Origin of the sequence: Sneathiella sp. (genome assembly GCF_047631475.1) — a bacterium.
Lineage (GTDB): Bacteria > Pseudomonadota > Alphaproteobacteria > Sneathiellales > Sneathiellaceae > Sneathiella.
Map to the genome: position 1 here is coordinate 1 of NZ_JBLHZT010000022.1, position 56099 is coordinate 56099.

At 48.0% G+C, this 56099-nt stretch carries 60 protein-coding genes and 3 tRNA genes (1 of these 63 running past the window's edge); 19 read left to right on the forward strand and 44 right to left on the reverse strand.

From position 1 onward, the window contains the following. Nucleotides 1-216: 216 nt before the first annotated feature. Together ACJAYR_RS10460 and ACJAYR_RS10465 are read left to right on the forward strand one after the other, a co-directional pair. The gene (locus tag ACJAYR_RS10460) at nucleotides 217-402 is read left to right on the forward strand and encodes a hypothetical protein (RefSeq protein ID WP_415236557.1); all 186 of its coding nucleotides are present in this window, start codon (nucleotides 217-219) and stop codon (nucleotides 400-402) included. 675 nt (nucleotides 403-1077) lie between these two features. Beyond that, a complete protein-coding gene (locus ACJAYR_RS10465; protein ID WP_169544928.1) occupies nucleotides 1078-1248 on the forward strand; it encodes a hypothetical protein in 171 nt (56 codons plus the stop codon). Between the two features lie 111 nt (nucleotides 1249-1359). On the opposite strand, the gene ACJAYR_RS10470 is transcribed toward ACJAYR_RS10465, so the two are convergent. Further along, complete coding sequence (locus ACJAYR_RS10470; protein WP_415236558.1) at nucleotides 1360-2043, reverse strand: type 1 glutamine amidotransferase domain-containing protein; 684 nt, start codon at nucleotides 2041-2043, stop codon at nucleotides 1360-1362. 122 nt (nucleotides 2044-2165) lie between these two features. On the opposite strand from ACJAYR_RS10470, the gene ACJAYR_RS10475 reads away from it, so the two are divergent. Beyond that, complete coding sequence (locus ACJAYR_RS10475; protein WP_415236559.1) at nucleotides 2166-3059, forward strand: LysR family transcriptional regulator; 894 nt, start codon at nucleotides 2166-2168, stop codon at nucleotides 3057-3059. A gap of 74 nt (nucleotides 3060-3133) precedes the next feature. Here ACJAYR_RS10475 and ACJAYR_RS10480 read toward each other — a convergent pair whose 3' ends face one another. The 3 genes from ACJAYR_RS10480 to guaA form a co-directional block, all read right to left on the reverse strand. Beyond that, complete coding sequence (locus tag ACJAYR_RS10480) at nucleotides 3134-3499, reverse strand: DUF2306 domain-containing protein (RefSeq protein WP_415236560.1); 366 nt, start codon at nucleotides 3497-3499, stop codon at nucleotides 3134-3136. 281 nt (nucleotides 3500-3780) lie between these two features. After that, nucleotides 3781-4308, reverse strand: coding sequence for a GNAT family N-acetyltransferase (locus ACJAYR_RS10485; RefSeq protein WP_415236561.1), 528 nt, complete (start codon nucleotides 4306-4308; stop codon nucleotides 3781-3783). A gap of 315 nt (nucleotides 4309-4623) precedes the next feature. After that, on the reverse strand, nucleotides 4624-6171 hold the full coding sequence (gene guaA, locus ACJAYR_RS10490; RefSeq protein WP_415236562.1) for a glutamine-hydrolyzing GMP synthase: 1548 nt from the start codon (nucleotides 6169-6171) through the stop codon (nucleotides 4624-4626). A gap of 201 nt (nucleotides 6172-6372) precedes the next feature. On the opposite strand from guaA, the gene ACJAYR_RS10495 reads away from it, so the two are divergent. Next, entirely contained in the window at nucleotides 6373-8220 is a 1848-nt protein-coding gene (locus ACJAYR_RS10495) for an ATP-binding protein (RefSeq protein WP_415236563.1), read from the forward strand. 3 nt (nucleotides 8221-8223) lie between these two features. On the opposite strand, the gene ACJAYR_RS10500 is transcribed toward ACJAYR_RS10495, so the two are convergent. The 5 genes from ACJAYR_RS10500 to ACJAYR_RS10520 form a co-directional block, all read right to left on the reverse strand. After that, nucleotides 8224-8649: a tetratricopeptide repeat protein gene (locus ACJAYR_RS10500; RefSeq protein WP_415236564.1), complete on the reverse strand. Its 426-nt coding sequence runs from the start codon at nucleotides 8647-8649 to the stop codon at nucleotides 8224-8226. Nucleotides 8650-8820: 171 nt separating this feature from the next. Then, nucleotides 8821-10128 carry an RsmB/NOP family class I SAM-dependent RNA methyltransferase gene (locus ACJAYR_RS10505; protein ID WP_415236565.1) on the reverse strand — a complete coding sequence of 436 codons (1308 nt, stop codon included), beginning with the start codon at nucleotides 10126-10128 and terminating at the stop codon, nucleotides 8821-8823. An 11-nt stretch (nucleotides 10129-10139) separates the two neighbouring features. Continuing rightward, nucleotides 10140-11600, reverse strand: a complete 1461-nt coding sequence (gene guaB / locus ACJAYR_RS10510; RefSeq protein ID WP_415236566.1) for an IMP dehydrogenase — start codon at nucleotides 11598-11600, stop codon at nucleotides 10140-10142. A 173-nt stretch (nucleotides 11601-11773) separates the two neighbouring features. Then, the gene (locus ACJAYR_RS10515; RefSeq protein WP_169544919.1) at nucleotides 11774-12496 is read right to left on the reverse strand and encodes an RlmE family RNA methyltransferase; all 723 of its coding nucleotides are present in this window, start codon (nucleotides 12494-12496) and stop codon (nucleotides 11774-11776) included. Further along, nucleotides 12493-13488 carry a Ppx/GppA phosphatase family protein gene (locus tag ACJAYR_RS10520; RefSeq protein WP_415236567.1) on the reverse strand — a complete coding sequence of 332 codons (996 nt, stop codon included), beginning with the start codon at nucleotides 13486-13488 and terminating at the stop codon, nucleotides 12493-12495. Before ACJAYR_RS10520 ends, ACJAYR_RS10515 begins: the two co-directional genes overlap by 4 nt. A gap of 295 nt (nucleotides 13489-13783) precedes the next feature. Here ACJAYR_RS10520 and ACJAYR_RS10525 point away from each other — a divergent pair. Next, nucleotides 13784-13857, forward strand: a tRNA-Gln gene (locus ACJAYR_RS10525). 125 nt (nucleotides 13858-13982) lie between these two features. On the opposite strand, the gene ACJAYR_RS10530 is transcribed toward ACJAYR_RS10525, so the two are convergent. After that, entirely contained in the window at nucleotides 13983-14243 is a 261-nt protein-coding gene (locus ACJAYR_RS10530; protein WP_169544918.1) for a hypothetical protein, read from the reverse strand. A gap of 234 nt (nucleotides 14244-14477) precedes the next feature. On the opposite strand from ACJAYR_RS10530, the gene ACJAYR_RS10535 reads away from it, so the two are divergent. Both ACJAYR_RS10535 and ACJAYR_RS10540 read left to right on the forward strand, forming a co-directional pair. After that, entirely contained in the window at nucleotides 14478-14816 is a 339-nt protein-coding gene (locus tag ACJAYR_RS10535; protein ID WP_415236568.1) for a PilZ domain-containing protein, read from the forward strand. A gap of 106 nt (nucleotides 14817-14922) precedes the next feature. Further along, complete coding sequence (locus tag ACJAYR_RS10540) at nucleotides 14923-15672, forward strand: hypothetical protein (RefSeq protein WP_415236569.1); 750 nt, start codon at nucleotides 14923-14925, stop codon at nucleotides 15670-15672. A gap of 5 nt (nucleotides 15673-15677) precedes the next feature. On the opposite strand, the gene ACJAYR_RS10545 is transcribed toward ACJAYR_RS10540, so the two are convergent. Then, nucleotides 15678-15932 carry a hypothetical protein gene (locus ACJAYR_RS10545; protein ID WP_415236570.1) on the reverse strand — a complete coding sequence of 85 codons (255 nt, stop codon included), beginning with the start codon at nucleotides 15930-15932 and terminating at the stop codon, nucleotides 15678-15680. A gap of 164 nt (nucleotides 15933-16096) precedes the next feature. Between ACJAYR_RS10545 and ACJAYR_RS10550 the strand changes: the two genes are divergently transcribed. After that, entirely contained in the window at nucleotides 16097-17362 is a 1266-nt protein-coding gene (locus ACJAYR_RS10550; protein ID WP_415236571.1) for a pentapeptide repeat-containing protein, read from the forward strand. Nucleotides 17363-17399: 37 nt separating this feature from the next. On the opposite strand, the gene ACJAYR_RS10555 is transcribed toward ACJAYR_RS10550, so the two are convergent. The 8 genes from ACJAYR_RS10555 to ACJAYR_RS10590 form a co-directional block, all read right to left on the reverse strand. Next, a complete protein-coding gene (locus tag ACJAYR_RS10555; protein WP_169544913.1) occupies nucleotides 17400-17702 on the reverse strand; it encodes a hypothetical protein in 303 nt (100 codons plus the stop codon). 55 nt (nucleotides 17703-17757) lie between these two features. Further along, nucleotides 17758-19662: a PAS domain S-box protein gene (locus ACJAYR_RS10560; RefSeq protein WP_415236572.1), complete on the reverse strand. Its 1905-nt coding sequence runs from the start codon at nucleotides 19660-19662 to the stop codon at nucleotides 17758-17760. A 309-nt stretch (nucleotides 19663-19971) separates the two neighbouring features. After that, nucleotides 19972-20046 (reverse strand) — tRNA-Glu (locus ACJAYR_RS10565). A gap of 117 nt (nucleotides 20047-20163) precedes the next feature. After that, entirely contained in the window at nucleotides 20164-21948 is a 1785-nt protein-coding gene (recJ, locus tag ACJAYR_RS10570) for a single-stranded-DNA-specific exonuclease RecJ (RefSeq protein ID WP_415236573.1), read from the reverse strand. A 14-nt stretch (nucleotides 21949-21962) separates the two neighbouring features. Continuing rightward, the gene (gene glpX, locus ACJAYR_RS10575; RefSeq protein WP_181017905.1) at nucleotides 21963-22919 is read right to left on the reverse strand and encodes a class II fructose-bisphosphatase; all 957 of its coding nucleotides are present in this window, start codon (nucleotides 22917-22919) and stop codon (nucleotides 21963-21965) included. A 51-nt stretch (nucleotides 22920-22970) separates the two neighbouring features. Continuing rightward, a complete protein-coding gene (locus tag ACJAYR_RS10580; RefSeq protein ID WP_415236574.1) occupies nucleotides 22971-24251 on the reverse strand; it encodes a homoserine dehydrogenase in 1281 nt (426 codons plus the stop codon). 13 nt (nucleotides 24252-24264) lie between these two features. Then, on the reverse strand, nucleotides 24265-25473 hold the full coding sequence (locus ACJAYR_RS10585) for an LL-diaminopimelate aminotransferase (protein WP_415236575.1): 1209 nt from the start codon (nucleotides 25471-25473) through the stop codon (nucleotides 24265-24267). A 110-nt stretch (nucleotides 25474-25583) separates the two neighbouring features. Next, nucleotides 25584-26762 (reverse strand): OmpA family protein, encoded by a 1179-nt coding sequence (locus ACJAYR_RS10590; RefSeq protein ID WP_415236576.1) that lies wholly within the window; start codon nucleotides 26760-26762, stop codon nucleotides 25584-25586. Nucleotides 26763-27009: 247 nt separating this feature from the next. Between ACJAYR_RS10590 and ACJAYR_RS10595 the strand changes: the two genes are divergently transcribed. Then, a complete protein-coding gene (locus tag ACJAYR_RS10595; RefSeq protein ID WP_415236577.1) occupies nucleotides 27010-28836 on the forward strand; it encodes a PHA/PHB synthase family protein in 1827 nt (608 codons plus the stop codon). On the opposite strand, the gene ACJAYR_RS10600 is transcribed toward ACJAYR_RS10595, so the two are convergent. From ACJAYR_RS10600 to ACJAYR_RS10640, 9 genes are all read right to left on the reverse strand, one after another. Then, entirely contained in the window at nucleotides 28833-29360 is a 528-nt protein-coding gene (locus tag ACJAYR_RS10600) for a gamma carbonic anhydrase family protein (protein WP_415236578.1), read from the reverse strand. The genes ACJAYR_RS10595 and ACJAYR_RS10600 overlap by 4 nt on opposite strands. Before the next feature lie 15 nt (nucleotides 29361-29375). Continuing rightward, a complete protein-coding gene (gene argC, locus ACJAYR_RS10605) occupies nucleotides 29376-30437 on the reverse strand; it encodes an N-acetyl-gamma-glutamyl-phosphate reductase (RefSeq protein WP_415236579.1) in 1062 nt (353 codons plus the stop codon). Nucleotides 30438-30474: 37 nt separating this feature from the next. Further along, nucleotides 30475-30810, reverse strand: a complete 336-nt coding sequence (locus tag ACJAYR_RS10610) for a hypothetical protein (RefSeq protein WP_169544905.1) — start codon at nucleotides 30808-30810, stop codon at nucleotides 30475-30477. A gap of 54 nt (nucleotides 30811-30864) precedes the next feature. Beyond that, entirely contained in the window at nucleotides 30865-31350 is a 486-nt protein-coding gene (locus ACJAYR_RS10615) for a GNAT family N-acetyltransferase (protein ID WP_415236580.1), read from the reverse strand. A gap of 57 nt (nucleotides 31351-31407) precedes the next feature. Continuing rightward, nucleotides 31408-32292 carry an ABC transporter permease gene (locus ACJAYR_RS10620; protein ID WP_415236581.1) on the reverse strand — a complete coding sequence of 295 codons (885 nt, stop codon included), beginning with the start codon at nucleotides 32290-32292 and terminating at the stop codon, nucleotides 31408-31410. After that, complete coding sequence (locus ACJAYR_RS10625; RefSeq protein ID WP_415236582.1) at nucleotides 32289-33299, reverse strand: ABC transporter permease; 1011 nt, start codon at nucleotides 33297-33299, stop codon at nucleotides 32289-32291. Before ACJAYR_RS10625 ends, ACJAYR_RS10620 begins: the two co-directional genes overlap by 4 nt. Further along, nucleotides 33292-34401, reverse strand: a complete 1110-nt coding sequence (locus ACJAYR_RS10630) for an ABC transporter ATP-binding protein (protein WP_415236583.1) — start codon at nucleotides 34399-34401, stop codon at nucleotides 33292-33294. Before ACJAYR_RS10630 ends, ACJAYR_RS10625 begins: the two co-directional genes overlap by 8 nt. Before the next feature lie 123 nt (nucleotides 34402-34524). Then, on the reverse strand, nucleotides 34525-35688 hold the full coding sequence (locus ACJAYR_RS10635; protein ID WP_415236584.1) for an extracellular solute-binding protein: 1164 nt from the start codon (nucleotides 35686-35688) through the stop codon (nucleotides 34525-34527). Between the two features lie 323 nt (nucleotides 35689-36011). Continuing rightward, complete coding sequence (locus ACJAYR_RS10640) at nucleotides 36012-36218, reverse strand: cold-shock protein (protein ID WP_169544900.1); 207 nt, start codon at nucleotides 36216-36218, stop codon at nucleotides 36012-36014. Between the two features lie 239 nt (nucleotides 36219-36457). Here ACJAYR_RS10640 and ACJAYR_RS10645 point away from each other — a divergent pair, with 239 nt between their 5' ends. Both ACJAYR_RS10645 and ACJAYR_RS10650 read left to right on the forward strand, forming a co-directional pair. Next, on the forward strand, nucleotides 36458-37105 hold the full coding sequence (locus ACJAYR_RS10645) for a LysE family translocator (RefSeq protein WP_415236585.1): 648 nt from the start codon (nucleotides 36458-36460) through the stop codon (nucleotides 37103-37105). Then, complete coding sequence (locus ACJAYR_RS10650; RefSeq protein WP_415236586.1) at nucleotides 37102-37749, forward strand: CatA-like O-acetyltransferase; 648 nt, start codon at nucleotides 37102-37104, stop codon at nucleotides 37747-37749. The genes ACJAYR_RS10645 and ACJAYR_RS10650 overlap by 4 nt, the downstream gene beginning before the upstream one ends. Here ACJAYR_RS10650 and ACJAYR_RS10655 read toward each other — a convergent pair. The 4 genes from ACJAYR_RS10655 to ACJAYR_RS10670 all read right to left on the reverse strand — a co-directional run bounded on the left by ACJAYR_RS10655 (nucleotide 37746) and on the right by ACJAYR_RS10670 (nucleotide 41042). Next, nucleotides 37746-38276 (reverse strand): PAS domain-containing protein, encoded by a 531-nt coding sequence (locus ACJAYR_RS10655; RefSeq protein WP_415236587.1) that lies wholly within the window; start codon nucleotides 38274-38276, stop codon nucleotides 37746-37748. The two genes, ACJAYR_RS10650 and ACJAYR_RS10655, sit on opposite strands and share 4 nt — an antisense overlap. A gap of 267 nt (nucleotides 38277-38543) precedes the next feature. Beyond that, a complete protein-coding gene (locus tag ACJAYR_RS10660) occupies nucleotides 38544-40010 on the reverse strand; it encodes a M81 family metallopeptidase (RefSeq protein ID WP_415236588.1) in 1467 nt (488 codons plus the stop codon). A 9-nt stretch (nucleotides 40011-40019) separates the two neighbouring features. Then, a complete protein-coding gene (locus tag ACJAYR_RS10665; RefSeq protein WP_415236589.1) occupies nucleotides 40020-40715 on the reverse strand; it encodes a nitroreductase family protein in 696 nt (231 codons plus the stop codon). A gap of 123 nt (nucleotides 40716-40838) precedes the next feature. Further along, nucleotides 40839-41042, reverse strand: coding sequence for a DUF2061 domain-containing protein (locus tag ACJAYR_RS10670; protein WP_415236590.1), 204 nt, complete (start codon nucleotides 41040-41042; stop codon nucleotides 40839-40841). Nucleotides 41043-41393: 351 nt separating this feature from the next. Here ACJAYR_RS10670 and ACJAYR_RS10675 point away from each other — a divergent pair, with 351 nt between their 5' ends. Then, complete coding sequence (locus ACJAYR_RS10675; protein ID WP_415236591.1) at nucleotides 41394-42833, forward strand: glyceraldehyde-3-phosphate dehydrogenase; 1440 nt, start codon at nucleotides 41394-41396, stop codon at nucleotides 42831-42833. A gap of 404 nt (nucleotides 42834-43237) precedes the next feature. Here ACJAYR_RS10675 and rpsI read toward each other — a convergent pair whose 3' ends face one another. From rpsI to ACJAYR_RS10690, 3 genes are all read right to left on the reverse strand, one after another. Next, complete coding sequence (gene rpsI / locus ACJAYR_RS10680; RefSeq protein WP_169544892.1) at nucleotides 43238-43759, reverse strand: 30S ribosomal protein S9; 522 nt, start codon at nucleotides 43757-43759, stop codon at nucleotides 43238-43240. Nucleotides 43760-43761: 2 nt separating this feature from the next. Beyond that, a complete protein-coding gene (gene rplM / locus ACJAYR_RS10685; protein WP_169544891.1) occupies nucleotides 43762-44226 on the reverse strand; it encodes a 50S ribosomal protein L13 in 465 nt (154 codons plus the stop codon). 169 nt (nucleotides 44227-44395) lie between these two features. Next, nucleotides 44396-44818 carry a PaaI family thioesterase gene (locus ACJAYR_RS10690; RefSeq protein ID WP_415236604.1) on the reverse strand — a complete coding sequence of 141 codons (423 nt, stop codon included), beginning with the start codon at nucleotides 44816-44818 and terminating at the stop codon, nucleotides 44396-44398. A gap of 196 nt (nucleotides 44819-45014) precedes the next feature. Here ACJAYR_RS10690 and ACJAYR_RS10695 point away from each other — a divergent pair, with 196 nt between their 5' ends. The 4 genes from ACJAYR_RS10695 (at nucleotide 45015) to ACJAYR_RS10710 (ending at nucleotide 48054) form a co-directional block, all read left to right on the forward strand. Beyond that, nucleotides 45015-45821, forward strand: a complete 807-nt coding sequence (locus ACJAYR_RS10695; protein ID WP_415236605.1) for an enoyl-CoA hydratase — start codon at nucleotides 45015-45017, stop codon at nucleotides 45819-45821. Nucleotide 45822: 1 nt separating this feature from the next. Continuing rightward, nucleotides 45823-46320, forward strand: a complete 498-nt coding sequence (locus ACJAYR_RS10700) for a CoA-binding protein (protein WP_415236592.1) — start codon at nucleotides 45823-45825, stop codon at nucleotides 46318-46320. Beyond that, nucleotides 46313-47593, forward strand: coding sequence for an O-acetylhomoserine aminocarboxypropyltransferase (locus ACJAYR_RS10705; protein WP_415236593.1), 1281 nt, complete (start codon nucleotides 46313-46315; stop codon nucleotides 47591-47593). Before ACJAYR_RS10700 ends, ACJAYR_RS10705 begins: the two co-directional genes overlap by 8 nt. 275 nt (nucleotides 47594-47868) lie before the next feature. After that, on the forward strand, nucleotides 47869-48054 hold the full coding sequence (locus ACJAYR_RS10710) for a hypothetical protein (RefSeq protein WP_415236594.1): 186 nt from the start codon (nucleotides 47869-47871) through the stop codon (nucleotides 48052-48054). A 7-nt stretch (nucleotides 48055-48061) separates the two neighbouring features. On the opposite strand, the gene ACJAYR_RS10715 is transcribed toward ACJAYR_RS10710, so the two are convergent. Further along, nucleotides 48062-48439, reverse strand: coding sequence for a VOC family protein (locus ACJAYR_RS10715; protein WP_415236595.1), 378 nt, complete (start codon nucleotides 48437-48439; stop codon nucleotides 48062-48064). A gap of 139 nt (nucleotides 48440-48578) precedes the next feature. On the opposite strand from ACJAYR_RS10715, the gene ACJAYR_RS10720 reads away from it, so the two are divergent. From ACJAYR_RS10720 to ACJAYR_RS10730, 3 genes are read left to right on the forward strand one after another with little or no spacing between them, the layout of a single operon-like run. Next, nucleotides 48579-48968 (forward strand): hypothetical protein, encoded by a 390-nt coding sequence (locus ACJAYR_RS10720; RefSeq protein ID WP_415236596.1) that lies wholly within the window; start codon nucleotides 48579-48581, stop codon nucleotides 48966-48968. After that, nucleotides 48968-49801: a CsgG/HfaB family protein gene (locus ACJAYR_RS10725; RefSeq protein ID WP_415236597.1), complete on the forward strand. Its 834-nt coding sequence runs from the start codon at nucleotides 48968-48970 to the stop codon at nucleotides 49799-49801. The genes ACJAYR_RS10720 and ACJAYR_RS10725 overlap by 1 nt, the downstream gene beginning before the upstream one ends. 41 nt (nucleotides 49802-49842) lie before the next feature. After that, nucleotides 49843-50307 carry a hypothetical protein gene (locus ACJAYR_RS10730; protein WP_415236598.1) on the forward strand — a complete coding sequence of 155 codons (465 nt, stop codon included), beginning with the start codon at nucleotides 49843-49845 and terminating at the stop codon, nucleotides 50305-50307. Between the two features lie 65 nt (nucleotides 50308-50372). On the opposite strand, the gene ACJAYR_RS10735 is transcribed toward ACJAYR_RS10730, so the two are convergent. The 8 genes from ACJAYR_RS10735 to ACJAYR_RS10770 all read right to left on the reverse strand — a co-directional run. Further along, the gene (locus ACJAYR_RS10735; protein WP_415236599.1) at nucleotides 50373-51431 is read right to left on the reverse strand and encodes a COX15/CtaA family protein; all 1059 of its coding nucleotides are present in this window, start codon (nucleotides 51429-51431) and stop codon (nucleotides 50373-50375) included. 600 nt (nucleotides 51432-52031) lie between these two features. After that, nucleotides 52032-52108, reverse strand: a tRNA-Pro gene (locus ACJAYR_RS10740). Between the two features lie 93 nt (nucleotides 52109-52201). Then, nucleotides 52202-52672, reverse strand: a complete 471-nt coding sequence (locus ACJAYR_RS10745) for a MerR family transcriptional regulator (protein ID WP_415236600.1) — start codon at nucleotides 52670-52672, stop codon at nucleotides 52202-52204. Between the two features lie 21 nt (nucleotides 52673-52693). Continuing rightward, nucleotides 52694-52993 (reverse strand): integration host factor subunit alpha, encoded by a 300-nt coding sequence (locus tag ACJAYR_RS10750; RefSeq protein ID WP_169544882.1) that lies wholly within the window; start codon nucleotides 52991-52993, stop codon nucleotides 52694-52696. Between the two features lie 196 nt (nucleotides 52994-53189). After that, nucleotides 53190-54167: a beta-ketoacyl-ACP synthase III gene (locus ACJAYR_RS10755; protein WP_415236606.1), complete on the reverse strand. Its 978-nt coding sequence runs from the start codon at nucleotides 54165-54167 to the stop codon at nucleotides 53190-53192. A 44-nt stretch (nucleotides 54168-54211) separates the two neighbouring features. Continuing rightward, nucleotides 54212-55285 (reverse strand): phosphate acyltransferase PlsX, encoded by a 1074-nt coding sequence (gene plsX / locus ACJAYR_RS10760; RefSeq protein WP_415236601.1) that lies wholly within the window; start codon nucleotides 55283-55285, stop codon nucleotides 54212-54214. Nucleotides 55286-55331: 46 nt separating this feature from the next. Next, nucleotides 55332-55517, reverse strand: a complete 186-nt coding sequence (rpmF, locus tag ACJAYR_RS10765) for a 50S ribosomal protein L32 (RefSeq protein ID WP_169544880.1) — start codon at nucleotides 55515-55517, stop codon at nucleotides 55332-55334. A 79-nt stretch (nucleotides 55518-55596) separates the two neighbouring features. Next, nucleotides 55597-56099, reverse strand: partial view of a YceD family protein gene (locus ACJAYR_RS10770; protein ID WP_415236602.1) — the 3' portion only. 64 nt of this gene lie beyond the right edge of the window; 503 of the gene's 567 nt are visible here — the last part of the coding sequence; its start codon lies off the right edge, out of view; the stop codon is at nucleotides 55597-55599.

Below are 56099 nucleotides of genomic sequence, written 5' to 3' on the forward strand. Positions count from 1 at the left end.
TTGCCATACCTGTTCCAAAGTTCCATTGACTTGTCTTTGCGGACTTCTTCATCCACTTCACTGAAAATATCAGACACAAAATGCTCCAGTATCTCTAAAATTTGACGGATAAAATAAACCGCCTGCAGTCGGAAGGCAATTGTTGTTACACAAATTTAGCTCTTTTCATATCGCTCCGTGATAATACATAGAAATGAATGTCAGGGAATAAAGATCATGGACGAATTTAGTGTATTGCAGCTTATTGGCCTGTTTATGGCATTTTTTTTAGTTTTGCCCGGTTTCGTGTATCATGTGCGCCGAACAGGCACGAACGGATTACTGAAAAATGTGGCTCTTTGGCTCGGAATTGCTGTTGTTATTGCCCTTCTCTATCAATATTTCGGCCCGTCCGTTTCTTAAACAGGCCAACTGAAAGAGCATCCTCTTAGTTAGTTATTATGAAATGAGAGCAATGCCCAGATACCCACAAATGGAGCACGCTATTTCCAATATATAAGGATGGTTCAGTCCATCCCATCCAACATCAAAGGCACTGTTTATCAAATGGGGACACTGATTCTTGAAAAAGTCAGGAAGATGGGAGGGTCAAAAAGAGACAGTCAGCGGGCGCAATAAATTTCGTCCAGAGAGATTTCTCGGGGCGTGCAAAAGATTTTCATAAAGTCCTAGCCTCAGTAAAGCACCAGAACTATTTTCAATCCTCGCGGTGTCAATGCTCATAATCCGGATGGGAAATCTCTATTTCAAGCACGGCGCCATAAAAAAGCGTCCTAAAAGTTCATCCATATATCCGGTCGGCGCCCAAAAATTCAGACGTCCTTGACATCGTTATCTATTGACTGCTGCCAGTCGCTCGTTTCTGTGTTTCTGTTTCCTTAAGGCAGGTTGCCCTTCGGAAATAGCAGCAAATCAACAAAAAGAAGTATGGCACACTTAATCTGTAAATTCAAGTTTTCTAATATCAAAAATTGGCCCCAATTTCGACCGACAAAAAACGTATTTTATCTTTACCTAAAATTCATGGATTAACGCTAAAGTCCTTTTATGTTCAGATTTACGCTGGGAGTAAACAGTATGGCCAGCACATACCTAGAGACTGACAAACGAGCAATCGCACAAAATCTAATTGATACATGCGGATTACACCGTGCCCTTCATGCCGCCCGCCAATTTGGTTGGCACGATATCGCATCAGAGATTGCTTATAAAATCGACCGCCAATCGGCAATCGAAACAACTCACTGAGCCTTTTTGGTAAACGCCCATGAGGGTTGCAAAACCGGTCCTGGTTTTTCCAAGACAGGCTTTGCAATACGTGTCCTCCGGCTTATTCTAAAGCCAGTTTGACGGCGACTATTATCTAAGTGATTTTACCACCAATGTCGCGACTTCGGCAGAAGATGCCGGATTTTGTCCGGTAATCAGGTTTCCGTCCTGAACAGCAAAGGGCGCCCAATCATCTGACTTGTGGAAATCGCCTCCGCGGTCTTTGAGCGTATCTTCCAGCAATTGCGGCACGACATCCGTCAGACCGACAGCGGCCTCTTCAGAATTTGTAAAACCCGTAACTTTACGATCTTTTACAATATAGTCCCCACCTGTTTCTTTCGCATTCACAAGCGCGATGGGCGCATGACAAACGGCTGAAACGATTTTGTCCGCGGCCCAAAATTCCTCGATTAACCGGATGGAATTTACATCTGAAACCAGATCAAACATTGGACCATGACCGCCAGGATAAAAGACGGCGTCAAAATCAGCTGCTGTTACCTCTGATATTTTCTTTGTCGTCGCCAGGGCGTCGGTGGCTTCCTTATCTCCCTGAAAGCGGCGGGTATCATCCGTTTGCGACGCCGGATCATCACTTTTTGGATCAAGCGGTGGCTGCCCACCATCGGGCGATGCCAGTGTCAGCTCAAATCCAGCATCCCTAAACACGTAATAAGGGGCCGCTAGTTCTTCCAACCAAAATCCCGTCTTCTCCCCGGTATCACCGAGACGGTCATGGGACGTCAAAACAACAAGAATTTTCTTTGACATATTTTTATCAACTCCGATCAATTACATGCAAGTACGCTTACTGCTATCTATTATTGTTGCTGATGGTTTACTATAGGCGCATACTGAAAAACATTATTTCCATATAGAAACAATAGGCTCCTATGTTACAGATTGATGGAATTCAGGAATTTGCGATGGTGGCTGAAACCGAAAGCTTCACCAAAGCAGCTCAGCGCCTCTCTGTGTCAACATCCCATGTTTCCAAGCAAATCAGCGCATTGGAAGATCGTCTGGGGGTAAAACTCTTCAGTCGGTCGACCCGTGTCGTTCGATTGACTGAAGTCGGTACAGCGTATTACCGAAAGATTTCTGATGTTTTGGACGGGTTGGAAGAAGCCAATCATAGCGCTTCGGCCAGCAACACTGAATTGGTAGGCAGAATAAAGGTTGCCGCAGCTGGACCCTTTTCAGAAGAGAAAATATCCCCCCTTCTCGTCGCATTTGCCAAAGAAAATCCAGGCGTTTTTATCGAAATGATTTTTGATACGCAATTTGTCAATTTGGTGGATAATGGATTTGATTTTGCCATTCGCTATGGCACATTACCGGACAATGGAATGATTGCCAGAAAGCTCTCGGGCCGAGAAATGGCGTGCGCGGCCACCCCCGACTTTCTGTCGCAATATGGCCAGCCAAACCATCCCAATGCGTTGAAGAACTATCCATGCCTTCTTATAAACAGTGATCTTTGGCACTTCATGGATCGGCAATCTGGGGACCCAATAGATGTCCGGGTTTCCGGAACCTGGAAGGCAAACAGCATGGTGGCCACAAAAGCCGCTGCTATCAATAGTTTGGGGATCATTTACACGCCAAAAACCAATATAGAAAAGGAACTCGCATCCGGAGCATTGATCCCTATTCTTGAAGGTTACGAAGATAGAAGCCGATCCCAGTGGATCGTCTATCCTGAACGCCGGCATATGCCCCTGCGTGTCCGAAAAGCAATTGACTATATCGCCAGTGCTTTCTCCGACACAGCCACGATCCCGTAATGGCGTCGTTCTGACGATCCCTGAATAAAACGATTAAAAAACCAACTTCTACGATGACTAATAGGAACTGCACTTCAAGTGCCGGATAGAAGCTGACTGATGAAGCGTCCGGGGAGCAAGGCGAAAAAGCCCGCGACCAAGGCTCCTGCATATGTGCCGATCATAAAGCCTTTATGAACGCGAATACGCCCGGTTCTAGCGGCCCAAAGGCCGATCACCAGACAAAGAAGGGTCCAAACGGATAATAAATGTATCCAGCTATAAGATCCTGGGCTTAGTTCGCGGATTTCAAAAGAAATCATCGCTGCGATACCCATGAACAAAATCCAGATGCGACCGATAAGACGGTGGCGTCCGGTTCCTTTCTCGCTGAACAGATTAAAGCCGCCCAAAAGGACGGCCCCAAGCATTAACACCAAATGTAGCCAGATTATTCCCACTCAATCGTCCCAACGCTATCCGTTATCAATATTAAACAACAAAAATTATACTCTGAAGATTTTAGTAAGCGCACCGCATTTTCTACAAATCTTGTTCCTAATGAAAATCAACAATAACAAAGGGTTAAGTATAATTATCTTACATAGTCTGCAACGACCAACTAAAAATTTTAACGAACCACCAATTCTTCATATACGTCAGCGTTAAAGATGTATGATTTCCGAATCTATACTTCCATTAACACAGCGAGGGTCTGCTTAGTTTAATGTATAATATAAAATCACCAAAGCGATGCATCTGATAATGCTTTAACGCAACTAAATTTGTAGATATCCTTCTTAATATCTTTTGAATTTAGCATCATTGCTTGCCATCCAAATTCGTATTCAAGTGGATAAGGCGGTATGAATTGTTTTGCTAATTCAACGTTAAAGCCGTACCGCCCATAATAATTGGGATCGCCATACACAAGCAATACGTCTACGCCTAAGTCACTTAATTTCTCTTTCGACTTATCGATTAGCTTTGTTGCAATTCCTTTTTTCTGATGAACAATGTGAACGGCGAGTGGGGCTAAAATGTAGGCACTCATTTGTGGATTGTCTTCAAAGTATATTGGACTGAATGCCACAGCACCAACCAACTTATCGCCTTCTTCATATCCCAAACATAAAGAGGGCGGCTGCGCTTTTGTGCAAATAATTTTTGTGATTACATCATATGTTAAAGGGGCTTCATCTTCAGAAAATGAATTATAAAATACCTCTTTGAGACATCCAAAATCGTTTAATGTTAGATCCCTTATCATTGTCATTGCAGTCCCGGCTTACATATTTTGCAGCGTCGCATTTATGTCAGTCTGATTATAAAGCAACCGCCAAGTCAAAAGCTTTTGTTAATTACAAAATCCACTACTTAAATAGCGTTATCAGTATGGGCTTTGCCAATGGCGATGCAAAAGGAAAATCTGAGGTGTCTCCACCACGTGCAAGGCGCATGCCCTGTTGTGGTGTCCAATCTGCAATCTTCCAAGATTTCAGCAACCAAGTTCTGTTTTCAAACAAAAATGCGCGCGACAACCCACTGAAGGTCAGCAAACCCAGCAAGAATTAGCTATCTCAAACTATTCCCACTCAATCGTCCCCGGCGGTTTTGATGTTGTATCATAGACAACCCTGTTAATCCCTTGAACTTCATTGATAATTCGCGTCGATACACGCCCCAAAAAGTCGTGTTCAAAAGGATAATAGTCTGCTGTCATACCATCCGTAGAGGTGACAGCTCGCAGGGCACAAACATAATCATAGGTACGATTATCCCCCATAACCCCGACAGTCCGAACGGGAAGCAACACGGCAAATGCCTGCCATATTTCGTCATAGAGACCTGCATTTCGAATTTCTTCGAGGTAAATAACGTCTGCTTTGCGCAGGATGTCAAGCCTCTCGCGGCTTAAAGCCCCTGGCACTCGAATGGCGAGGCCTGGCCCCGGGAATGGATGGCGATCAACAAGTTCAGATGCCATACCCAATTCGCGACCCAGTGCCCGCACTTCATCTTTAAAGAGTTCACGAAACGGCTCCAGCAGTTTCATGTTCATGCGTTCGGGCAAGCCGCCCACATTATGATGCGACTTGATCGTTACGCTGGGTCCTCCAGAAAAAGACACGGATTCAATAACGTCTGGATATAGTGTGCCTTGGGCAAGGAATTCTGCGCCGCCGATTTTACTCGCCTCTTCATCAAAAACGTCAATAAAAATCCGTCCGATGATTTTGCGCTTGGTTTCCGGATCATCCTGCCCTTCCAGTTCGTTTAAAAACAGGTCGGATGCATCTCTGTGGATAAGCGGGATATTATATTTATCCCGGAACAGTGATACGACCTGTTCGGATTCGCCTGTCCGCATAAGGCCGTTATCCACATACACACATGTCAGTTGATCACCGATTGCTTCATGGATCAAGACCGCGGCAACGGAACTATCGACACCACCAGACAGGCCACAAATAACTTTTGCATCCCCCACCTGAAGGCGGATCGCTTCAATTGCCTGCTCTTTAAACGCAGCCATGGTCCAATCACCTGCAAGCCCGCAAATTTTGTGAACAAAATTTGAAAGCAATTTGTCACCCTTCAGGGTATGAACCACTTCAGGGTGGAACTGAACAGCATAAAAATTGCGCTTAACATCCGCAATCGCAGCAAAAGGGGCACCTTTTGACGTTGCGACAGTATCAAATCCTTCCGGGATTTGTGTCACCGTATCGCCATGGCTCATCCAAACCTGGTTGCTGGATCCAACGTCCCAAACGCCGTCAAACAGAGGGCATTCTTTTTTGACATCAAGCATCGCCCGGCCAAATTCACGATGGTCTGGCGCCTCAACGCGTCCACCCAGTTGCGCACACATGGTCTGCTGGCCATAACAGATACCCAAAACGGGAATTCCCATCTCGAAAACCCGCTCAGGCGCGCGAGGGGTTTCGTCTCCAATAACGGAGGCAGGCCCACCGGAGAGAATGATGCCACTTGGAGAAAAACTATCAAGTTTCTCTTCTGCAATGTTAAATGGAACAATCTCGCTATAAACCCCAGCCTCACGGACACGGCGCGCGATAAGCTGAGTGACCTGACTTCCAAAGTCGATGATCAAAATACTGTTTTTCATAGACGGTGTTTAGCCTCACTATTGAGAGAAGTCCAGCGGATTTAAGTGTTTTTCGACCACTTGAACGCAAAAGAATTTAGTACAACATTTTTGCACTTCTTCCAAAGTCTTTACTCTTTACCAAAGTGTCGATATGAAAATAATTAAAATGTAGAAATGTTCTTTTATTGATTTGCGCAATAGCGGTGAAAGTGGCCCAGAGTGGATTACCTGACGATTGATCTTTTTGAACTGTTTGTTGTCGGCATCGTCTTTATCAGCCTCTGTATTTTTACAGTGAAAGTGGATGCAAAGAACAAAAGCCTGAAACTGATACTGGGATCAGGTTTTTTACTTTGGATGGGCTTTCTGATCAGCTATCTGTCCAGCCCACCCATTAAACTGGACGGCATTTCGTTAATCGGTTTCGATTTATGTTATCTCGCCATGGTATTTTATGGTTTAGCGGTCTTTCCTCTGATCACCGGTCTAAAACACCGATACAACGAGATCAAAGACACAGAAACTGAAAGTATCAAGCGCCAGATTGCCGAACATGAACTCTCTCAAAACAACAAACTGATCGCACAAATTCTGGACGCATCCCAAAACGGATATTTACTTCTGGACAGGGATTATCAAATACAGTTTGCCAACAAAAGCCTTCAAGAACTTTTGAATATCCCGGAAGGCCTTTGCCGCCCGGGCACGCCATTTAAAAATGTCATCGCGCATTTGGCTGGCAAAAATGAATTTGAAAAACAGGACATTGAAACCCTGTTTAACGACTGGGTCGATTTTATCGCACAAAATGATCACATCCATTACCAGCGCAAGCGGCCCGACGGCACAATACTGGATATTGAAAACCGAAAAATACAGGAACTTGGATTACTATCCGTCTATGTGGATGTAACCAAACAATCCATTGCCGAATTAAAGCTGAAGAAAAGCGAAGAAAGATTTCGGGATTTCAGCATGTCAGCATCTGACTGGATGTGGGAAATCGATCAAGATTTTGTACTGACCTATCTGTCTAAACTTGGGCAGAAAACACTCGGTCGGAAGTTACGTCTGGTTCTGGGAAGGGACATGAGAGAGCTTCTTGATATGTTTGAAGATCAGGACAATTGGAACGCGCTAATCCTTCAACGATCGACGCCCGCCCCCTTTAAAGACTTTGAAACTGTCTACTGCCACCCCGACGGAACAAAACGCTATCTTGCTATTTCAGGGAAACCAATTTTTAACGCAAGTGGCGAGTTTGCGGGATACCGTGGTATCGGTCGCGACATCACTTCCAGGGTTCACGTTCAGGAACAACTCAGGCAATCCCAGAAAATGGAAGCCATTGGCCGCCTGACGGGAGGCATCGCCCATGACTTCAATAATCTGTTGGCAATCCTTCTCGGCAATGCCGAACGGTTACGCGAACTGACCAATATCAATGAAACTGAACAGCTTAGAATGCTGCAAAACATCGAAAAGGCGACATTGCGCGGAGCAGATTTAACCCAGCAACTGCTGTCTTTTTCAAGAAAACAACGTTTGAACCCACGGGCTACTGATGTGAAATCAGAGCTGTCTGGCTTCTTTTCTCTCCTCTCCCGAGGATCCGGAAAACAAATTGAAATTAAAGTCGAGCATCCAGAAGACCTATGGCTGGCCCATACAGATTTGGGCCAACTTGAAAATGCTCTCCTAAATCTGGTGAATAACGCGCGGGATGCCATGCCATCCGGCGGAGAAATTGTTATTTCAACGCGCAACCACATACAGGCTGAAAAATTCAGGAACCGAGAAAATGACTTTCCGGCCGGTGAATATGTTGCCATCAGCGTCACCGATACCGGTGCGGGAATACCGACAGAACATCAGGAGAAAATATTTGAACCCTTCTTCACCACCAAGGAGATCGGAAAAGGAACCGGACTGGGCCTGAGTATGGTTTTCGGATTTGTCAAACAATCCAATGGTCATATCAGTGTTCAAAGTGACAAAAAGAAAGGAACAGTATTTACTCTGTTCCTTCCAAAAGCGACTCAGGCCCGCGCTATTGCGGCCGAATAACCGTTAGCTTTTCTTTTCTTTGTAATCAGAAACAGCCCGTTTCAACATGGTATATTCGGGGCAACCGAAAGTGCAAATTTCATCCAGTCTGGACAAATGCTCTTCTGCTTTCTTCAAATTCCCTGTCATCAAATAAGCTTCGCCGATATATTCGTTGGCTCCGCGGTGATTTGGGTTAATGGACAGCGCCTTCTCGTAGTACCCGAACGCCTTATCAAAGGCTCCCATCTTCCGGCTTGCATAGCCCATATAATTGAACGCATCCGCATTCTTAGGGTTTTTCTCTACAACCATGGAAAAAGACTGGATTGCGCCCGTCCAATCCTGACTTTCAATTTGCTTTTTCCCAAGCGTGTATTCCGCGGGTTCAGTCGCTGTTACTTCAGTTGAATCAGAGCTTCCCCCCATCCCAAATACCACTTGAGACATTAGAAGTTGCGTCGCCGCGATCGTACATATCACTGTAAAAAAAGGACGTAATCTCATAGCACACCCCATCATGTTTATCGAAACGAGTATAAAAGACTTCTAAAATAGATGACTAGCTGATTATCAACAGTTGTGCGTCCAGTCACATGTTTACGCAGCGTCTTTTGGCATCTAAGACGCTGACCGTCGCTCCAGCACCGCAGCGAAGAAACCATCAGGACCGCCGTCAGTCGGACGAAAGGCCAGAAAATCTCCGGAATAGTCGCCGTTCAAACCACACTCTTTCCAAATATCAGCAACCGGCACACGCACAAAATCAGGATTTCGCTCCAAAAACGTGCTCACCTGGGCTTCGTTTTCAGACTGAAAAACAGAACATGTGGCATAAATCAACCGTCCCCCAACAGCCACGAGCCGCCTTGCCTGTGACAGGACATCCCGTTGCACACTTATCAAATCATCCAGTGCTTCCTGGCTAAAGGACCATTTTTGGTCCGGCTGCCGTCGCCAGGTTCCCGAACCACTGCAGGGCGCGTCGACAAACACCCGATCTGCTGACAAACCTAAGCGGTCGAAAATTTCCTCGTCCTTTTCGGATTGCTGCAGGCACGAGGCTTCGATAATATCGACTTGGGCGCGCCGCTTTCGAACCGCGATATCCTTCATTCTGCGTTCGCTGATATCAAAAGCAAAAATCTGCCCCTGATTGGTCATTTGTGCTGCAATCGCCAGCGATTTTCCGCCAGCCCCGGCACAATAATCAACAACGGTCTGCCCCGCCTTGGCATCTGTCAGTAGTGATGCAACCTGTGCGGCTTCATCCTGTATTTCAATCAAACCTTTTTCAAAAACGGCTGTTTGCTGAAGCCGAACATTTGTTGGGACTGTGAGAGCTACCGGGGAGAATTCTGTGCGTACCGCCTCAATATCGTCTGCCGCCAAAAGTTCGATAACCCGATCCACATCTGTTTGCAGGGTATTGACCCGCACTGTGAGAGGCGAACGCTCCTGAAACCGTAAAACAAGATCAGCAGCGCCCTCTCCATACTGATCCGTCAATAATTCCAATATCCATTCCGGCATATTACCAGCGGCCCAATCAGGCATCTGGTCAGCGTCTTTCGAACAGGCCGAAAGAAGGCCGTTTCTTTCTACCTCCGTAAGTGGTGCCTGAACATGTGGGCCATCCAGAAACTCTGCCTCGAAATCAGCAATATCCGCACCACTGAACAGAAGCTGCGCCAAGCAACATTGCAGGCGGCTGTCATTGCCCAAGCCAGACTGTCCCGACAACCAGCGGATTTCACCCTGACGCCGAAAATAACTGAAGATAAATTCAGTTACCCAGCGCCGGTCTTTAGATCCCGCATACCGACGGGTCCGAAAATAATTTCTAATTCGATGTTCCACCGGCCCGGGTTCAGCATGCCACTGATCCAGAATTTCGATGACGGCTGACAGCCGGGCAGATGATTTCATACTATTTGTTCCTAACCTTGACGGTAATTCGGAGCTTCACGTGTAATCGCCACATCATGAACGTGGCTTTCTTTTAGGCCGGCATTTGTAATTCTTACAAAACTGGCATTCTTCTGGAGTATGTCAATGGTTTCACTTCCCGTATAACCCATTGCCGCTTTCAAGCCGCCAACCAGTTGATGGACCACGGCGTTGGCGGGGCCGCGATGTGGTACCCGTCCTTCAATGCCTTCTGGAACCAGTTTCAAATTATCGGAAACCTCTTCCTGGAAATAGCGATCAGCAGACCCGCGGGCCATTGCCCCCAAGGATCCCATGCCCCGATAGGATTTGAACGAACGACCCTGGAACAGGAACACCTCTCCCGGGCTTTCATCCGTGCCGGCCAGCAAGGAGCCAATCATCGCACAATTTGCGCCCCCTGCGAGGGCCTTTGCCAAATCGCCTGACGTCTTGATACCGCCATCTGCAATGATGGGAATGTTATTCTTCCGGGCGACTTCCGCAGCGTCCATAATAGCTGTTAATTGAGGCGTTCCTACGCCTGCTACGATACGGGTCGTGCATATCGAACCAGGTCCGATACCAACCTTCACGGCGTCAACACCAGCCCCGATCAGAGCTTCTGTACCGCTGGCCGTCGCAACATTACCACCAATGACCTGAACCGTTTTGTTCAGTGCCTTGACTTTGGTAACGGCCTCCAGAACACGAGAGGAATGCCCGTGCGCGGTATCAACAATAAGAACGTCAACTTCAGCAGAGATCAATTCCTGCGCGCGTTCCAATCCGTCGTCCCCGATACCGACAGCAGCAGCAACCCGTAACCGGCCTTTATCGTCTTTACTGGCATCTGGATAAAGCGTGGAACGTTCGATATCCTTTACTGTGATCAACCCGATACAGCGATAGCTGTTATCGACAACCAACAGTTTTTCAATACGGCTTTTATGCAGAAGGGCTTTGGCTTCCTCGTGAGACGCCCCTTCTTTTACCGTGATCAGGTTATCCCGCGTCATCAATTCATACACGGCCTGACTGGTATCGTTCGCAAAACGAACGTCCCGGTTGGTCAGGATACCGACCAGTTTTCCGTTTTTGCGTTCGGTTACCGGAATACCGGAAATTTTGTTGATCTGCATCAGATGCAAGGCTTCAGAAAGCGGCGCATCGGGTGAAATCGTAACAGGGTTCACAACCATGCCTGCTTCGAATTTCTTAACGCGCCTGACTTCGTTGGCTTGTTCTTCGATTGACAGGTTTTTATGGATAACCCCTATTCCGCCCAACTGAGCCATGGCAATGGCCATCGCAGACTCAGTGACCGTATCCATCGCGCTGGATATCAACGGAATGCCCAGCTCAATCGAGTTGGTAAGACGGGAGGTTGTATTAACTTGGGCAGGGAGGATGTCTGAAGCTGCAGGTTGCAGCAACACATCATCAAATGTATATGCTTCTCGGATTTTCATGGCAACTCCTTCGGAATTGCAGCGCAATCATAACGGCAGTTTTTTAAATTCCTAGTCTAAAAAAATGGGAGCCGCATTTTTTTTGCAGCCCCCTAAAACAAGAGGAAAACGCGAAACAATCACGATCCATACAGGTCGTGCCGCGTAATTAAATAAGGTGTGCCATAATATAGTTATGACTTTTCACCTCGGAAGCCGGTAGCAACCACATAGGCTTCTGCCGAATCCGGTCTGCTGGCATCGGGTTTGGCATGACGCACAGTTGAGAAATTTCGCTTCAATTGTTCCAGCAAAGCGTTTTCCGTTCCGCCTTTTAAAACCTTCGCAACGAAGATCCCGCCGGGGGCGAGAACGTCTTCTGCAAATGCAAGGGCCAGCTCAACCATATACACGATGCGCAGATGATCCGTTTGACGGTGGCCCGTTGTCGGCGCCGCCATGTCAGAGATCACCGCATTTACCGGCCCGCCCAGGGCGTTCTTCACCTTAACATCAGCGTCGTCTTCCGTGAAATCGAGCTGCATAACCTGCGCGCCCTGAATGGGTTCCATCTCAAGGATATCAACAGCCAACACCTGACCTTTTCCTTTATCCGAGCCAACCCGGTCGATCGCGATTTGCGTCCAGCCGCCGGGCGCAGCACCAAGATCGACGACGGTGTCTCCTGACTTCAACAATTTATACCGATCATCGAGCTGCATAAATTTAAACGCTGCACGAGACCGCAAGCCCCGGGTACGGGCTTCGATCACATAAGGATCGTTAAGTTGCCGCTCCAACCAGAGTTTGGACGAATATTTTCGGCCGCGTGCGGACTTTACCTTTGTGTGAAGCAAACGCCCGGTCGTTTCGGTACTACCCGGCCCCTTCTTCTTTTTTCCGCCTGATCCACTCATGTCTCTACCTTACTCAAATTCGTCTTGTGTGCTGCTTTGTCGGCGGCGTCCTGCTCCCGATCGGCTTCTTTCATCAAACCAACCAAAAGGCCTTCTCTAACACCCCGGTCCGCAACCCGTAATTTTCGGATGGGCCACTGGTTATGCATCGCTTGTACAATCGCACAGCCCGACACCACCAGATCGGCCCGCTCTTCACCGATGCAAGGCTCCTGCACCCTGTCATCATAATTGCTATTTGCCAGCCGTTCGCATATTTCAATCATCTTGGACGTATGCAGCCAAGCACCATCCACCCGACGGCGATTATACCGCTTCAGACCAAAATGCACTCCGGCAAGGGTTGTGACCGTCCCGGAGGTTCCCAGCATCTGGACTTGCCCCTGACGAATAAAGTCTGCAATCCCATGCTGTTCTTCAAACCGAACAATATGTTCTGTCACATCCGCGATCATATTCTGATAGGCGTCCCCTGACAGGGTGACCCCACCATGCCGTTCCGTCAGCGAAACCACGCCATAGGGAATAGAGGTCCAGCCAAGGACTTCTGTTCTCTGCCGGTTCCGAAGACGCAGCCAAACCAGTTCCGTACTACCGCCGCCAATATCAAAAACCAACGCATTTTTATTGCGGTGATCCAATAGAGGCGAACAGCCGTCAACAGCAAGCCCCGCCTCTTCCTCGGTGGTGATAATGTCGAGCTCTATACCAACTTCAGTTTTTACGCGGTCGAGAAATTCGGTACTGTTTTCTGCCTGCCGGCATACTTCCGTCGCAACACATCGCATACGGGAAACGCCTTGTCGCTGCATTTTGTCAGCGCAGATCCGCAAGGCTTCAACAGTTCTATCCATAGCGCCTGACGACAATAGACCGGTCCGGCTAACGCCTTCCCCCAGCCTTACGATCCTTGAAAAACTGTCAACGACACGAAAACTTCCCGCCTCTGGCTTTGCCACCAGTAACCGGCAATTATTGGTCCCAAGATCCACGGCCCCATATGTATGGGACCATCTGCCTTTTGATTTTGCTGCTTGGAATCTTGGTTTCTTCCGGAATCTCCTACGGTTATCGCGCCCACTCCTTGGACTATCGTTCACTGTCACTCAAATTTGCCCTCCACGAGCATGATTTCCGGGCCTACTGGCCAATTTTCCGTAGAGTAACAGTTTCCAATCAAATTTTCAGAAATATTTTATTTCAAAAACTTTTTCATAGTTTGTTGACAAGGTTTGCCCGACTTGGTATCAGACCGGCCTACCGACGCCAGTCGAACAACATTTCTGGTGGGGAATCGTCTAATGGTAGGACAACGGACTCTGACTCCGTCAATCCTGGTTCGAGTCCAGGTTCCCCAGCCATTCTCTTCTATATCAATCGATGTCCTTTAGCCGCTCCTGTGTTACAGGTGCCCATCGGTTTGTTCCCAATTGGGTACAAAAAAACGGCCCAACGGGCCGTTAATGGTGGAGAAATGATTATACGGTCAGGCGTTTTTTGATCGTTCGCCCAGCTCTTCAATGAAACCTGTGATTTCGCCAAGTTCTTTTGACAGAGAATGTAAATCGCTGGCCTTATCCTTGAAAGGCATTGTGTTTTTTTCGGCAACCGTTTCCGTCAGCATTTCAAGTGCGGCCAAATTAGCCATATTTGCACGATCTGCGACAGTTTTTCTGTCAAGTTTAGCGGGCTTGGAAATATCCGCTTTCAAGCCATCGACAAGAGATCTTAGTTCAGCCTGCTGCATTGCTTTTTTCCTTTTTGGCGGCTTTCGCCGCGCAACCGAACCCAAAACCGGGCATATTAGGAAAAATATCGCTTTATTCTAAACAAACTCTTAACAAGCTTGCAAAGTATTTCTGCAATTCGTTGCTTTTTACGCAAATGCAAACTTGTTTTTAACTATTTTAGTCAAAATTCTCCTGACGTTCTTTGATCGATATTGCTGTCGGTCCTTTTTAACTTTACGAGGGGAAAGTTAATGTCACTAGAAAAAACAGACAACCGAAGAGAACATCGGCGTGTTTTGATCTCTAACGCTGCGACGGTGGAAACGGGAGAAAATCAATTTCCGGGTCGTATTCTGAATATCTCTGCTGGGGGAGCCGGTATTCGGATGGATGTAAGCTTGATGGATAATACCCGCATTACCGTGAATATTGAGAATCTGGGTATTGTTCCGGCAAAAGTCGTGCGGCAAATGAAGGACGGCGTCGGCGTAAAGTTTGAGTTGTCTGAAGAAAAAGAAAAAAGGTTTATCGAGCAGATCACACAAATTGTCGCCAAAAAGCGTCAGGAAAATGAATCTGAAACGGCGTAGTGCACTCCACTCTGTTTCACAAAGCCGGAAATTCGTGTGACAGCTTGTTTATTAAACTGTAGGTTTTTGAAAAACGAATACCTTCAAAAGCGTACAGGGACAAACCGTGAGCACGTTTACTTCATCTAAAGACAACCTTTCTCTGGCGCACCAAAAAACCGTGAATGAACCATCATGGTTCTTATGGCTGTTTTTTCCGCCTGTTATGATTGCAATCAGCCTGATTACCCGGATTACACATCCCGATTTCTACTTTGCCTATGTCGAGGGGGAACTTGGTCTTGTAGAAAACGGAACCGTCCTTCTTTTATTTCCAGCCTTTCTGTTTGGCGTTGTCTCCTTGGTGAAAGCCAAGTCTCTCCACAACCCGCTCCTAACCGGCTGGATCCTCTTGAATACGTTGGGCTGCTTTTATTTTATGGGGGAAGAAGCAAGCTGGGGCCAGCATTGGTTTGGCTGGGCCGCCGATGGTATTTTTGCGGATCATCCCCGCGGAGAGACCAACATCCACAACACGAACCACTGGTTTGATCAAAAGCCAAAAATTCTGGTTGAAGCCTGGACGATTATAGGCGGAATAATCATTCCATTGACAGTCCTGTATAAAGGGCGAAAACGGACCATTCAGGACAGAACCATCTGGTACTGGATCTGGCCGACCTATATATGTTTACCAACCGCCGTTATTGGCCTGCTCATCAAAAATACAGAGCGTCTCAGGCAGGCATTTGATTTGACCCTGCCTGCCCCATTTGACATTCGGTTTAGCGAGCCTCAAGAGTATTATTTCGGGCTTTTCTTCTTTTTGTATATGTATTCGCTGTTCAAACGGATCGGACGCGAAACACCGTCGTAAAAAGACTATCCCCCTTGACGTCCGGCAAATAGAATCTGTCTGGCTTCCTTGAAAAAATCCTCAGCAAGATCGAGTTCTGCCTTGATCTCTGCGAGGCTTTTGCCTTTGTCTTCATCGGATAACCCGCCGCCGTCTTTAAATTCCTGCAGGCTCTCAACACCGATATTTGCGGCCAGGTAAAATCCCTTTTTCAAATAGGCCGCTTTTCGGTCTTCAATCCACTCCTGAAGAGAGTCTACTTGATTTTGTGTAATTTCCATTTGTAGCTCCTAAAAAATACAGTGATAAAGGTTTTTACCCCCTGATAGGAAACGAACTATTAACTTTGCTTCCTTAATACTAAAATTGTAGAGAAATGTTTCCTATTCAGTTTAGGAATATGTCTCTATTGTCCTAGAATTGGATAAAACTGTTAGAGGGTACAATGACGTCTTTGACGCCGAATGAAATTATGACAATGCTGGAACTGCATGCGAAGTGGCTTCGAAATTCGAAGGATGGAAAGCAGGCATCATTTAATCAGCAGGATTTTTCAGGGGCTAATTTCGAAAACGCCAAGTTACAGAAGTCAATTCTCTCTGGCTGTCGTCTCTCTCGAGCAATCTTGCGGGGCGCCAATCTCATTTCCGCCGATCTCTTCGCTGTTGATCTGACAAAAGCCGATCTGACGAATGCCCTTCTCATCCGTGCTGACTTAAGAGGCGCTGAACTGAAAGGCGCCAGACTAAATGGCGCCAATTTACAGGAAGCCGACTTTCGCGGTGGATCCATGATTTTGGCGGGTGGTCGTACTGTCACATTTGGGTCTTCGGACCTAAGCGATTCTGATATGGAAGACGTTATTGCCGAGAAAGCAAATCTGACCGGCGCAAACCTGGCGGGGGCCTCTTTGGCAAACGCAAATTTATCCTATTCACAACTCTCCGGAGCAAACTTGTCAAACTCGGTTCTGGAAAATGCAGGATTGATCGGTTCTGATATGTCTGGCTGCAATTTGGAAAATTCTAATCTGAATGGCGCCGACCTGACCAATGCCAACCTGGCCGGTGCTAATATTGACGGTGTAGATTTTTCCAATGCAACTCTAAAAGGGGTTAATCTGGAAGGTGTGGATCTTTCCAAGGCCAAATCCATTTCGGCAGGGCAAGAAGAAGAACAGGCCTCTGCCCCACTGCCTCCCAGCCTGCAAACCATATTGGAGAAACATTTTGTCTGGGTTGCATCAAATGGCAGTCAGGGAGAACGGGCGAACCTGATGAATATGGATTTGTCCAATATGGACCTGAGTGAATGCGCGCTGAGTGGTGCCAATATGAAAGGGGCAGATCTTCGGAAAGCGAACCTGAAAGGCTCGCAAATGGTCATGACGGATATGTCCAGCTGCAAACTGGAAGGTATCAATTTATCCCAAACCGTAATGGAAGGCGTCAATCTTTCCCGTTCGGACCTTACAAAAGCCAATCTGACAGGTGCCCTGATCACTGCAGTTGATCTCAAAGATCACAAAGGGGTCCCTCTGGGTAAAAAATGGCCCGCAAATCTGACAGCCGCTATTTTTAAAGGGGCGAACCTAAAGAACGCCGATTTAACAGAGGCAAACCTGATTGATGCCAATTTTATTGGGGCTGATCTTTCCGGGGCGATTTTAACGGGCGCTGATATAGAAGGCGCAAAATTCGACGCCAAGTAATGACATCTGGCATCTGTACATGCCAGATCCGGCCATCTTAGTGAATTTTGTTATCCCGCACGCCTTTGTCAACTTCGTACACATGCACAAAATATCCGGCCATCGGGTTTCGGTCCAAATATTCCCGCAAATAGTCTTTGCAGGCCTGACTGGCATTGCGGATAAAATACTGCCACAAAGGTTCCATCGGGCTGGTTTTCGTGTCCTTGTGCGGGATGCTGATCGAGCCCCCCCACTCCACATTAAACCCGTTCAGGTAATTTTCAGCATAATGCCGGAAAACAGAAGCCTCATCTATTCGGATACCGGCCTTATTTTCAAAACATAAACGCAAATCCATGAGTGTTTCCATTTCTCTTGTAACAGAAGTTACGTGACGATTTTTATAAACTTCTTTATGACGCTACCTTAATGGTGTGCCGGGGTAAATACATATACACTTCTGTGCCTTCCCCGACCGTACTCTCTAACCATATGGCCCCGCCCGACTTTTTTGCAAACCCATAGACCATACTCAGGCCAAGACCGGTTCCTTTACCTGTCTCCTTAGTCGAAAAGAACGGGGTTAGGACCTTTTCTTTGTCTTCCTCTTTAATGCCGCAGCCATTATCTTTAACCGCTAACAAAACATAATGGCCCGCCGGGAGTCCCAGAGACATTTGTCCTTCAGAAAGCGAAACATTTTCAAGCGACAGGGTTAGCCGGCCCTGTTCCTTCTCCTGCATGGCATCACGGGCATTGATACACAGATTAAGCAAGGCATTTACAAACTGGTCCCTGTCCGCATAACTCTGCCACAGATCTGAATCCGACGTGTACCGTAGCTCGATGGAGCTGCCCAGACTGGTCTTCAAGATGTCCAGCATCTGTTCAATTTCTGATCCCAGATCAAGAATAGTGGGGCGCAACGTGTCTTTTCTGGCAAAAACCAGTAATTGCTTGATAATCTTGGAACCGCGCTGCGCGGCATAGACAATATTTTCGAGTTTTTCGCTTCGAAAATCTTTTTCATGCTCCAGCTGTTCCGCCAGCAATTCAGCATTCCCCATGATAATCCCAAGAAGGTTATTAAAATCGTGGGCGACACCGCCTGTCAGATGGCCCACAACCTCCATCTTCTGGGACTGCTGCAACTGCGCCTCCAATTCGGTGCTGACCGTTATATCTTGCCCGACACCCCGATAACCCAGAAAGCGCCCATCGTCGGAATAATATGGCTTACCAGAGATCTGCCAGCGCCGGCGTTGTCCATCTTGCCGAATAAAAGTGTAGGCAAAGTCCTTAAAGGGCCGCCTGTTCGCCAGATCTTCCAGATGCCCCCGCCAGAAATCCATATCTTCAGATTGAGTAACAAGCTGCTGACGCGTCATGCCCATCATTTCACTGATATCCATTCCGGCGTATTCGCAAGCTGTTTCCGAAATATACGAGAAACGTAGATCTGAATCTGTTTCCCAATACCAATCAGAAGCAGCTTCGGTAAACCCCTTGAACCGTTCCTGACTTTCGCGCAATTTCTGCTGCGCCAATACTTCGTGCGTCACATCCTTCTGGATCGCAATATAGTTTGATACAGCCCCTTTTTTATCAACAACGGGGGTGATGGTTTCCTGACACCAAAACAGCTCACCGTTCTTCCGGCGATTATAAACGTTTCCCTGCCAGCTTTCACCGGTTTGGATCGTCCGCCAAAGATCTTCATAGGTCCCCGTTTCAGTCTTCCCGGAATTTAAAATACTCGGGGTCTTCCCAATTGTTTCAGACCAGCTATAGCCAGTAATTTCCGTAAACCCCGGGTTGATATATTTGATCACGCCCTCCTTATCCGTAATCATCACACCGTTCGGCGTTTTGTTCACGGCCATCATCAGGACTTTTAATTGATTTCCGGCACGGCGGTTCGGTCGATCGTCTTCGGTGATATGGCCTGATCCCCTAAACCCGATGGTCTGGCCCGCCTTGTTAACAACGGGAATTGCTTTCAACTCAAGCAATAACAGGGAGTTCCCTTCAGTTTTAATTGTCAGCTCTTCAAGGGAAAAAGGCTTTTTCGCCATCAACAGAGTATCAAGCCGGCGCAGTTCGTCTTCGGCACTGGAATTTTCGAGAAAATAAAATTGGTTCAGGATGGTGATGAGATTTTGACCGACAAAATCTTTTTGCGGGGCATCCACAGCCTCCTCGAGGCGACCGTTAGAATAAACGAGCGCATTATTTTCGTCGATTTCCCACAACCAGTCAGAAACCAGTTCGGCAAAATCATTTAGCGCGCGCCCTTTTTTCAGTTTTACTGAATCCAAATCGTACCCATTTACTAAGCAAATTTAGCTGTAGAGTGCTGTTTATCCAAGTCTCAGCCTCCAGTCATCCACGGAAACCCTACAACAATCAAGATTAATTTTTAGTAAATTTTTGGAAATTCGTCACGTAATATCAGTGACTTAGACTAAATAGATAAAGCGGAATATGCCATAAATCATAGCGATGAAGGGTAAAACTAAGGCCTTAGTTTAGATATCACTATCCTGAAATGAAACAGCGACTTAGCTATTCGCGCGTTAAAAAAGGAAAAGAGCGACACCCGCGTCAAAAGGAGCATACCTTAGAAATGGCATCCCCTAGGGGAGTCGAACCCCTGTTTCCAGAATGAAAATCTGGCGTCCTAACCACTAGACGAAGGGGACACAGTGTGTCGCTGGAGGCAGGATTTAAAGGTCTTCTGCCGACATAGCAAGTAAAAAATTCGTTCTTTTTCATTTTTTTTTGCTTTTTCCCTCAAAGGGCGCAGAACACCTTTCTTATCAGGAAAGTCTTATGGCATCCTCAATAAGCAATTGAGCCGAAGTCTCGCCCCGCCAAGTGTTCTTTCTTAGATGACCAGCAATGTGAAAGCTCGCTCCCTTATGTGAAATGAGGGCGTCACCAAGTGGCGTTTCAAGGCTGCGGAAACTGATGCCAGCCAGGCGTCCCCGATTACCAGAACCGGTCATAATGCACCTTACGTGGTTTTCACCCACAATACTGGCGGTAACGATGCGTACATTTGATAAAACAAATCTTGGCTCTGGATTTCCGGCTCCGTAAGGGCCACCCATCTCCAGGTGATTGATTAACTCGACAGTCGCCCCCTCAACCCCCAGTGCCCCATCGACGCCCAGACTGGCCGATTGTATGGCCGTATCCACGTCCTTGGAAAGGCGCTCGCTTAAAAATCGTCTAAAAGCGTCAATCTGGCCTTTTTCAATGGTCAGACCCGCTGCCATGGCATGGCCGCCCCCTGCCACGATATGCCCAAGATGACGGGCTGCCCCCACAGCGGCCCCCAGATCGACCCCCGGAACAGAGCGACCGGACCCTTTACCCAGTTCACCGTCCATACCAATAATGACTGTTGGCCGTTTGAAAGCATCTTTAACGCGGCTTGCAACGATACCAATAACCCCGGGATGCCAGCCTTCTCCGTCGATCACTAAGACAGGATCTCCGGCCTTGCTCGCCTTTTCGGCCTTCTCCAAGGCCTCATCAGTTACCAGCGCCTCAATCTCTTTGCGTTCCTTGTTATAGTCATCAAGGAAACCCGCAAGTTTCTGGCACTCTTCCGGATTGTTGCTTGATAGAAGCTGCGGCCCATATTCCGGACGGCCAACACGCCCCCCCGCATTGACCCGAGGGCCCAGAAGATAACCCAAATGATACGTTCCCGGCATTTCATCCAGGCCGGCGACATCACTCAGGGCCACAAGTCCCGGATTAGTCCGGCGGGCCATTACCTTCAAGCCTTGCGTAACAAAGGCCCTGTTAAGCCCTTTCAACGGCACGACATCGCACACCGTTCCCAGCGCGACGAGGTCCAATAAGGTCATTAGATTTGGTGGCGGTTTATCCCCAAACCAACCGGCATTTCTTAAATCCCTGTTGATGGCAACGCAAAGAAGGAAAGCAACCCCAACAGCGGCAAGATAGGTATATTCCTGACTTTCATCATGCCGTTTCGGATTGATGACAGCCTCTGCCTGTGGAAGACGGGTTTCTGCCTGATGGTGATCAACAATGACAACGTCCAGACCAATTTCTTTCGCATGATCCATCACGTCAAAAGAAACAATGCCGCAATCGACAGTGATCACAAGATTGATGCCCTGCTCCTTGAGATGATCAAAGGCCGGTTTGTTGGGCCCGTACCCTTCTTTCATCCGATCAGGAATATAGACCAGCAAAGGAATACCAAGCAGGTCGAAATATCGTTTCAGCAGCCCGGAAGACGTGGCGCCGTCGACATCATAATCGCCGAAAACGGCAATCTTTTCGTTATTCTGAACTGCTTTGATAATGCGTGAGGACGCCTTATCCATATCTTTAAAACTGGATGGATTGGGCATCATGTCCCGCATTGTGGGACTTAAATACTGTTCAGCCTCGTCCAGCGAGACCCCCCGTCCGGCAAGAACCCGCCCAACAATTTCCGGCAGGTCCAGACGCTGGGAAAGCGCAAGGCCCAGACGCTCATCCTGCGAACGAAGGCGCCAGCGCTTTTCCTGTAGGGAGCATTCAACACCCAGAAAAGCCGGTATCTCATGCTCACTCATTTTATCTCTCCGGCTTAGGCGCTGTGATCACCGCGCACATAGCGAATAGTTCCCGTGTGGGAGCGCATGACAATTGAGTCAGTATGAACGCGATCCCCTACACGACGAACCCCGCGCAACATGGATCCATCCGTCACCCCACTAGCGGCAAAGATCACGTTGCCAGCGGCCAATTCCTCGAGATTATATGTTCTACCGAGATCGGTAATGCCCCATTTGGCGGCACGGGCTTTTTCGTCATCATTGCGGAAAACCAAACGTCCCTGCATCTGACCGCCGATACAACGAAGGGCTGCCGCTGCCAAAACACCTTCCGGAGCACCACCAGTACCGACATACATATCAATACCAGTATCTTTATCTGCGGTGGCCATAACGCCCGCAACATCACCGTCAGAAATCAGTTTGATCCGTGCACCGGTTTCTCGGATGCTTGCAATAATATTGGCGTGACGCGGACGATCCAGAACGCAGGCCATTGTCTGACTGACGGGAACACCCTTGGCATCGGCGATGGCTTTCATATTTTCGCCCGCAGACCGGTCAATATCAATAACCCCTTCAGGATACCCACCGCCAACGGCGATCTTTTCCATATAGGTGTCAGGTGCATTCAGAAAATTACCTGATTCTGCAAAGGCAATAACAGCAAGTGCGTTCGGTCCGCCTTTTGCCGTCAGGGTCGTTCCCTCCAGCGGATCAAGTGCGATATCGATCTTTGGTCCGTTGCCTGTACCGACTTTTTCGCCGATATACAGCATAGGCGCCTCGTCCCGCTCGCCTTCACCAATAACAATCGTTCCGTCGATATCCAGATCGTTCAACGCTGTCCGCATTGCGTCCACAGCAGCCTGATCCGCAGCTTTTTCATCGCCAAGACCAACCAGATTACAGGCAGCGCGAGCCGCGGCCTCTGTCACACGAACAATTTCGAGTGTAAGTTTTCTATCCAGTTTCGAAATTTCTGACATTTTTACATCTTCCAGCAAAGTAGACGCCGACTACACTTCGGCATCATAATATTAAAGTTTTGCAATTCTAATCATTCGTGGCCGATCCACACTATGATCAAATTCATTAATTTGGTCCAGTGCACGGCACAACGCGGCTTCCTGGACCTCGTGGGTTGTCAAAACGACTGAGACTGCCTCTTCAGGCGCTCTCCCCCTTTGTAATAAGCTTTCAATAGACACTTTTTCGTCGCGGAAAACAGCAGATATATCCGCGATCACACCCGGTCGATCAAATACGTTTAATCGCACATAATAGCAACCGACATGCTGTTCGACAGGCACTGCCGGGATAGATACCATTTTATCGACTGGAATACCAAATGTAGGCGATGTGCGCGCCGCACCAATATCAACAATGTCCGCAACAACAGCAGACGCTGTCGGTCCCTCGCCCGCACCGCGTCCTTCATAAACGGTCGTGTCGACAAAATCACCTTCTGCGACAACCGCATTAAAAACGCCCGAGACATTGGCAATCGGCGTATCCTGGCGCACCATGCAAGGATGAACGCGCTGCTCAATTCCCTTATCCGTTTTTCTAGCAACACCCAGCAATCGAATGCGATACCCGAATTCTTTTGCAAGGGAAATATCCAATGCTGAAACTTCCCGGATACCTTCAATATAAACACTGTCAAAATCGACCGGAGTTCCAAAAGCCAGACTGGTCAAGATCGCCAGTTTATGCGCGGCATCTACACCATCCACGTCAAAACTCGGATCTGCTTCAGCATATCCCAAAGCCTGAGCTTCTGACAGGATAGCGCCAAAGTCGCCGCCAGTGTCTTCCATTTCAGTAAGGATATAATTGCAGGTCCCGTTCAAGATACCATAAACGCGGCTGATGGCATTGCCTGCCAACCCTTCACGCATGGCTTTCACAATAGGAATGCCTCCCGCAACGGCCGCCTCATACGCCAAGGTTGTTTTTTTATCTTCAGCAAGTTTTGCCAGTTGCTGCCCATGTACTGCAAGCAACGCCTTATTTGCCGTGACAACAGGCTTGCCAAGGTTAAGGGCCGCTTCGCACAAGTCTTTGGCAACGCCTTCACTACCGCCGATCAACTCAACAACAAGGTCAACATTCGGATCTGATGCGATGTCGACAGCATTGTCATACCAGGTTAGCCCGTCAAGCGACACGCCGCGATCTTTCGATCGATCCCGGCCAGAGACGGCCACAATTTCAAAATCACTGCCGCTACGATCACTGAGGAGCTGACGATGTTGCCGGAGCACCTTTATGACGCCGACACCAACTGTTCCAAGACCTGCAATACCAACTTTCATAATTTTTGCCATATTATCTGGATTTGAAGGCAGCTAGATGCTTATCCGCATCAGCCATGAATTTTTTTACGTTCCGACATGCCTGACGGATACGCTGTTCGTTTTCTACAATAGCGATCCGGACAAAGCCATCACCATGCTCACCGAACCCCAGCCCGGGTGCAACCGCCACTTTTGCTTCTTGCAGCAACAGCTTGGAGAATTCGAGACTTTTCATTTCTTTAAACGGTTCTGGAATTGGTGCCCAAGCAAACATCGTTGCCTCGGGAGAGGGAATTGGCCATCCCGCCGCCGCCATACCACTAATCATAACATCACGTCGGACGCGGTACATATCACGGGCTTCCTGAACGCAATCCTGCGGACCGTTCAACGCCGCGGTGGCCGCCACCTGAATTGGCGTAAATGCACCATAATCAAGATACGATTTGATGCGGGTAAGTGCCGCGATCAGTTTCTTGTTCCCGGTTGCAAATCCCATCCGCCATCCGGGCATGGAATAAGTCTTGGACAAGGACGTAAATTCAACAGCAATATCACGCGCGCCTTCCACCTGAAGGATCGATGGCGGCTTTTCGTCACCGAAATAGATTTCTGCATATGCCAGATCTGACAAAATATACATGCCGTGCTTCTTCGCATAATCGACAACTTTTGCATAAAAGGCCAGATCCACCGTCATCGCGGTCGGATTGGATGGAAAATTCAAAATCAAACAGGTGGGTGTGGGGATGCAATGCTGCATTCCACGCTCCAAGGCTTCAAAGAAATCAATGTCCGGACCGACTTCAAAATGCCGAACAACGGCTCCGGCAATTATAAAGCCATAAGGATGAATAGGATAACTTGGATTTGGCGACAGGATCACATCCCCGGGGGTCGTGATGGCCATTGCCAGGTTGGCAAGCCCTTCCTTAGAGCCCAAAGTCGCAATTGTTTCCGTTTCCGGATCAATATCAACACCGAAACGCCGCTTGTAATATGCAGCGTTGGCTTTTCTAAGCCCCGGTATTCCGCGGCTGGTAGAATATCTATGTGTCCGCCCGTCCTGCACAGTCTCCACAAGCTTGTCAACAATGTGCTGTGGGGTTGGCGTATCGGGGTTTCCCATTCCAAGGTCAATAATATCTTCTCCGGCCGCTCGGGCTGCTGCTTTCATACGATTGACTTCTTCAAACACATAAGGGGGCAGTCTTTTAATGCGGTGGAATTCCGGATTCATTGGCCTTTTCTCTTGTTATGATAAATTTCTGCCCGCCGTGTCAGAAGGATGAAAACCTCTTCTGAACACGCCAGGCAGTTGGATAAAGATTTTTTTTATACGATGCCGCGTTATTTTACGAGGAAGATTTCCGTCCGCCTGTTCTGCGCTTCCGTACTTGGCATTGTTTCTCGTGTTACCGGGTCCTGATCACTGACAGATTCAACAATAATTTTTGAAGAATCGACACCGAGGTTAATCAGGCTTGTGACAACCGCGCTGGACCGCTCTTGCGACATCCGCAAGTTGACCATCAAATGGCGCTCAAGAGGAAGCTCGCGGGTTCGGCCGGACGCGTGTCCGACGACCCGAAGCATAGCGCCCGTTTGTTTTTGAAGCGATGCGATCTGCGCCAACTTGCTTCTGTCCCCTGCGCCAATACGCGAAGAGCCGGTTTCAAAGTAAATGACGGCATCCGGTTTTACACCGGCCGCAGATCCGGCACGCCCCATGACGGCCACACCACGATTACCGTTCACAGCGTTGCCATATCCCAAGGCAACTGGTGTATTATAGGTATCCCGAACGATCGGAGAGACTGCAACAGCAGAATTTCCAATTGGCTGGACAGGGTAGCTTTGAAACTGTGTGTTTGCCGGCAATGTCGTTGTCGTTGCAGCGGAGGCCGCTAGCTGACGCTGGAAAACATTATTGACACCCGCACCGCTGATAACCGTTGTTCCTGTTCCAGGGGCAATCTGGGCATACGCCTGATTTTGCGTTGTAACCGGGGCACCATTTGGCATCAACTTAACACCCGGCTGGCCTGGTGCAGATGAAACCGGAACCTGTCCAGGTTGCGGAATAGGAGCCGAATTAACAGAAGGGCTTGGCGCCGCTGTAACTGCTGGACCGGTAGCCGATGCAATCGGAGATGCCGGTGCGACAGGCGCAGGCGGCCGAGGAACCGGCTGCTGCGAGGTATCCGCCCGCAACTGTTCGTCGGTATATTGAGCGTTTTCGCGGTCTGCTTTCAATCCTTCTTCGATGTCTCGGGCCTCCTGAACGGAAACAGTTTTTCCTGCTTCGTCCGGCACATCACCGAGTTTCGGATATTCGCTGTCCGGTTGAGCAATTTGCTCAGGGCGTTTCGCGTCACCATCCCCGCCATCAAACCAAGTTCCCGGATTGACCCAATCAGGTGTCGAACAACCAGCCAAAACCAACATTGATGTTGCGACTGTCAGTTTTGAAACATGTTTCTTAATTGCATTTCCGTCCAATGAAGGGGAGATTTGCTTTATCACCATTTCTTATAGCCTGTACCTGCATCAATTATTCGGGTTGGACCCATGCACACCGGGAATCACGTCCTGCGCGCTATTTTCATTAAATTCTGAATAACTTAAAGCATATAGGGGAGATTTCCGCAATCATTTCGACACACTAGAAAAAAATTACTCCCTAAATTTCTTTTTTTGGATGTTAAAAAAAGACCATTTGTTACACTAGCCCTATATTAGTCGATAACGAACACAATAAACAGGAGTGCGCACCATGCCAGAAAAAAACGAAACACTCCAAACAGGCGAGTTGCTTGAAACATCCAAGGAGTTTTCTGAGAACCTGATGCGGATCAGTCAGAAAAGTCAGGATTTGATGACTGAGTTTTACAACAGCCAGAAAAATGCGGAATTCGACCCTGACCCTTTTAATATCGGTGGCGCCTTTTTGGACCTGTCCCGAAAGATGACCGAAGATCCAACCAAATTGATGCAGGCCCAGACCGAACTTTGGCAGGGCTACATGAATATTTGGCAAAATATGGCAACTGCAGCGACCGGGGATACTGTGGAGCCGGTCATCGAGCCGGAAAAAGGCGATAAACGCTTCCGGTCTGAGGAATGGAGCAAGAACCAGCTTTTTGATTATATCAAACAAACCTATCTGCTGACCTCGAAGTGGATTAATGACACGGTCGCCGATGTGGACGGCATGGATGATCAGTCCCGCCAGAAAGTTGACTTCTATACAAAACAATTCACCGATGCTCTTTCACCCAGCAATTTTTTCTGGTCCAATCCGGACGTGTTGAAAAAAACGGTGGAGAGCAAAGGAGAGAATTTGGTCAAGGGGTTGGAAAACCTTCTTGAAGACCTGAAAAAAGGAAAAGGTCAGCTTAATCCCAGAATGGTCCCGGATGGGGTTTTCGAGGTTGGCAAAAATATTGCGGTGACGCCTGGTAAAGTGGTTTACCAAAATGAAATGATGCAGCTTCTGCAATATTCTCCAACAACCGAGAAAGTATATAAGAAGCCGCTGCTCATCACGCCTCCCTGGATTAACAAATTTTATATTCTGGATCTGAAGAAAGAAAACTCCTTTATCAAATGGTGCGTTGATAAGGGGTATACGGTCTTCATCATTTCATGGGTCAATCCAGATGAGCGCCACATTGATCGGAATTTTGAAGACTACATGTCCGATGGTATCCTTGCGGCACTGGATGCGATCGAAGAAACAACAGGCGAGAAAGAAGTGTCTGCAATTGGTTATTGCATTGGCGGTACTTTGATGTCTGCGACACTGGCCTATCTGGCTGCAATCGGCGAGGAGCGGATCACCGCCTGTACATTCTTCGCGGCTCAAATGGATTTTGAAGATGCGGGCGAGCTCCTGCTCTTCACGGATGAAGAACAAATCCTGATGATTGAGCGCAAAATGGAAGCGGCCGGTTTTCTTGAAGGCCGGAACATGGCGACAACTTTCAACATGCTGCGTTCCAACGATCTTATCTGGTCCTTCGTCATCAACAACTATTTGATGGGGAAAGATCCCTTCCCGTTTGATCTATTGTTCTGGAATTGCGACACAACCAACATGCCACCGAAAATGCATAGTTTCTATCTTCGGAACATGTACCAGCGTAATCTGTTGAAAGAGCCTGGCGGTCTGACACTGGGCGGCCAAAAAATCGATCTCTCAAAGGTTAAAATTCCGATTTTCGTTCAAGCCAGTAAAGAGGATCATATTTCTCCGTTTGAATCGGTCTTCAAGGCGACTAAATTAATGAGCGGCCCGTCTGAATTTATGCTGGCAGGATCTGGCCATATTGCAGGTGTCATCAATCATCCTGATGCAAACAAGTATCAACACTGGATCGGTAATAATAAGAAGAAATACGATACAGCAAAGGATTGGATGAAAGATGCCAAGGAAGTCCCTGGATCATGGTGGCCGCACTGGGACAAATGGTTGTCCAAGAAATCAGGACCAAAAGTGGAAGCCCGGGATCCGGCAAAAGGAAAGCTCAAGCCTATTGAAGATGCCCCAGGATCCTACGTAAAGGTGATTGCCAAATCCGGCCAATCAGAAGCGGATTAATCTTCGGCTTCTGATTTATAGACCTGCGCCAATTCTGCATAGTGATTGGCGCCACTGGTGAGGTTCGCTTGCTGATCTTCCGTTAAATCTCGGATATATTTGGCAGGTGTTCCGCCCCAAAGCTGCCCTGTTGGCACCCGCTTATTCGGTGTCAGCAAGGCCCCGGCTGCAACCATCGCCCCTGTTTCGACAACGGCACCATCCAGAACGGTCGCCCCCATCCCAACAAAGCTGCCATTTTCAAGTGTACAACCGTGAATGATGCAGTTGTGGCCCACCAGAACATCATCACCAATAATGGTCGGATGGGTTCCATTTGACACATGGATAACTGTGCCGTCCTGAATATTGCTTCGTTTACCGATGCGAATGTAATTTACATCACCGCGAACAACACAGTTAAACCAGACGCTTGATTTCTCACCGATCACAACATCGCCAATTACATCGGCGGACGGTGCAATATACACACTGCCATCAATTTCAGGGGTAACCCCCTTAAAAGAAAGAATATTGGATGTCATTGCCGGGATCTCCTTTTATGGGAAAAGTGGCGCCTGTTCCAAGCCAAGCGTTTCGTCAAAACCGAACATCAAGTTCATATTTTGAACAGCTTGCCCGCTGGAGCCTTTTACCAGATTGTCAATCGATGCAATAACCGTGGCCCGACCGGGAATGCGATCTTCAAAAACATTGATCACACACAGGTTCGATCCACGCACCATTTGGGTTTGCGGGACGGCATTTTCTGACAATACCCGAACAAACGGCTCATTTTCAAAAACAGATTGGAAATGTTTCTTCAAATCTGCTGCCGTTTTGCCATCGCTCAATTTAACGTGGCATGTCACCAACTCACCCCGACTCATAGGCACCAGATGAGGGACAAAATTCACCCGAATATCGTTCGCCGGCACACCAACTGCCTTGGCAATTTCCTGCTCGATTTCAGGGGCATGACGATGTTTTGCAACACTGTAGGGGCTAAGGCCCTCACCTGCTTCACTGAACAGTGTATTCTGCTTTAATCCCCGGCCCGCACCCGTCACTCCCGACTTGGCGTCAATCACCAGATCTTTTGGATCGATGAGACCTGCCGCCACCAAAGGAACCATCGCCAACAACACAGCAGTCGGGTAACAACCAGGGCAAGCAACAAGGCGTGCGTTTTTGACCTCATCCCGATTAAACTCAGTCAGCCCGTAAACGGCCTCTTTTTGCAAATTCATCGCCTGATGCGTATGCCCATACCATTCAGCATAGGTATCCGGGTCACGCAACCGGAAGTCAGCCGACAAATCGACAACCTTTACAGAAGCGGGCAAGGTCGCAATAATTTCCTGTGTCGTTCCGTGGGGTAATCCACAGAAGACAACATCAACAGTTGTCCAGTCAGCCTCTGAAACAGAGATCATATCCGGAAGACCGTAGCCCCCCAAATGAGGATAGACTTCATCAACAGACTGCCCAGCTTTTCGGTCGGCCGTCAGCAGAATAACGTCTACACCCGGATGCCGAAGAAGCAACCGCATTGCTTCTGCACCTGTATATCCACTTGCACCAAGAATACCGGCTTTGATTTTTTTGTTTACATTCGTCATAACGCGTTTGCAGGTTTGTTTTTCCTGCCCTCTAGAATTATTTCTGTACCAAATAAGGAATATGTTCGCCTTTTAAGCTTTTGTCTGCGAACCAGATCAAAATATTAAGGTCGAACGTCTCAAGCTGCTCTTCATCCATTCGGTAGCGGCCTCGCTTGATCCCTGACAGAATTTCCTTCTGGGCTTTTCTAAGCAATGCATTTCGAACTGAGCCACGCACGTCAAGCTGGTCTTTCATTTCTTCAAGCAGCTCGCCGCCGGTTAAACTATGCGAATAATCTTTGATCAAAATGTCAAATCGCCCTTGGTCATCCAATGTGATGCCCAGTGCGTCTATCGACAGATCGTCCACATTTTTAATCGGGTAGTCCATGTCCCAGTTCCAATAGTCATAATCCCAAAATGGGGAAAGTTGTCATACACCAATTTATGAAGGTCGCAAAGCCTTCTCATAATAATATTCAACGGATTGACTTAAATCTGACAGAGTTCGCGTTACTGCGCCCCCGACAAACCCTCGTTTTTCATATAAACGGTGTGCGTTCTCGAAACGTGTATCTGTCCACAGATATAGTGTCGGCAAACCGCGTTCGTGAACGGCATCTTCCACCAACTGGCAAAGAGAACTGGCCAGCCCCTGACGGCGGACATTACTGTCCACATATAAATGCTTGAGTTCCGCAGTTTCTTTTTTTGATGCAAACCCCACAGAGCCAACGATTTTGCCGCCCTGTTCGGCAACCCAGAAAAGTCCGCCCTTATCGGCAAAAAACGACGCAATGGATCGATATTGCGGCTCTTCACCATCAACATCCAAAATACACCCTTCATATTCTGCGTAACATTGTGCGACCAAAGCAATTAAGCCGTCTGCATCAGAATCTTTTGCAAATCGATACGTAATCTGCGTCATGGGACCATACTCACTAAATAACCAGAAAGGGCGTACTATACGCACGCCCTTTCAGATTTAAAGCCCCATCGTATCAGCAAGCTCCCGATCAGCCGCCTTGGCCGCTTTTTCCTGCCGAACCTGAGCCAATCTTTCTTTTTGCTTCAGGAATTCATGGATCAAAGCACCGGTAAGTGTGACACAGATGATGATTACTGCAAGGGCACTCAGATCGGGTTGGGTACCCATCCGGACTTTACCAGCCAAGACGGTTGTCAGGGTACTTTCCGCCTGAATGGTGAACACAGTTGTGTTGTAGTTTTCAAATGATGTCAGAAACGCGAGCACCGCCGCTGAAAAAATAGCGGGCCGCAAAAAGGGCACCATAATTTTCCAAAAAACCTGAACATGCGTTGCCCCCAGATCAAGCGCCGCTTCTTCCTGTGTTTTATCGAAACGGGCCAAGCGGGCAAGAAACACCAGCATGCAATAAGCCGAAATAAAGGTCGATTGACCAACAATGGTCAACCACATTCCGTTGTAAAACAGGCTTTCATATTCCGCATTGACTGCGGTGCCCATTCGGTCCCAGAAAACCAGCGTTGATATTCCCAAAATAACGCCGGGTGTCAGAACAGGCGACACAACCACCATATAATAATAAGGGCGAACCCGTTCATATATCTGTGTCATCATAAGTGCCGCAGCCAGCCCAATGGGGACAGATAAACAGACCACCCCGAAACCAATCCAAAGGCTGTTAATCAAACCATCCATCATTTGATCATCATTGAGCAACTGGACAAACCACTGGGTTGTAAACCCTTCCCACGGGGTTACTTGCGGGAAGGAAGTAGCATTAAAGGCGGTCACCCCCATCATGATCAGCGGACCAAACAGGTAGCCGAAAAACAAAATGATATAGAAGAGAACCATTAAACGCATCACTGTACGAGAGGTCATTTTGTAATCTCCCCAAGTGATACCTTAAAGATCTTCATCACTGTCATGACAAAAGCAATACAGGCAATCAACAGAACAAATGCATAGGCTGATCCCTGCGGCCAGTTGCCGCCCGTGTTAAACCACTGATAGATCACTTGCGTGAACCACAGACTGCTCGGCCCGCCCAATATCTGCGGGGCTGCCAATGCCCCGGCGGACAACATGAAAACCATCGTACAGGCCGATGCAATTCCGGGTTTTGCGTGCGGTATAACCACCCGCCAATGAATGCGCCACCAAGGAGACCCCAGATCGCGGGCAGCCTCCACCTGATTATGATCCAGACTTTCAATGGCGTTAAAAATTGGAAAGATCATCAACAGGATATACGCGTAACTCAACCCGGCATACAGGCCGATATCAGCCCGCAGAAAATCAAAGGGTTCATCCCAAACACCAAGATAAATCAAGAAGTTATTGATCACACCGCCAGTGCCGAACAAAATTCGAAAGGCGAAAGCACGCAAGATTTCATTGACCCAGAACGGAACAACCAAAGCCAGAATTAGCAGCCGGGCTTGCCCCCCTTTTGCCACCTGAGCCATGTAATAAGCCATCGGATAACAAATCGCCAAATCCAGCAAGGTGACAAAGATGCTGGCAAGCATAGTTTTCAAAAATACTGTCAGATGAAGCCAGTTCAGCCACTCTTCGTCCGTCTGCCGACCGAAAATCAGATACTCATAATTCTTGACGGTATGAACGTCATTTGGCCCGCCAATTTCCGCAAGAGGCAGGTTATGGCGAAACGAAAAATCCACCATATAGAGCTGCGGCAGAACGATCATGAAGACAATCCAGGCAACTACCGCAATGATCAAGTAAAGCGAAATAAAAGTACCGTTTCTGCGCACGAAATTGATGGCGGAGACAGACGACCAAAGCCCGCCAGCTTTCTTTTGAATAAGAGGCTGCAACAGCAATGCCAGAAGCACCGCCATAAAGATGATAAAGAAATCATTCATCCGCCAGATCCCCAATGGGCAAGGCAACAGCCTGCTCTGCGCGGAAGCTGACACGAACCTGCACGCCTGGCGTAAATTTCTTGCTCCCACCCGTATTGGGTAGGGTCGCCAGTAACGGTTTCTTGGCCGGACCTTTCAACGAGATTAACCGAACGGCCCCTTCAAAAGACTCGGAAATGACCGGTGCGGCAAACGTATTTTCCAAAGCTTCCCCGCCGGGCTCCTCCGCCTCGAGCGGTGACAGCGCCAAATTTTCGGGTCGAATAAACGAATAGGCTTCGTCTCCGATTTTCACCTTTCCAAGATTGCGGGCCCGCACGCGCGCAATGCCACAATCCAATACGGCAAAATCCTTATCCGATTGAATAACCTTTCCTATAAGAGGGTTATTTTCGCCGACGAACGACGCCACAAAGGCGGTTTCCGGATTGTCATAAACGGAATTCCCATTCCCAACCTGCTGAATTCTACCAGCACTCATCACCGCAATGCGGTCAGACATAGTGAGGGCCTCGCCCTGATCATGGGTAATGTAGATAAAAGTAATCCCGACCCGCTGCTGAATTTCCCGAAGCTCCGACCGCATATGCTGCCGCAACTTCAAATCCAGTGCAGATAAAGGCTCATCCAGCAACAAAACCTCGGGTTCAACGGCAAGCGCCCGTGCGATCGCAACCCGCTGTCTTTGCCCCCCTGATAATTCCGAGACCAGCTTATCGCCTTGCCCATTGAGGGCTATCAAATCCAGCAATTGGTTTGCCTTGTCCCGCCGGTTCAGCTTGTTTACACCGCGAACTTCAAGGCCAAAGGCAATGTTTTCTGCAACTGTCATAAGCGGAAACAAGGCCAGGTTCTGAAAAATCAATGCTGTTTGCCGCTTGTTTGGGCCAATACCCAACATATCTTTTCCGCCAATCCGAACAGCCCCTTCGGTTGGATCGTTAAAACCTGAAACAGCCCTCAATATTGTTGTTTTTCCGCACCCTGATGGCCCAAGGAAGCTAAAAAACTCCCCACCTTCGATTTTTAAATGGGCGTCTTGGACTGCCGTAAATTCGCCAAAGCGAATGGTCAGATGGTCCAGTTCTACATCTGCACTCATACTTTTTAACTCCGGTATCGACCGGAACAGGAAATCCCGAAAATGTCAGGCTATTCCGGCTACGCTTCAGATATCAAAAGAAAATGGGCAGAACCCTGCCCATTTTCTCCTGTATGTTTAAAATCAGGCTGCGACGAACTTATCGCGATACTGATTTCTGATTTCAGCGTACCAGGACGGTGTCGCTGGCCATGGCCATAGTTTATCAAGCGCATCCCCTGGATAAGCAGAGGCGAAGGCTTTTTTACTTTCATCCGTCAGATGATCGGCGGCCCCTGTACTGACCGAATTATACCCGGTCTCATTCGCAAGCAATCCGCCCATTTCAGGCTTATTAGCAAACTTGATAAATTCGTAAATCGCATCAACATTGCGGGCCCCAGCAGGGACAGCAAGGCCGTCGACCCATGTAAAGGCGCCCTCTTTTGGTGCCATGAAACGAACCGGTTTTCCTTCCTTGAACAGCCGAAGAGGCGGACCATCCCACGTTTGACCAATAACAACGCCATTTTGCATAAAGCCGTTGATCTGACCGTCAGCGTCGTTCCAGAATTGCTTGATCCACGGTTTGTGCTCAACCGCAAATTTAGTGATCTTATCCCAGATCATGCGCATTTTTTCTTCAGTTTCATAGGCTTCTGTGAACGGAGGAAGTTCTCCAGTACCTTCAAGATACCGACCGATCCCTGCCATCATGGAATGTGGGCGGCCCATGACTTTCCCTTTCATTTCAGGGAGCCAAAGATCGCCATAGGACAGCTGACCATATTCCGTCGTATATTTGTCCGTGCGATACGCCATCGCCTCGGTTCCCCAAAGGAAAGGCAAGTGACGTGGTTTTCCATCCCAAGAGAATTTTGCGGAAATTCCCAGCATGGATGGCAAAATGGCTGACGTATCAACCTTGTTCATGTCAAAGCTGCTGAGAAGACCTAGATCCTGCCACTGACTGCCACGGTCATTTGTTGGGCTGATCAAGTCAAAGCCGCGCCCCTTGGTCGCTTTCAGCTTATTCAGCAATTCTTCGTTGGAGCCATAAGGCGTGTGTTTAATATTGATGCCGGTTTCTGCTTTAAACTTCTCGCGGAACGGTTTAGGCAGATAATCTGACCACATCATAATATTGAGATCTCCTGAGGAGGAGAAAGCATCCTGAACCACCCATGGTCCCAGAGCCGCCGCACTTCCCAAGAGTGCCGCGCTTTTTAAAACACCACGGCGAGAATGCGCTTTTGCAGCCTTTACAGTTTCTTCAGCAGAAATTTGAGATTTCGTCTTTTTGGTCATCTTGTCAGCTCCCTGTTGTTGGCAACATACTCCATCCGCACATTGCCATGCCGATTGATATAGACACCCTGCACCTCTCAGGAATACTCCGCCCTCCCGCGGACACTGAGTTGAGACAACAGGCTTTGACCATCTTTTGTAGATGCTTTCTTAAAACCATTTGTCAGGCAGTTGAAATACTACTCACAATATACATCTACTCTCAACCCCAAAATTTTCTGCAGGGGAGACCGTCGATTTAAGAAGACTAAAATGAATAGACGAGTTTCATTTAGACACAAAAAAAGGCGGCCAAAGCCGCCTTTTAACGAAAATTCTTCTTATCAGAGAACTTTGAGATCTTCTGCAGAAGATTTGCCGTTACGGCCTTCAACCAGTTCGTATGATACTTTTTGGTTTTCCTGCAGAGAAGTCAAACCAGCTCTCTCTACAGCTGAAATATGCACAAATGCGTCCGCGCCACCAGCGTCAGGCTCAATAAAACCATAACCTTTTGTTGCGTTGAACCATTTTACCGTGCCTGTCGCCATCTTTAGTCTCCCGGATACACTCGGAATCGATTCGTAGGGTAGTCGAGGTATCCAATATCAATAAGTTCTCGAATCGACTTATTTATGGCATATCAATGTTTCTGGAATATTGCAAAGATTTCCTGCTTTCTTTTACATGCGTAAACGAATGATTTTTTAGAAAGTGTGTCTTTTGTCATATGTTTCTTGCGCCCAATATCCTTAGACATTAGCTTCGGCCCAATGAACGGAGCGTACAAATGATCCCAGAGTTTTCAACAGTTTTGCTATTCCTCACGACAGCTTTTCTTCTGACAATAGCGCCGGGCCCGGATATTGTTTATGTCGCCATGCGTGGATTGGCTCAGGGTTGGAAAGCCGGCTTTGTTGCCGCCCTCGGCCTTGTGACTGGAATATTTGTTCACATTGCCTTGGCGGCCTTTGGCCTCTCGGCGATTCTTGCCTCCTCCCCTGTCCTGTTTGCAATCATAAAATATCTTGGTGCGGCCTACATCATCTATATTGGCTGGCAAATTGCCCGGTCTGGACCGGTATCAGTGAAGGGAGACAACGCGCATCCACCTTTATCCCGGATATTCAGACAAACCATTTTGATGAATATTCTAAATCCTAAAGTCGCCCTTTTCTTTCTTGCGTTCCTGCCGCAATTTGTTGACAGCTCAGCAGAAAATGTGACCGCACAATTTCTGATTTTTGGTATATTGTTTCAACTGAACGCCCTCCTTGTCATGGGTTCGGTCGGACTATTTTCTGGCATATTGGCCAGTAAACTCACCGGTTCTGCTGGAACCAGTGCGGGATTTGTAAAATTCGCCGGTGCCGGTGTTATGGCGATCGGCGCGTTCATCCCGGCCCAGGAACTCTGGAACTGGTTTTCGGAAACATGACCCAGCGCCCGCACAAAAAAATAGCCCTTCACGACTGGGAACGCCAAAAGCCGTTTGAGATTTTCAGTCAGGTTCATGCTCCTCATTTCAACATCACTGCCGATATTGATGTGACCCGTTTGATTGACGACGTGAAACCTGCAGGGATATCTGTTTTCAACGCTGTGCTTTATGCGGCGATGGCTGCCGTAAATGATATTCCTGAAATGAGAACACGCTTTTCTGGACGGGATATATACGAATATTCAGTGAGTGATCCCAGCTTTACAACGCCGATCAACGACAGGGATTTTGCGTTTTGTGAAGTTACATTTTCAGACGACTGGCCAACTTTTAACGAGCGTTGCATCACCGCCATCGCCGAAGCGAAAAAACAAACCGAGCTTAAAGAAAATGCAACCTCTGATCACTGGACATATCTTACCTGCGCGCCATGGGTCCATTTTACAGCTTTAACGCATCCGCATAACGGACCCGAAGACTGCATCCCCAGAATAGCCTGGGGCAAATTTTCGAAGATCAATGGCCGCTGGAAAATGCCCCTTAACCTGCAAGCTCACCACGCGTTGATGGATGGCTACCATGCGGGCCAGTTCATACAGAAAACAGAAGATCATCTTAACAGCCGGGCCTTTACCCGCTAGTCCAGCGCAATAAACTGCCGCTCGATGACTTTCAATGATACAAGTTTGTCTTCTCGGGAAATCCTGTGATTGCGGTCCAGCATATTCGATGTCTGGAAAAGAATGCGATTGCATTGCCCTTGAGAATTCTTGGCGGGAAAACCAACAGACAAACTTTCTATTTTTTTGCCGCTTTCTGTTTCACCAATGGTCTTGCCAGCAAACCCACAGGGCGCGCGTAAAATGGACCCAAAAACTTTTGACGCGTCCGGCCGATCTTCTGGTTCCCAAAGATCCAGAATATTCTCGTCCGTTATGTCCCAACCGAAATAGTCGACCAACCCTGTTCCGACCAGACGGCAAATAACCGTTGCCTCATCCTGCATTTCGTAAATGGCAATATTCGGAAGTAACGACCGAACATCTGCAGGATTAAAATCCGATTGAAACGGTACATTGTCGTCACTGGGAAGGCTTCTCCAATAAGTCGCGAACTCCTGCGCTTCCAGACTTCCCCACTCAACCCCATCAAAACTAATAAACACCATGAATACCCCTATTACCGGCGCATTCGGATTAATCCAATAGTCCTAAAATATCAACAATAAAGAGAATACGAATTTAAATAAGTTCTCCAAAATCTCTCAAAAACCCTAAAATTCATTGGGCTGTGACAAAATCTGAAACAATCAACTCTACTTTTAAGGGTGATTGTAATACTTATTATCGTTCCGTAATAAAGATATTTACGATCACAGTCACGAGCGATATCTATAGAATTTTATATAAAATTCAAAGGAGTATTAAAATAATACTTACAAGCAGTTTAACCTGACAGCCTCTGGCATATGTTCGTATGGGAGAAGAGAAAGATCCGCCGTACCCCAATCAGGTGTATCAACGACAATTATTCGCGTTTTTTGTTCGTACACAGCTCTAAAATGCGTTTTTGACCGCAAAATGACAATATCAAAATCCGTCAACTGATATCCGAATTGCACGAAGCAATCTTCATCGATCGCCGTTGTACTGATACTGGTCAGGATCACAGTAATACGCCCTATCCTGATCACGGCTGTATCACCTAAATCAACGGGCCGCCCCAAGCGCATTGGTCCGCTGCCAATATAATTTTTGTGTCCCACCCACAGTATTTCGGCCTCAACAGAAACCGGTCCGCCCGCTTTATCTGATGTCCAACCACCAAGTTTCAGCGTGACCTTGCTTCCTGCGCCACTGGCCAGACACTTCTGCACGCTTTCAGGATCCCAAAGATAGGGAACCATAATTTCGGCAGTCAGTTGGGCCTTAATTGCTTTTTTCAATAACCAGGTCGAATCATTGAACCGATCGGCATGCTCCAACAATACGACAGGCTTGTTGCTTTGACCCAACAGACGTTTTGCGATCTCAAAAGCCTCTGTATGCGGCACCACCTGCTCTTGATGATTAAGGTTTTCAGCAACAGCATTAATTTTGTCACAATAAGCCTGCGCAATTCGTTCACCAGTTTCGGCATCACCATCCGTGACAACAACGACAGATAGACCAATATCCGGCACGTCCGCATAGGCGAACCCACAGAATAACGACAAATCCAGAACACCTACCTCTCGCCGCACCTGATCAAGGCCATGCCTAACCAGACCAGCCAAGGGTTCGATGCCGGTAGCAGTGAAAATACTCGGCAGAACAATCGGCAACTTCTTCATTGTAATATTGGGCATGATAACGCCATTGATCTGATCGACTAATAAACGAGCAGCCCTCCGGCCGGTTTCTGCCATATCCGTATGCGGTGAATAGTGAAATCCACAAAAACTTGAACATAACTCCGCCGTCTTCATAGAAAGGTTCCCATGCAGATCAAAAGCGACCGATAGCGGCATATCCGGCCCGATGACAGAACGCACGGCCTCCAATATCTCGGATTCCGGATCCAGATATCCCGGAGTTGTCATTGCCCCATGCAGGTATAACAGGACCCCACTCAAGCCATCCAGATTATCCTCAATCCCCTTAATCAATTCGTCACGGTATGCCTCGAACGCGTCATCTGTTGCGGGTCCACCTGCGGAACAATCGACATAGAAGATGGGAACCACCTCTGCATTTTGCATCGCTAGAACATCCAGAAACCCGCCTCCGACAGTTTCAGTCGAACGTAATACATCCAGCATCACCCCCGATCGACAAGCGGCAAGATCAAAATCACTTTTTTCCGTAAAAACAGGTAAAAAAGAGACCGATTCCAAAGCGAAACCCGCCACGGCTATTTTCATCTCAGTCCCTTATAAAAAAGTCGCCATTTCAGACAGGCTTTTCTTAATCTGCGATTTAGAAGGAATAACGGCATCCTCGGCGGGATGTCCTGCGACAAGGATAAGAAAGGCTTTTTCGTTATCCGGACGCTTGCAGACCGTGTTCAGGAACTTCATCGGGTTGGGAGTATGGGTTAGCGTGGCCAATCCTGAATTGTGCAGAGCATTGATCAGAAAGCCGGTCGCAATTCCAACGGACTCGTTCACATAATAGTTTTTGTATGTCTGCTCGTCATCAAGCCGGCCATACCGTTCTGCGAAAACCACAATCAACCAGGGCGCATGCTCCAAAAAAGGCTTCTCCGTGTCTGTGCCCAAAGGAGCAAGGGCCGCCAGCCACTCCTCAGCCGCTTTTCCACCGTAGAACGCCCGCTCTTCTTCTTCAGCTGCTTCACGGATCTGCTTTTTTATTGCGGGATCACTGACAACGCAAAAATGCCACGGCTGATGATTAGCCCCGCTCGGCGCAGTTCCAGCCGCTTTCAGGCAATTTTCAACAACCTCCACCGGCACAGGGTCTGAAGAAAATTCTCTGGTAGTATGACGCTTCTTTACATCGTCATAGAATGCCTGGCTTCGGCCAATCATTTCACTGTCTGGAAAACGTCTTTGATCTGGTAGCGGGATGGGATCAAACACCTCTCCCGGCGTAAAAACTCTGCTCATCTTCATTATGCCTCGCTTGAAAGGTCGATAAGCTAGAGTATCTTTCCTGAGGCGATTGCCAACAAAAAAGAAAAGTATTTCGGCTCTACTTATTTATTGCTAGTGAGAGATTTTCAGCTTCGTTCAATTTGCCATTGCGGTTCTGCTTTTTGCAAACCGGTTCCAGATGCGTTCATGTATATAAAAAACTACTGTGTTGCACAGAGGCTCTACCAGTGCGATCACCCCGCCCACAAGAAGGCTTCCGGTCAGTAGATACCCCACCAAAAATGCTACGCCAAAATGCAAAACCGCGAAAGTCCCTGTTTTAATCAATCCATACCGCATACCAAACCGCTCCTTCTAATACTGAATATTAATATATGCAAATCGTTATCATTTGCAATATCAGGATATAGGATACCCCCTCCCCAGCAAAACCCATCCACTTTTTCTAATATGATAGCCCAGACAGTCGTCAGGCCCAGCAAGAGGCTTCACCCTACAATATTTCAGCGTTTTGTGTGCCAGATTAGCCTTTTTATGGTTTCCCTTTTCGGCCATTTTCGCTATGTTCTGCGCAAATTTAGGACCTCTTGAAAAAACTTTTTGATCTGTGCCAGCAAATCCTCTTTGCCAGCGCAGGCGTTCAGGCTGGTCATCCACCAAATCGCTGATAAGCAATAGAGAAGATTGATCATGACGAATTCCAGTGCTGAGCACTTCGACAAATGGAAAGACCAACAAAGCTCTGCTGAACAAATGATACCGCTGGTTGGTAAATTATATCGAGACAATGGTGTCACAATTCGGATATTCGGCCGCAGAATTCTGAACAATTCGACAATCGATATTATCAAGGCGCATCGTTACGCCTTGCAGATGGTCGGCGAAGAGCTAGATATTAGCAAGAGCCTTCAATTGCTCAATATTATGGTCGAAATGAACCTTGCTCCGGCTCGGGTTGATCTTGGCAAATTCTGCTATCGCTTCATGCAGCAAGGCGGCGACCCTAAAGCCTTTCTGACAGAACAGCTGGCCAGCATTAATACAGGAAAAGGCAGCATTCTTGTGGAACCACAGGATGTGGTCCTCTATGGCTTTGGCCGCATTGGCCGCCTGCTGGCGCGGATGCTGATTGACCGCGTTGGGGATGGCAACAAAATGCGGCTGAGAGCCATTGTTGTGCGCGGCGGCAAAGAAGGAGACCTCAAAAAACGGGCCAGCCTGCTCCGCCGGGATTCTGTCCACGGTGCCTTTAATGGGTCCATTAAGGTGGATGAAGAGGAAAGCGCAATCATCGCAAATGGCGTTTACATCAAAGTCATTTACGCGAACTCTCCTGCCGAAGTCGATTACACAGATTACGGCATCAAAAATGCACTGATCGTTGATAATACTGGCATGTGGCGGGATGAAGAAGGTCTTGGCCAGCATCTGAATTGTAATGGCGCGGCAAAAGTATTGCTGACTGCGCCCGGGAAAGGTGACATCAAGAACATTGTCTATGGTGTAAACCACGACGACATTAGTGCATCCGACACAATCCTTTCCGCAGCCTCTTGCACGACAAACGCGATTACACCGGTTTTGAAAGCGATCAATGACGAATATGGCGTCAAAAACGGCCATGTCGAGACGATCCACTCATACACCAATGATCAAAATCTGATCGATAACTACCACAAAGGAGATCGCCGCGGCCGGGCCGCAGCGCTCAACATGGTTCTGACCAGCACCGGTGCTGCAAGTGCCGTTGCCAAATGCCTGCCGGAACTTGAAGGCAAGCTCACAGGAAATGCGGTTCGGGTCCCGACCCCAAATGTTTCCATGGCAATTCTTAATCTGAATTTGGCGAAAGAAACCGACAAGGATGCCCTCAATACGCATCTACGCAATATGGCGCTATATTCTCCGATGCAGGATCAGATTGATTACACAGCCTCTTCTGAACTGGTTTCTACTGATATGGTTGGATCAACCCACGCCGGCGTAGTTGACTCGCTCGCCACCATTGTTGAGGGCGACCGTGCGGTTCTTTATATCTGGTATGACAACGAGTCAGGGTACAGCACTCAGGTGATCCGCATGATGCAGGAAATTTCAGGTCTGAAGATGCCAACAGTCCCTGCCGAATAAAAAGACTTGCGGACAAGACGGGATCCTCTCGTCTTGCCGCTTTGCTTAAGCCGGTCTGCCCACTTAATCCCTGACCGAAGCCAAAAAATATGGGCACATTTGATCGCGTTTTCTGTTCATGGATAGAACAATGAAACCGGTTGCGTCTTCTCAATGCCCGAAATACGCCTCTCCCCCCAAAGCAACTCCAAACAATCCTCGAAAGCGTGAATATCCCTATGGTTATTCTCCAACATGTCCGCGGCCGCGCTGCCCGAAGGCTCCGGCATGTCCCGTCTCTGCATAACGGAGGATATGTATTCTTCCTTGCATCCCTCTGTTTGCACGACAAAAAAAAGCCGCTTCCCTTTGGAAGCGGCTTTTTTGTATTCGTCTGCTTTCGAGAAAACAGAAAAATATCAGAATTAACGTTTTGAGAACTGGAAGCTACGACGGGCTTTCGCACGACCGTATTTCTTACGTTCAACAACACGACTGTCACGTGTCAGGAAGCCTGCAGCTTTCAATGGCGCGCGCAATACTGGCTCGTAGTATGTCAATGCTTTGGAAATACCATGACGAACAGCACCGGCCTGACCAGAAAGGCCACCACCTTTAACTGTGCAGAATACGTCAAACTGGTCAACACGCTCAGCAACTTCAAATGCCTGTGCCAGGATCATGCGAAGAACTGGACGGGCAAAATAAACTTCCTGATCACGGCCATTGACTGTGATTTTACCAGAACCTGGCTTAATCCAAACACGGGCAATCGCATTTTTACGCTTACCAGTCGCGTATGAACGGCCAAGGTTGTCAATCTTTGGTTCTGCCAAAGTTACTTCGATAACTTCTGCAGCTTCGATTACCTCTGAACCGTCTGTAGTGGCTTCTGTGCCGCTTGTCAGGTCTTTCAGATCTTCGAGGGAGTTTGCTTCATCAGCCATACTCAAACACTCCTTGTATTCTTAGGATTCATGGCTGCAACATCCAATGCTTCCGGCTTCTGTGCCGCATGTGGATGCTCGGAACCGGCATAGACGTGCAACTTGCGAAGTTGCTCACGTCCCAAAGGTCCCTTTGGAATCATACGCTGAACAGCTTTTTCGATAACGCGTTCTGGATGCGCACCGCCAAGAAGCTTTTCCATGGTCCGGCTTTTGATGCCGCCCGGATAACCGGTATGCCAATAGAATTTCTTGTCTGTCAGTTTTCTACCGGTCAATGCAATTTTTTCAGCATTGATAACGATAACATTGTCACCACAATCGATATGAGGTGTGAACATTGGTTTATGCTTGCCGCGCAAACGGTTCGCAATGATTGAAGAGAGACGACCAAGAACGAGCCCTTCAGCGTCGATCACCAGCCATTTTGCCTCAACCTCAGTCGGTTTTGCAGAATAGGTCTTCATAAAAATTCAGCCTTCGCTCAAGCGTGCCAAAACAAAATAGAGGGCGCAATACGCCCCCGTCAAACTTGGACTGGGTTATAATTGTCGTTTTTATCGAAGTCAAACGAAAAAATGCAATAAAAACGGTAAATTAGGAGTGAGGTATTATAATACCGCAAAATTTGACACCCTAATTCTCTGACGGTTTAACCGGTGGTATTGCATAGGTACTCGTCGCATGTGCCACAGGCCCATTTACACCTTTGGAATGTAACGTAAAATCGCCGCTGGCCAAGGTTTTGCCCAGCTTTAACAGGCGTCCTTTCACAATCAGATTCCCAGGTTCTGGTTTTCTGAGGAAATTAATATTCAGGTTCGTTGTCACAGCCAATGCAACGGGACCGATCTGCGCAAGCACCAACAAATACATCGCCAGATCTACCAGAGACATCATCGTCGGACCGGAGACTGTCCCACCAGGTCGCAAATGCTCCTGTTTGGCCTGCATGGTAATTTCGATACTTTCTGTATCAACATGCAAAACCTTGCAATCCATGGACCGGATTTGGGGAAACTCTTCATACAGAAAGGCTTCCAGTTCTTGACCGTTCATCTTTAGCACGGGAGTTCATCTCCTCTTTATCCAATTTTTCCTGCTTTCTTATACCGTAGGACAGTGCGACAGATACAAAAAAGTGTAGCGGCCCGCTAACTGCGATTATTAGGATTTGATGCCCAAGCTCTTTGCCCCTTTAGAAAAATACTCTAAAGTGCTCCCAAATAAGAACAAAAGCTACCAGAGGAAGATGATGCCAACGACCGCTCCACAAGAAAACAATACCTTTACGGGTCTCTATACGACAGTAACCGATAATATCGCGACCCTTCGCCTTAATGATCCGACGAGTCGCAATGCGCTTTCCAGTGAAATGATGGCGGGAATCGAAACCGCGTTGACCGATCTCGGCAATCAAAGGGATGTCCATGTCGTGATTTTGGAAGCGACCGGCCCTGTTTTTTCTTCTGGCCATAACCTGAAAGAAATGATGGGAGACCACAGAAAAAAGAAGATGCTTGCCCTGTTTAATCAATGCAGTGGCATGATGCAGACGGTTGTCAATCTTCCAAAGCCTGTCATCGCAAAAGTAAATGGCATGGCAACTGCGGCTGGTTGCCAGCTAGTTGCAAGCTGTGACCTTGCCTTTGCGAGCGAAAAATCAACCTTCGCAACGCCTGGCGTCAATCTTGGCATTTTCTGTTCCACACCCATGGTCGCTTTAAGCCGAAATGTATCCCCCAAACATGCGATGGAGATGCTACTCGGCGGCGAGTTTATGGATGCTGAACACGCTATGCGAATTGGATTGATTAACCGCGCCGTCGCAGAAGCAGAACTGGATGATGTTGTTCAGGAGTTCGCTGCACGGATTGCTTCTAAATCTCCTCTGACAGTAAAGACTGGCAAAACCGCCTTCTATCAGCAACTCGAGATGCCGTTAGCGGAGGCCTATGCCTACACGTCAAAAGTAATGGCAGAGAATATGCAAAGCCATGATGCACAGGAAGGTATCTCCGCTTTTCTTGAAAAACGGTCGCCGAACTGGCAGGGCAAATAATATGGATCACAACGACTATTCTGAAGAGTATATTGAAAGTATCCTACAAGATGTAAAGACGATTGCCGTTGTCGGTGCCAGTGATAATCCGGTGCGTCCATCCTATTTTGTCATGCGATACATGCAGCGAAAAGGCTATCGCATTATCCCGGTCAATCCCGGCAAGGCCGGCTCCACTTTATTGGGGGAGACAATTTACGCGTCCCTTGCTGATATTCCTGAGCCCGTTGACATGGTTGACTGCTTTCGAACCGCGGACGCCATTCCGGGGATTGTAGAAGAAGCAATTGCCATCAATGCAAACGTTCTGTGGATGCAACTGGGCATCACCCATCAGGATGCAGCACAAACCGCTGAAGAGGCAGGAATGCGAGTTGTTATGAACCGCTGTCCAAAAATTGAATTCGGCCGACTATCTGGCGAAATCGCCTATATGGGAGGCCGGTCTCGTGTAATTTCGTCCAAACGGAACAAGCTATTAGGAAAAAAGAATGACTGAACCAAAATTTGAAACCCTATCCGTGCATGCTGGTGCTTCGCCAGATCCGACTACCGGTGCGCGGGTAACCCCAATTTATCAAACCGCTTCTTACGTTTTTGACGATGCCGATCATGCCGCAGAGCTTTTTAATCTTCAGGCTTTTGGCAATATTTACTCCCGCCTGACCAATCCGACCAACGCCGTGTTGGAAGAACGGGTCGCCACACTAGAAGGCGGCGCCACGGGTCTGGCGGTTGCTTCGGGCCATGCCGCACAGATGATCGTTTTTCATACCTTGATGGAGCCGGGCGATGAGTTTCTTGCCTCCAGCCGCTTATACGGTGGGACCATCACACAATTTGGACAATCCTTCAAAAAATTTGACTGGCATGCAAAATTTGTAGATCCCGTTGATCCGGAAAATTTCAGAGCCGCCCTTACTCCAAAATGCAAAGCGATCTTTATTGAAAGCCTTGCGAATCCCGGAGGCGTCGTTACTGACATTGAAGCCATTGCTGAAATCGCGCATGAAGCGGGCATCCCGCTGATTGTCGACAACACCCTTGCCACCCCTTATTTGTGCCGTCCTTTCGAATGGGGTGCAGATATTGTTGTTCATTCGGCGACAAAATTCCTGGGCGGTCACGGCAATTCTGTTGGCGGTATGATTGTTGATTCCGGTAAATTCAATTGGAGCGCCAACGACAAGTTCAAAACTCTGAGCGAACCAAACCCGTCCTATCATGGCCTTAAATTTCATGAGACTTTTGGTGAATTGGCGTTTGGTATTGCCTGTCGCGCTCTTGGTCTTAGGGATCTGGGGCCGGCTTTATCTCCGTTTAATGCCTTCATGATCACAACAGGTATTGAAACACTTCCTTTGCGTATGCGACAGCATTGCGAAAACACCGTCAAAGTTGCCAAATATCTGAAAGCCCATGAGAAAGTTTCGTGGGTTTCCTGTGCGGCCCTTGACGACGATCCGTATAATGCGCTTGCAAAAAAATACCTTAAAAATGGTTGGGGCGGTGCCGTGCTGACCTTTGGTATTAAAGGCGGATATGAGTCCGGCATTAAAATGGTTGAGACTGTCGATCTCTTTTCGCATCTGGCGAACATTGGAGACACCCGCAGTCTGATCATCCATCCGGCATCGACAACCCATCGCCAACTGTCTGAAGAACAGCAAGAAGCGGCAGGCGCCGGTCCAGATGTGATCCGGCTATCAATCGGCATTGAGAATGTTGACGATATCATCGCCGATCTGGAACAGGCTCTTTCCAAAAGCTGATCATTGAATAGTGTGCCAGTATACAGGCACGCGAAAGCAAATAGATTATCCCACCCGAATGAACGCGGCGTAATACCGCGTTCATTTTTTTGTATTCTCTCACAAATACTCTGACAGCACGACTTTCTAACACTCGCACAGTTGACGAGCACTACAAGCCCCTGCCGTTTGTTTTCGCCGGCAGGCACGCAGCTGACGCTAATTAGAAAGTTGTAGCCATGAAGTTATTTTCCCGCTCCCTACCCCTTCCCGTTTGCCTTTTATCGGCGTTTCTAATGACCGGTGAAACGTTACACACCAGCACAGTAAACTGGACAGGCCACGGCTCTTCCCTGCACTCAATTGAGTCGGAAGATGCCTATCCTGGAAACGGTATTTACGGCGAAGAACAATCAGAGCCCGAAACCAATGACGGCAATGAAACCGGATCAGATGGGGAGAGCCCAGAAGACCCACAATAAGCGCCTCTTATGAATAGACCGACAGTTCCACAAGGTTCTGATCCGGATCTCTTACGTAAAGAGAGGTAATCGGGCCTGTCGCTCCTGTCCGGGGGACGGGCCCTTCCAGAACGGCAATATTAAACCGCTTCAATCGCTCGCTCAAAATCTCCAAAGAATCTTGTACAATAAAGCAAAGATCAGCAGTTCCCGGTTTCGCGACATGCGCTTTCGGCTCAAACTCTTTTCCCTGCACATGTAGATTTATTTTCGATCGGCCAAATGTAAGCGCCATTCGACCTTCGCCAAATGTCTCAAAACCCATCTGCAGACATTCACAGTAAAACTCTTTTGTTTTACTAACGTCTTTTACTGTCAGCACTAAATGGTCCAGACGATCAATCATATTCCCAGCTCCTACAAGCCATCAAGACTGCACCTGACGACATCCAAACACCTCTACCTATCAGTGTATTTTTCATTATTGAACTCTCCTGATTATCCTCCATCTGCTTATTCAGGTCAAAAACAGAAAAGGGCAATCTATGAAGAAACTTCTTTTAATGCCGTTTCTCCTGATCGCATCGCACACATGGTCCATGAGTGCCTTAGGAGAGACAACAAGCGCGTCCGAAGGGTGGGGAAATGCCTCTTCCTGGCGAAGTGCATACGAAAAGGCCGTTTTGGATGCCAGAGCGGACATGATTGAAAAAGCAGAAGGCGGATATTACGACGGGTTCGATACCCACAATTATTATATTTCCTCTGTCACGGCGGGCAATATTGTCACCATCACAGGGAGCACCGTCACCGGCACGTCCATTGGTCAGGTCAATTGTGGATCCGTTACGGCGCAAAACTCGCTATCTGGATATGACAGCAATGATAATTCTGTTACCGGCGATGGCTGCACCTCTTCTGGAGGCCAGCAGTGATGAAAAACATCCTATTTTCAATCAGTACACTTTTTTTGATTTCCGGTTGCGTTGCCAGTGCGAATACAAACATTGCTCTGGAAGAGGGGCCACCAGTTCAAGCCATTACAACACCGTATGATGATCTTTTATCCTGTGTTGCAGAACAAAAATCCATGCAAGGCACATGGGCCGTTGGTGAAATCCTCGACCAAACAGGCAAACGCTCCATCGACACTGACGGAAACGGCCGGTTTATCAGCCAGGGGGCGGGCGATATGATGCAAACCATGCTAACCCTCGCTGGCGCTGAGAAAACTGTAAACAGAAGAGATCCGCGGCCCGTTATTATGGAAATAAACTGGGGTTTACGAAAAGCCAACGCCTTCAAGGCCATGGACTACTATATCACCGGATCGATCAACTCCCTCGATTTTTTACCCGGCGCAGCGGCTGAACTGTCCATTGCAGGAATTGGGCCGCGGTATCGCCAGCACAGGGCTGTCGTCGGACTGGATCTGCATTTAACCGATGCGAAAACCACTGAAGTCATAAGCGCCGTCAATATCTCGAAACAGATTTTCGCCGAGCAGGCGGGCTTTGGTCTGGGCCGTTTCTTTGGCACAACACTTGTCGACTTTGACTTGAACGGTGGCAACCGCGAGCCAATGCAGCTGTCGCTTCGGTCCATGCTGCAATACGGCCTCTACAAAATGGTGTCCAACATTCAGCCGGAAATAAAAGCCGCCTGCCAATACACCATCGAAAATGTAGAAGGCGTTGAGAATATAAAACAATCTGAAGCCAATCAGATTTTTCCAGCAGATCAGGAAACAGACAATTCAGATCTGTAGCTACGACAGGACGTCATTTCCCAAATATTAAGGAGTATTTTATGAAAAAACTTATTCTCGGAGCTTTCGCTCTTTCCGTTCTTTCAACAGCGGCGCTGGCAGAAACGAAAATAAGCGTTCCGGCTATCAGCATTAACACCGTCGACATTTCTTCAGGTGGCGGGTATGATCGACAAGATTATGCCACCAAGGTAGTGGACGCCCTTGGGACCCCAGTGAGCAACGCAAACAACTTCAACAACCTGCAGGTTAATACTGGCCATTCCATTAGCCAGGTTGCTTATATCCCACTCAAGATGGACGCAAGTGGCTCGCTATTCGATTTTAAGGATGACGAGGGCTCAAATCTGCCGGAAGGCTTCACTATAACAAGTGTTGCCTACGGAAATAGTGGTCCGGTCATCGACTTCAATGAAGCTGTAAACATCACTTCTGAATATGCCCCGCAGACGACAGAAGTCCATATTACATTTCCAAATTTATTCGGTCGGTATCAACAGAATTAATTCTTACGGTAAATTTTGGATCGGTATGATTTGAACGAAAGGCCAACTTAATCGTTGGCCTTTTTTTAGATGCGGCGGGCAGTCAGTTCATGGACGAGGCAAACAGATAGTCCAAGAACAATCATCCCCCCAGCCTGATGTAACGCCCCAAGGGTCACCGGAACAACGGCCAGCAATGTCCAGATCCCGAGGCCAACCTGGGCAAAAATGGAAAGAAATAACAGCATGATAAAAGATCGTGCGCGGTCTCCAATGCCTGGCCGACGCCCAACAAAAAACAAAACTAGAAACGCGATGACAAGTCCATAGGCTACCAGTCGGTGCGCAAACTGAATTGTCGCCACATTTTCCAGAAAGTTAAGGTAAAACGGAGACAGGACGAACAGATCATCGGGCAAGAAGCCCTCGCCCATCAACGGCCATTCATTATAGATAAATCCTGCATTTAAGCCGGCGACAAAACCACCGATCAAAATCTGCAAGAAGACGAGTCCCAACAATATACGCGCCCATTTGAGAACATTTGCCGGGCGGCTTTCGCCGGGAAGCGTCGGATGCAACAAGTCCATTATGGTCCATAGCAAGGCTCCAAAAATCAGGGATGCCAAACCAAGATGGGCAGTCAGTCGATAGTGACTGACATCCGGATGATCAACAAGGCCACTTTTAACCATGACCCACCCCATAACGCCTTGTAACCCGCCTAGAACAAAGAGAAAAAGCAGACGGGGAACCTGTTTCAGCTTGATCTTTCCAAAAAACAGCAAAATCATAAAGGGGACGAAAAAGGAAAGGCCAATAATCCGCCCAAGCAATCGGTGAGCATATTCAAAAGCAAAAATTTCTTTGAATTCAGACAATGTCATTCCTCGATTGACCTTCTGATATTCAGGAAATGCCTTGTATTTATCGAACTCGGCCTGCCAGGCCATTTCCCCGATCGGGGGAAGCCAACCCGTTACCGGCCGCCAATCCACCATCGACAGTCCAGATTCTGTAAGACGTGTCACGCCGCCTAGTACCACCATTGCAAATACCAGAAACGCAACAGTGATTAGCCAATACGCAACAATTTGATTATTCCGATGATTATCGGAAACAGGCATGGAAGAAAGTATCATCATGGGGCATGAACATAGTCTGCCTTTTCCAATTTGCAACGTTTTTTGGAAGGGTTCTAAAATGGAAAACCCTTGAAGAAAACCTTCAGTGTCTTTCGCGTTGATCAGCAAGGCCCACGCCAACTGGATCGGAACCATAGACCCGAACAACACTGAATGAATATCACACAAAACCTGACGAAATGTTCATTCCCAAAGTGGACACTTCCAAAATCCCGAAGCCGATATTTGGGCCGGAAAATCGCTTCGGAAATTGCGGGCCTCAGTCAGTATGAGAAAGCTCCCATTTGCAGGCTGGAAGAGGCCCAAAAATGCACCCTGCTCCACTCCGATCGGAAACTTCGAAAATGGATTTGGAACCGGCGCAATGCAGTGATCAGTGAACAAGCGACCTAGTCATTCTTATCATCCCGACCACAAAGCCCCGCTCGGGCTTTTCTTTGCCGTAAATTCATAAATTTGGGCCAAATTTGGGACACTAACAAACGACAACCGCAGAAAACTGCGAAATCAAATAACTCAATTAGCAGTGAAAATCCGATATTCTCGGAAGCCTGATACAAAAAAGGCCTCGAAAACCGGAGTTTTCAAGGCCTTTTCAATTGGTCGGGCAGGCCGGATTTGAACCGACGACCCCTTCACCCCCAGTAAAGTGCGCTACCAGGCTGCGCTACTGCCCGTCAAAAATGGGTGTCAGGCGGCGCGACTATAACCGCCCTTAATCCGCAATGCAATGGCCTGCGATTATAGGAATGAAAATAAAATGAAACGGGTCAGTTGTTTAGAATCTGCTTGAGCTCTTTGAGTTCGGTCAGAATATTCTCAAGCAATTCACGATGATCTGATATCGGTGTATCATCAGCAGCAGCACTCAAGCCATTTCCCGAGCTTGCTGTCATCGCAGGCGCATCTGCTTGACGATCCCGCTTCTTGCTTACCGGTGACAGGACATCAATATTTTCTATCTTGCCGCCCTGCTCTTTTAGAAGCTTTTGTGCCCCTTTAATCGTAAAGCCATGGGTATAAAGAAGATCACGAATGCCACGGATCAACTCTACATCGGCGGGACGGTAATATCGTCGTCCCCCGCCCCGTTTTAACGGCTTAACGACCGGAAACTTACTTTCCCAAAATCGCAAAACATGCTGCGGAACATCCAGTTCGTCAGAAACCTCACTAATCGTCCTGAAAGCATCAGGGGACTTTGAGCTTTTTCCGCCTACAGTGTTTTGTATGTCCGACATTCTTTACCAATTTGGTTAGATTTAACGTGATGTTTCGTTAATCTTGTTTTTAAGTACATGGGAGGCCCGGAAAACCAACACGCGACGCGGCTCAATAGGAACCTCTTCTCCCGTTTTTGGATTCCGCCCGATACGTCCATTTTTTTCCCGAACCTGAAGACTCCCAAAAGAGGAAATCTTTACAGTTTCCCCGTCAACAAGACGATCCGCTATCTCTCCCAAGACAGCCTCAACGTGATCAGCCGATTCATTTCGTGAAAGGCCAACCTGCTGGTATAGCGCCTCAGCCAAATGTGCTCTGGTCAGTGTATTTTTGCTCATGTTTCCCACCTCGCGCCCGTTAATAAAGGATTAGCACAGCAAGCAAAGGCGTCAACTGCAAACGATCAAAAAACCGGTGAAATCTGTATAAAACCCTGATTTCATGGTGAAATTGCAATCTTGTTTACCATAAAAAAGAAATACAAAGCGTGATTCTTACTGTTTCCTGCGAATCTATTCAGTAGATTCGCAACAATTACCAGCGAACGAGAGCAGACCCCCAAGTAAAACCACCCCCCATTGCTTCAAGAAGAAGAAGGTCGCCTTTTTTGATCCGTCCATCCCTGACAGCTTCATCTAATGCCAAAGGAACAGAGGCCGCAGAGGTATTTCCGTGCCGATCCACCGTTACAACGACTTTTTCAGAGGGCATTTTCAACTTACGGCCGGTCCCGTCGATAATTCTTTTATTGGCCTGATGCGGAATCAACCAATCGATATCATCCGTTTCAAGGCCCGTTGCCTCCAGCGCTTCACCCACAACACTTGCCAGGTTATTAACCGCGTGCTTGAACACTTCCCGGCCTGCCATACGCAAATACCCGGTGGATTGTGTCGAAGAAGGGCCACCATCAACAAACAGAAGATCGTGATGATTACCATCAGCATGCAGATGACTTGTCAACACACCGCGGTCCTGATTGGTCCCCTCTTCTTCGGAAGCCTCCAGAATAATTGCACCGGCACCGTCGGCAAACAAAACGCAGGTCGTTCTGTCTTCCCAATCCAGAATACGGGAGAATGTCTCGGCACCGATAACCAAAGCGCGCTTGGCCTGTCCGCATTTGACAAAGTTGTCTGCCGTCGCAAGCGCATAAATAAAACCGGTACAGACAGCCTGAAGGTCAAAGGCAAATCCTCTGGTCATACCCAGCTTTTTTTGAACAGTCGTTGCCGTTGCCGGGAATGTTTCGTCGGGCGTCGCAGTAGCAACAAGGACCAAATCGATATCATCTGGCTGAAGGCCGGCAGCGTCCAGAGCTGCCTGTGCCGCCTTAGTCGCTAAATCAGATGTCAATTCATCATCGGCCGCAATCCGGCGTTCACGAATACCGGAACGCGCCACGATCCACTCGTCAGATGTGTCCACCATCGTGCTTAGTTCTTCATTGGTAAGAACTCTTTCCGGCAAATACGAACCGGTTCCGATAATGACTGAGCGACGCATGTTAATTCCGTTCTCTGACCGGATGGTCAGTTGTTCTTTATAGTTCTTATTCAGGCTTCGGTGACTTCTGAGGAAGAAGCCTCCTCATTACTACTCGCTTTTGTTTCTACATCAAAGGCCTTGAAATGAGCAATCATGCGATCAATCATCCCTTCGGACACCATGCCGATTGTAACAGCAACAGCATTTGCGAAACCAAAAGCATCGGTTCCACCATGACTTTTCACGCAGACACCGTTCAAACCAAGGAAAACCCCACCGTTATACAATCTGGGGTCTAATCGATTTTTTAAAACCTTTAAACCGTTCTTCGAAAGAAGATAGCCAATCTTGGACATAAGGGATTGCTGAAAACCGGCCTTCAAAAAATTAGAGAAGAGAGTCGCAACCCCTTCTGCCGTTTTCAAAGCAACATTTCCGGTAAAGCCATCTGTGACAACCACATCGACGATACCACGCGTAATATCATCGCCTTCAACAAAGCCACAATATTCAAAGGGAGGATTTTTTATGGAACGCAGGCGTTCGCCCGCTTCCTTAATGGTATCACTACCTTTTAATTCTTCACTGCCAACGTTCAGCAAGCCGACACGAGGCGGCACCCGCCCCAAAACGGCCCGGGCGAAATCAGCGCCCATAACCGCAAACTGAACCAGGTTATCCGCGTCGCACTCCACATTCGCCCCAAGATCAAGCATGATCGTCTCTCCTTTTGGAGAGGGGAGCATGGATGCAAGCGCCGGACGATCGATCCCAGGCAGAGTGCGCAGAGAAAACTTGGCCATCGCCATTAGTGCACCTGTATTCCCTGCTGAGACAACGCCACCGGCTTCACCATCGCGCACGGCATCGATCGCCAGTCGCATACTGCTCTGACGTCCCTTGCGTAACGCATGGCTAGGCTTGTCTTCCCCTTTAATGGCGTGAGTGGTGTGTCTGATTTCACAGACAGATCTCACAAGGGGATAGGCGTCCAATAATGGATTAAGGCGCGCCTCATCTCCAAACAGCAAAAACCGGGCGTTGGGAAATTGAATCCGAACGATGTCCACACCCTTAATGACAATATCCGGGGCATCGTCCCCACCCATCGCATCAAGTGCAATAACAACGTTTTCGCTCATTCCACCGTCCGGTTTCTGTCCACTCGGAAATCAGAAGAAATCTGATTTATAGTGCTTCTGCTGTATCCAGAACTTCACGGTCGTCATAATGACCGCAAGAACCACAAATATGATGCGGGCGTTTCAGCTCGCCGCAGTTTGTGCATTCCTGAACTTGTGTACCACCAAGTGAATCATGCGCACGACGCATGTTACGTTTCGATTTAGTGGTTTTCTTTCTAGGTACTGCCATTTTCTCAATCTCTCAATTTGCACCAACTTACTGGCGACTTTAACCCAGATCCAAACTAACTGACGTCACATTCGGTCAATTAGTCCTTATTCATCATTTTCTTCAAGTCTGCAAAAGGCCGATGAGTTTCTTTTTGTTCCTCAACCACCTCTTCCTCAAGGTCCCGGATAATCTCCGACGCCTTCGAAATCTCACTATCATCCGCTCGAGGGTAAGGCTCCAACGACAGGGCGATTTGCTCTATCAGCGCCTGGACAACGTCAATCTGACCATCAATGATCAACTCTGGAAGGTCCGCTTCTTCCATACTGACGACGTAATCCACATCCTCAACCAATGCGTCTTCCCGGTTAAAGGTGTAACACATTACGAAATCTTCTTCAATTTTCTGCCTGACAGGCTCCAGACTTACGACGCAAGCCTGGTCGACTTCAGCAACGATCGAGCCAGTCAGTTCAATCAGGCCGCTGCCTTCTTTTCTGCCGACTGACGCTTTCATTTGTGCAGATGCAACCTGCAAAATCTCAAGCCGTTCAGCAAGAATGCGGCATTCATCCTCGGATGCTGTGATGTTAATTCTTA

Excerpts from the sequence above, each read along its gene's own strand:
- ACJAYR_RS10460 (WP_415236557.1), top strand. The coding sequence starts at position 217 with ATGGACGAATTTAGTGTATTGCAGCTTATTGGCCTGTTTATGGCATTT.
- ACJAYR_RS10465 (WP_169544928.1), top strand. The coding sequence starts at position 1,078 with ATGGCCAGCACATACCTAGAGACTGACAAACGAGCAATCGCACAAAAT.
- ACJAYR_RS10470 (WP_415236558.1), bottom strand. The coding sequence starts at position 2,043 with ATGTCAAAGAAAATTCTTGTTGTTTTGACGTCCCATGACCGTCTCGGT.
- ACJAYR_RS10475 (WP_415236559.1), top strand. The coding sequence starts at position 2,166 with ATGTTACAGATTGATGGAATTCAGGAATTTGCGATGGTGGCTGAAACC.
- ACJAYR_RS10485 (WP_415236561.1), bottom strand. The coding sequence starts at position 4,308 with ATGATAAGGGATCTAACATTAAACGATTTTGGATGTCTCAAAGAGGTA.
- guaA (WP_415236562.1), bottom strand. The coding sequence starts at position 6,171 with ATGAAAAACAGTATTTTGATCATCGACTTTGGAAGTCAGGTCACTCAG.
- ACJAYR_RS10500 (WP_415236564.1), bottom strand. The coding sequence starts at position 8,649 with ATGTCTCAAGTGGTATTTGGGATGGGGGGAAGCTCTGATTCAACTGAA.
- ACJAYR_RS10505 (WP_415236565.1), bottom strand. The coding sequence starts at position 10,128 with ATGAAATCATCTGCCCGGCTGTCAGCCGTCATCGAAATTCTGGATCAG.
- guaB (WP_415236566.1), bottom strand. The coding sequence starts at position 11,600 with ATGAAAATCCGAGAAGCATATACATTTGATGATGTGTTGCTGCAACCT.
- ACJAYR_RS10515 (WP_169544919.1), bottom strand. The coding sequence starts at position 12,496 with ATGAGTGGATCAGGCGGAAAAAAGAAGAAGGGGCCGGGTAGTACCGAA.
- ACJAYR_RS10530 (WP_169544918.1), bottom strand. The coding sequence starts at position 14,243 with ATGCAGCAGGCTGAACTAAGATCTCTTGTCGATGGCTTGAAAGCGGAT.
- ACJAYR_RS10535 (WP_415236568.1), top strand. The coding sequence starts at position 14,478 with ATGTCACTAGAAAAAACAGACAACCGAAGAGAACATCGGCGTGTTTTG.
- ACJAYR_RS10545 (WP_415236570.1), bottom strand. The coding sequence starts at position 15,932 with ATGGAAATTACACAAAATCAAGTAGACTCTCTTCAGGAGTGGATTGAA.
- ACJAYR_RS10550 (WP_415236571.1), top strand. The coding sequence starts at position 16,097 with ATGACGTCTTTGACGCCGAATGAAATTATGACAATGCTGGAACTGCAT.
- ACJAYR_RS10555 (WP_169544913.1), bottom strand. The coding sequence starts at position 17,702 with ATGGATTTGCGTTTATGTTTTGAAAATAAGGCCGGTATCCGAATAGAT.
- recJ (WP_415236573.1), bottom strand. The coding sequence starts at position 21,948 with ATGAGTGAGCATGAGATACCGGCTTTTCTGGGTGTTGAATGCTCCCTA.
- glpX (WP_181017905.1), bottom strand. The coding sequence starts at position 22,919 with ATGTCAGAAATTTCGAAACTGGATAGAAAACTTACACTCGAAATTGTT.
- ACJAYR_RS10580 (WP_415236574.1), bottom strand. The coding sequence starts at position 24,251 with ATGAAAGTTGGTATTGCAGGTCTTGGAACAGTTGGTGTCGGCGTCATA.
- ACJAYR_RS10585 (WP_415236575.1), bottom strand. The coding sequence starts at position 25,473 with ATGAATCCGGAATTCCACCGCATTAAAAGACTGCCCCCTTATGTGTTT.
- ACJAYR_RS10590 (WP_415236576.1), bottom strand. The coding sequence starts at position 26,762 with ATGGTGATAAAGCAAATCTCCCCTTCATTGGACGGAAATGCAATTAAG.
- ACJAYR_RS10595 (WP_415236577.1), top strand. The coding sequence starts at position 27,010 with ATGCCAGAAAAAAACGAAACACTCCAAACAGGCGAGTTGCTTGAAACA.
- ACJAYR_RS10600 (WP_415236578.1), bottom strand. The coding sequence starts at position 29,360 with ATGACATCCAATATTCTTTCTTTTAAGGGGGTTACCCCTGAAATTGAT.
- argC (WP_415236579.1), bottom strand. The coding sequence starts at position 30,437 with ATGACGAATGTAAACAAAAAAATCAAAGCCGGTATTCTTGGTGCAAGT.
- ACJAYR_RS10610 (WP_169544905.1), bottom strand. The coding sequence starts at position 30,810 with ATGGACTACCCGATTAAAAATGTGGACGATCTGTCGATAGACGCACTG.
- ACJAYR_RS10615 (WP_415236580.1), bottom strand. The coding sequence starts at position 31,350 with ATGACGCAGATTACGTATCGATTTGCAAAAGATTCTGATGCAGACGGC.
- ACJAYR_RS10620 (WP_415236581.1), bottom strand. The coding sequence starts at position 32,292 with ATGACCTCTCGTACAGTGATGCGTTTAATGGTTCTCTTCTATATCATT.
- ACJAYR_RS10625 (WP_415236582.1), bottom strand. The coding sequence starts at position 33,299 with ATGAATGATTTCTTTATCATCTTTATGGCGGTGCTTCTGGCATTGCTG.
- ACJAYR_RS10630 (WP_415236583.1), bottom strand. The coding sequence starts at position 34,401 with ATGAGTGCAGATGTAGAACTGGACCATCTGACCATTCGCTTTGGCGAA.
- ACJAYR_RS10635 (WP_415236584.1), bottom strand. The coding sequence starts at position 35,688 with ATGACCAAAAAGACGAAATCTCAAATTTCTGCTGAAGAAACTGTAAAG.
- ACJAYR_RS10640 (WP_169544900.1), bottom strand. The coding sequence starts at position 36,218 with ATGGCGACAGGCACGGTAAAATGGTTCAACGCAACAAAAGGTTATGGT.
- ACJAYR_RS10645 (WP_415236585.1), top strand. The coding sequence starts at position 36,458 with ATGATCCCAGAGTTTTCAACAGTTTTGCTATTCCTCACGACAGCTTTT.
- ACJAYR_RS10650 (WP_415236586.1), top strand. The coding sequence starts at position 37,102 with ATGACCCAGCGCCCGCACAAAAAAATAGCCCTTCACGACTGGGAACGC.
- ACJAYR_RS10655 (WP_415236587.1), bottom strand. The coding sequence starts at position 38,276 with ATGGTGTTTATTAGTTTTGATGGGGTTGAGTGGGGAAGTCTGGAAGCG.
- ACJAYR_RS10660 (WP_415236588.1), bottom strand. The coding sequence starts at position 40,010 with ATGAAAATAGCCGTGGCGGGTTTCGCTTTGGAATCGGTCTCTTTTTTA.
- ACJAYR_RS10665 (WP_415236589.1), bottom strand. The coding sequence starts at position 40,715 with ATGAGCAGAGTTTTTACGCCGGGAGAGGTGTTTGATCCCATCCCGCTA.
- ACJAYR_RS10670 (WP_415236590.1), bottom strand. The coding sequence starts at position 41,042 with ATGCGGTATGGATTGATTAAAACAGGGACTTTCGCGGTTTTGCATTTT.
- ACJAYR_RS10675 (WP_415236591.1), top strand. The coding sequence starts at position 41,394 with ATGACGAATTCCAGTGCTGAGCACTTCGACAAATGGAAAGACCAACAA.
- rpsI (WP_169544892.1), bottom strand. The coding sequence starts at position 43,759 with ATGGCTGATGAAGCAAACTCCCTCGAAGATCTGAAAGACCTGACAAGC.
- rplM (WP_169544891.1), bottom strand. The coding sequence starts at position 44,226 with ATGAAGACCTATTCTGCAAAACCGACTGAGGTTGAGGCAAAATGGCTG.
- ACJAYR_RS10690 (WP_415236604.1), bottom strand. The coding sequence starts at position 44,818 with ATGAACGGTCAAGAACTGGAAGCCTTTCTGTATGAAGAGTTTCCCCAA.
- ACJAYR_RS10695 (WP_415236605.1), top strand. The coding sequence starts at position 45,015 with ATGCCAACGACCGCTCCACAAGAAAACAATACCTTTACGGGTCTCTAT.
- ACJAYR_RS10700 (WP_415236592.1), top strand. The coding sequence starts at position 45,823 with ATGGATCACAACGACTATTCTGAAGAGTATATTGAAAGTATCCTACAA.
- ACJAYR_RS10705 (WP_415236593.1), top strand. The coding sequence starts at position 46,313 with ATGACTGAACCAAAATTTGAAACCCTATCCGTGCATGCTGGTGCTTCG.
- ACJAYR_RS10710 (WP_415236594.1), top strand. The coding sequence starts at position 47,869 with ATGACCGGTGAAACGTTACACACCAGCACAGTAAACTGGACAGGCCAC.
- ACJAYR_RS10715 (WP_415236595.1), bottom strand. The coding sequence starts at position 48,439 with ATGATTGATCGTCTGGACCATTTAGTGCTGACAGTAAAAGACGTTAGT.
- ACJAYR_RS10720 (WP_415236596.1), top strand. The coding sequence starts at position 48,579 with ATGAAGAAACTTCTTTTAATGCCGTTTCTCCTGATCGCATCGCACACA.
- ACJAYR_RS10725 (WP_415236597.1), top strand. The coding sequence starts at position 48,968 with ATGAAAAACATCCTATTTTCAATCAGTACACTTTTTTTGATTTCCGGT.
- ACJAYR_RS10730 (WP_415236598.1), top strand. The coding sequence starts at position 49,843 with ATGAAAAAACTTATTCTCGGAGCTTTCGCTCTTTCCGTTCTTTCAACA.
- ACJAYR_RS10735 (WP_415236599.1), bottom strand. The coding sequence starts at position 51,431 with ATGATGATACTTTCTTCCATGCCTGTTTCCGATAATCATCGGAATAAT.
- ACJAYR_RS10745 (WP_415236600.1), bottom strand. The coding sequence starts at position 52,672 with ATGTCGGACATACAAAACACTGTAGGCGGAAAAAGCTCAAAGTCCCCT.
- ACJAYR_RS10750 (WP_169544882.1), bottom strand. The coding sequence starts at position 52,993 with ATGAGCAAAAATACACTGACCAGAGCACATTTGGCTGAGGCGCTATAC.
- plsX (WP_415236601.1), bottom strand. The coding sequence starts at position 55,285 with ATGAGCGAAAACGTTGTTATTGCACTTGATGCGATGGGTGGGGACGAT.
- rpmF (WP_169544880.1), bottom strand. The coding sequence starts at position 55,517 with ATGGCAGTACCTAGAAAGAAAACCACTAAATCGAAACGTAACATGCGT.